General features: G+C 46.2%; 44 protein-coding genes and 2 tRNA genes (1 of these 46 running past the window's edge). 31 read left to right on the forward strand and 15 right to left on the reverse strand.

Annotation, left to right across the window (positions count from 1 at the left end; translation table 11 throughout):
* Both D9Y29_RS25375 and D9Y29_RS25380 read right to left on the reverse strand, forming a co-directional pair.
* Positions 1–334, reverse strand: a 334-nt coding sequence (locus D9Y29_RS25375; protein WP_164735550.1) for a hypothetical protein, incomplete at its 3' end; no start/stop codon positions are given.
* 192 nt (positions 335–526) lie between these two features.
* A complete protein-coding gene (locus tag D9Y29_RS25380) occupies positions 527–787 on the reverse strand; it encodes a hypothetical protein (protein WP_127133060.1) in 261 nt (86 codons plus the stop codon).
* Between the two features lie 353 nt (positions 788–1,140).
* Here D9Y29_RS25380 and D9Y29_RS25385 point away from each other — a divergent pair, with 353 nt between their 5' ends.
* From D9Y29_RS25385 to D9Y29_RS25405, 5 genes are all read left to right on the forward strand, one after another.
* Positions 1,141–1,356, forward strand: a complete 216-nt coding sequence (locus D9Y29_RS25385) for a helix-turn-helix transcriptional regulator (RefSeq protein ID WP_127133061.1) — start codon at positions 1,141–1,143, stop codon at positions 1,354–1,356.
* Positions 1,357–1,673: 317 nt separating this feature from the next.
* The gene (locus D9Y29_RS25390; RefSeq protein ID WP_127133062.1) at positions 1,674–4,739 is read left to right on the forward strand and encodes a DEAD/DEAH box helicase family protein; all 3,066 of its coding nucleotides are present in this window, start codon (positions 1,674–1,676) and stop codon (positions 4,737–4,739) included.
* A 3-nt stretch (positions 4,740–4,742) separates the two neighbouring features.
* Positions 4,743–6,368 (forward strand): HsdM family class I SAM-dependent methyltransferase, encoded by a 1,626-nt coding sequence (locus D9Y29_RS25395; RefSeq protein ID WP_127133063.1) that lies wholly within the window; start codon positions 4,743–4,745, stop codon positions 6,366–6,368.
* On the forward strand, positions 6,355–8,256 hold the full coding sequence (locus D9Y29_RS25400) for a restriction endonuclease subunit S (protein WP_127133064.1): 1,902 nt from the start codon (positions 6,355–6,357) through the stop codon (positions 8,254–8,256). Before D9Y29_RS25395 ends, D9Y29_RS25400 begins: the two co-directional genes overlap by 14 nt.
* A gap of 11 nt (positions 8,257–8,267) precedes the next feature.
* Entirely contained in the window at positions 8,268–9,185 is a 918-nt protein-coding gene (locus D9Y29_RS25405) for a restriction endonuclease (protein WP_127133065.1), read from the forward strand.
* A 321-nt stretch (positions 9,186–9,506) separates the two neighbouring features.
* On the opposite strand, the gene D9Y29_RS25410 is transcribed toward D9Y29_RS25405, so the two are convergent.
* Positions 9,507–9,878 carry a winged helix-turn-helix transcriptional regulator gene (locus D9Y29_RS25410; protein WP_127133066.1) on the reverse strand — a complete coding sequence of 124 codons (372 nt, stop codon included), beginning with the start codon at positions 9,876–9,878 and terminating at the stop codon, positions 9,507–9,509.
* Between the two features lie 141 nt (positions 9,879–10,019).
* Here D9Y29_RS25410 and D9Y29_RS25415 point away from each other — a divergent pair, with 141 nt between their 5' ends.
* The 3 genes from D9Y29_RS25415 (at position 10,020) to D9Y29_RS25425 (ending at position 11,944) form a co-directional block, all read left to right on the forward strand.
* On the forward strand, positions 10,020–10,811 hold the full coding sequence (locus D9Y29_RS25415; protein WP_127133067.1) for an SDR family oxidoreductase: 792 nt from the start codon (positions 10,020–10,022) through the stop codon (positions 10,809–10,811).
* Between the two features lie 21 nt (positions 10,812–10,832).
* Positions 10,833–11,156 (forward strand): nuclear transport factor 2 family protein, encoded by a 324-nt coding sequence (locus D9Y29_RS25420; RefSeq protein WP_127133068.1) that lies wholly within the window; start codon positions 10,833–10,835, stop codon positions 11,154–11,156.
* 83 nt (positions 11,157–11,239) lie between these two features.
* Complete coding sequence (locus D9Y29_RS25425) at positions 11,240–11,944, forward strand: DNA-3-methyladenine glycosylase I (protein ID WP_241238048.1); 705 nt, start codon at positions 11,240–11,242, stop codon at positions 11,942–11,944.
* Here the strand turns inward: D9Y29_RS25425 and D9Y29_RS25430 are convergent.
* Positions 11,906–11,979: transfer RNA gene (locus D9Y29_RS25430), tRNA-Asn, on the reverse strand. The two genes, D9Y29_RS25425 and D9Y29_RS25430, sit on opposite strands and share 39 nt — an antisense overlap.
* 195 nt (positions 11,980–12,174) lie before the next feature.
* Here D9Y29_RS25430 and D9Y29_RS25435 point away from each other — a divergent pair.
* The 5 genes from D9Y29_RS25435 (at position 12,175) to D9Y29_RS25455 (ending at position 20,226) form a co-directional block, all read left to right on the forward strand.
* Positions 12,175–15,162 carry a PAS domain S-box protein gene (locus D9Y29_RS25435; protein ID WP_127133069.1) on the forward strand — a complete coding sequence of 996 codons (2,988 nt, stop codon included), beginning with the start codon at positions 12,175–12,177 and terminating at the stop codon, positions 15,160–15,162.
* 34 nt (positions 15,163–15,196) lie between these two features.
* Positions 15,197–15,562 carry a response regulator transcription factor gene (locus D9Y29_RS25440; protein WP_127133070.1) on the forward strand — a complete coding sequence of 122 codons (366 nt, stop codon included), beginning with the start codon at positions 15,197–15,199 and terminating at the stop codon, positions 15,560–15,562.
* A 65-nt stretch (positions 15,563–15,627) separates the two neighbouring features.
* The gene (locus D9Y29_RS25445) at positions 15,628–16,713 is read left to right on the forward strand and encodes a HEAT repeat domain-containing protein (RefSeq protein ID WP_127133071.1); all 1,086 of its coding nucleotides are present in this window, start codon (positions 15,628–15,630) and stop codon (positions 16,711–16,713) included.
* Positions 16,710–18,173, forward strand: a complete 1,464-nt coding sequence (locus D9Y29_RS25450; RefSeq protein ID WP_127133072.1) for a glycosyltransferase family 2 protein — start codon at positions 16,710–16,712, stop codon at positions 18,171–18,173. Before D9Y29_RS25445 ends, D9Y29_RS25450 begins: the two co-directional genes overlap by 4 nt.
* Positions 18,160–20,226: an LTA synthase family protein gene (locus D9Y29_RS25455; RefSeq protein WP_127133073.1), complete on the forward strand. Its 2,067-nt coding sequence runs from the start codon at positions 18,160–18,162 to the stop codon at positions 20,224–20,226. The genes D9Y29_RS25450 and D9Y29_RS25455 overlap by 14 nt, the downstream gene beginning before the upstream one ends.
* Before the next feature lie 80 nt (positions 20,227–20,306).
* Here the strand turns inward: D9Y29_RS25455 and D9Y29_RS25460 are convergent, their stop codons facing one another.
* From D9Y29_RS25460 to D9Y29_RS25485, 6 genes are all read right to left on the reverse strand, one after another.
* Complete coding sequence (locus tag D9Y29_RS25460) at positions 20,307–20,837, reverse strand: REP-associated tyrosine transposase (protein ID WP_127133074.1); 531 nt, start codon at positions 20,835–20,837, stop codon at positions 20,307–20,309.
* 177 nt (positions 20,838–21,014) lie between these two features.
* Positions 21,015–22,175: a hypothetical protein gene (locus tag D9Y29_RS25465; RefSeq protein WP_206513877.1), complete on the reverse strand. Its 1,161-nt coding sequence runs from the start codon at positions 22,173–22,175 to the stop codon at positions 21,015–21,017.
* A gap of 12 nt (positions 22,176–22,187) precedes the next feature.
* The gene (locus tag D9Y29_RS25470) at positions 22,188–23,441 is read right to left on the reverse strand and encodes a YaiO family outer membrane beta-barrel protein (protein WP_127133075.1); all 1,254 of its coding nucleotides are present in this window, start codon (positions 23,439–23,441) and stop codon (positions 22,188–22,190) included.
* A gap of 96 nt (positions 23,442–23,537) precedes the next feature.
* Positions 23,538–23,894 carry a Rieske (2Fe-2S) protein gene (locus D9Y29_RS25475; protein WP_127133076.1) on the reverse strand — a complete coding sequence of 119 codons (357 nt, stop codon included), beginning with the start codon at positions 23,892–23,894 and terminating at the stop codon, positions 23,538–23,540.
* The gene (gene hflX / locus D9Y29_RS25480) at positions 23,894–25,084 is read right to left on the reverse strand and encodes a GTPase HflX (RefSeq protein ID WP_127133077.1); all 1,191 of its coding nucleotides are present in this window, start codon (positions 25,082–25,084) and stop codon (positions 23,894–23,896) included. The genes D9Y29_RS25475 and hflX overlap by 1 nt, the downstream gene beginning before the upstream one ends.
* Before the next feature lie 221 nt (positions 25,085–25,305).
* The gene (locus D9Y29_RS25485; RefSeq protein WP_127133078.1) at positions 25,306–26,058 is read right to left on the reverse strand and encodes an outer membrane beta-barrel protein; all 753 of its coding nucleotides are present in this window, start codon (positions 26,056–26,058) and stop codon (positions 25,306–25,308) included.
* Positions 26,059–26,680: 622 nt separating this feature from the next.
* On the opposite strand from D9Y29_RS25485, the gene D9Y29_RS25490 reads away from it, so the two are divergent.
* Both D9Y29_RS25490 and D9Y29_RS25495 read left to right on the forward strand, forming a co-directional pair.
* Entirely contained in the window at positions 26,681–27,145 is a 465-nt protein-coding gene (locus tag D9Y29_RS25490; protein WP_127133079.1) for a mobile mystery protein A, read from the forward strand.
* 28 nt (positions 27,146–27,173) lie between these two features.
* Positions 27,174–27,737 carry a mobile mystery protein B gene (locus tag D9Y29_RS25495; protein WP_127133080.1) on the forward strand — a complete coding sequence of 188 codons (564 nt, stop codon included), beginning with the start codon at positions 27,174–27,176 and terminating at the stop codon, positions 27,735–27,737.
* A gap of 62 nt (positions 27,738–27,799) precedes the next feature.
* Here D9Y29_RS25495 and D9Y29_RS25500 read toward each other — a convergent pair.
* Positions 27,800–27,873: transfer RNA gene (locus D9Y29_RS25500), tRNA-Ile, on the reverse strand.
* A 149-nt stretch (positions 27,874–28,022) separates the two neighbouring features.
* Here D9Y29_RS25500 and D9Y29_RS25505 point away from each other — a divergent pair.
* The 8 genes from D9Y29_RS25505 (at position 28,023) to bglX (ending at position 41,324) form a co-directional block, all read left to right on the forward strand.
* Positions 28,023–28,598, forward strand: coding sequence for an RNA polymerase sigma-70 factor (locus tag D9Y29_RS25505; protein ID WP_127133081.1), 576 nt, complete (start codon positions 28,023–28,025; stop codon positions 28,596–28,598).
* A 95-nt stretch (positions 28,599–28,693) separates the two neighbouring features.
* A complete protein-coding gene (locus D9Y29_RS25510; protein WP_164735551.1) occupies positions 28,694–29,791 on the forward strand; it encodes a FecR family protein in 1,098 nt (365 codons plus the stop codon).
* A gap of 245 nt (positions 29,792–30,036) precedes the next feature.
* Positions 30,037–33,366 (forward strand): TonB-dependent receptor, encoded by a 3,330-nt coding sequence (locus tag D9Y29_RS25515; RefSeq protein WP_164735552.1) that lies wholly within the window; start codon positions 30,037–30,039, stop codon positions 33,364–33,366.
* 15 nt (positions 33,367–33,381) lie between these two features.
* Positions 33,382–34,908: a RagB/SusD family nutrient uptake outer membrane protein gene (locus D9Y29_RS25520; protein WP_164735553.1), complete on the forward strand. Its 1,527-nt coding sequence runs from the start codon at positions 33,382–33,384 to the stop codon at positions 34,906–34,908.
* 49 nt (positions 34,909–34,957) lie between these two features.
* On the forward strand, positions 34,958–35,788 hold the full coding sequence (locus D9Y29_RS25525) for a LamG domain-containing protein (protein WP_127133085.1): 831 nt from the start codon (positions 34,958–34,960) through the stop codon (positions 35,786–35,788).
* A 42-nt stretch (positions 35,789–35,830) separates the two neighbouring features.
* The gene (locus tag D9Y29_RS25530) at positions 35,831–37,495 is read left to right on the forward strand and encodes a glucoamylase family protein (protein WP_127133086.1); all 1,665 of its coding nucleotides are present in this window, start codon (positions 35,831–35,833) and stop codon (positions 37,493–37,495) included.
* A 21-nt stretch (positions 37,496–37,516) separates the two neighbouring features.
* On the forward strand, positions 37,517–38,890 hold the full coding sequence (locus D9Y29_RS25535; RefSeq protein WP_241238045.1) for a glucoamylase family protein: 1,374 nt from the start codon (positions 37,517–37,519) through the stop codon (positions 38,888–38,890).
* Positions 38,891–39,071: 181 nt separating this feature from the next.
* A complete protein-coding gene (gene bglX, locus D9Y29_RS25540) occupies positions 39,072–41,324 on the forward strand; it encodes a beta-glucosidase BglX (RefSeq protein ID WP_127133087.1) in 2,253 nt (750 codons plus the stop codon).
* A gap of 83 nt (positions 41,325–41,407) precedes the next feature.
* Here bglX and D9Y29_RS25545 read toward each other — a convergent pair whose 3' ends face one another.
* Positions 41,408–44,716 carry a hypothetical protein gene (locus D9Y29_RS25545; protein ID WP_127133088.1) on the reverse strand — a complete coding sequence of 1,103 codons (3,309 nt, stop codon included), beginning with the start codon at positions 44,714–44,716 and terminating at the stop codon, positions 41,408–41,410.
* A 171-nt stretch (positions 44,717–44,887) separates the two neighbouring features.
* Here D9Y29_RS25545 and D9Y29_RS25550 point away from each other — a divergent pair, with 171 nt between their 5' ends.
* The 3 genes from D9Y29_RS25550 (at position 44,888) to D9Y29_RS25560 (ending at position 48,108) form a co-directional block, all read left to right on the forward strand.
* A complete protein-coding gene (locus D9Y29_RS25550) occupies positions 44,888–46,786 on the forward strand; it encodes a sensor histidine kinase (protein ID WP_127133089.1) in 1,899 nt (632 codons plus the stop codon).
* The gene (locus D9Y29_RS25555) at positions 46,783–47,412 is read left to right on the forward strand and encodes a response regulator transcription factor (protein ID WP_127133090.1); all 630 of its coding nucleotides are present in this window, start codon (positions 46,783–46,785) and stop codon (positions 47,410–47,412) included. The genes D9Y29_RS25550 and D9Y29_RS25555 overlap by 4 nt, the downstream gene beginning before the upstream one ends.
* A gap of 78 nt (positions 47,413–47,490) precedes the next feature.
* Positions 47,491–48,108, forward strand: a complete 618-nt coding sequence (locus D9Y29_RS25560; RefSeq protein WP_127133091.1) for an HAD family hydrolase — start codon at positions 47,491–47,493, stop codon at positions 48,106–48,108.
* A gap of 9 nt (positions 48,109–48,117) precedes the next feature.
* Here D9Y29_RS25560 and D9Y29_RS25565 read toward each other — a convergent pair whose 3' ends face one another.
* Genes D9Y29_RS25565 through D9Y29_RS25575 form a run of 3 tightly spaced genes read right to left on the reverse strand, consistent with a single transcriptional unit; the run spans position 48,118 to position 49,214 of the window.
* The gene (locus D9Y29_RS25565) at positions 48,118–48,384 is read right to left on the reverse strand and encodes a DUF4834 family protein (RefSeq protein ID WP_127133092.1); all 267 of its coding nucleotides are present in this window, start codon (positions 48,382–48,384) and stop codon (positions 48,118–48,120) included.
* A 57-nt stretch (positions 48,385–48,441) separates the two neighbouring features.
* Positions 48,442–48,783 (reverse strand): hypothetical protein, encoded by a 342-nt coding sequence (locus D9Y29_RS25570; protein ID WP_127133093.1) that lies wholly within the window; start codon positions 48,781–48,783, stop codon positions 48,442–48,444.
* Between the two features lie 44 nt (positions 48,784–48,827).
* The gene (locus tag D9Y29_RS25575) at positions 48,828–49,214 is read right to left on the reverse strand and encodes a hypothetical protein (protein ID WP_127133094.1); all 387 of its coding nucleotides are present in this window, start codon (positions 49,212–49,214) and stop codon (positions 48,828–48,830) included.
* Positions 49,215–49,460: 246 nt separating this feature from the next.
* Here D9Y29_RS25575 and D9Y29_RS25580 point away from each other — a divergent pair, with 246 nt between their 5' ends.
* From D9Y29_RS25580 to D9Y29_RS25600, 5 genes are all read left to right on the forward strand, one after another.
* Positions 49,461–49,922 carry an LSm family protein gene (locus tag D9Y29_RS25580; protein ID WP_241238046.1) on the forward strand — a complete coding sequence of 154 codons (462 nt, stop codon included), beginning with the start codon at positions 49,461–49,463 and terminating at the stop codon, positions 49,920–49,922.
* A 105-nt stretch (positions 49,923–50,027) separates the two neighbouring features.
* Positions 50,028–51,275, forward strand: a complete 1,248-nt coding sequence (nusA, locus tag D9Y29_RS25585) for a transcription termination factor NusA (RefSeq protein ID WP_127133096.1) — start codon at positions 50,028–50,030, stop codon at positions 51,273–51,275.
* Between the two features lie 80 nt (positions 51,276–51,355).
* The gene (gene infB / locus D9Y29_RS25590; protein WP_164735554.1) at positions 51,356–54,493 is read left to right on the forward strand and encodes a translation initiation factor IF-2; all 3,138 of its coding nucleotides are present in this window, start codon (positions 51,356–51,358) and stop codon (positions 54,491–54,493) included.
* A 163-nt stretch (positions 54,494–54,656) separates the two neighbouring features.
* Positions 54,657–56,030 (forward strand): peptidylprolyl isomerase, encoded by a 1,374-nt coding sequence (locus D9Y29_RS25595; protein WP_127133097.1) that lies wholly within the window; start codon positions 54,657–54,659, stop codon positions 56,028–56,030.
* 270 nt (positions 56,031–56,300) lie between these two features.
* Positions 56,301–57,671, forward strand: the 5' portion of a protein-coding gene (locus D9Y29_RS25600; protein WP_127133098.1) for a PAS domain S-box protein. The gene runs 1,710 nt beyond the window's last position; only the first 1,371 of its 3,081 coding nucleotides appear in the window; it begins with the start codon at positions 56,301–56,303; its stop codon lies beyond the right edge, outside the window.

Genomic DNA, 57,671 nt, shown 5'->3' on the forward strand with positions numbered 1-57,671 from the left:
AATAATTGGATTGCAGCACTGCAATGGCAAAAGGGTTGCCTTTGCTGAGTAAGATGTTGAATTCTTCCGGAGTCAGGAGCAGTGCGGAAATGGGCAGTTTGTGCTTGCATCTTTGCTCTATCATATCCAGTAGTTCATGCCGGGACTCTCTGGTGGACCTTGCCAGTATGAGCAGGTTGAGTTTTGTAGGCGCTTCGATCACGGGCGGTTGGGACTGACAGAAGGTCCAGACAGCTTGTTCCTGGCTGGTGAATGCCAATAGCGCGATCTTTTCTGTGGGAACAGTTCTTACAATGATGGAAATTACTTCCTGAAGAAGTGGATGAGGTTTCATGAAATAAGTTTTAAATGCTTGAATGAATAGGAGGATGGGCAGGCAGGCGCTCCTGATCAGTATTTGCGGGCATAGGATGCTCCTATCGATTTGCATCGACGAGTGTGAGTATGCGAGCTTACAACAAATGGAAAATGATACAGGAGCGGTGGCTATTGGAAGGATAGCCGGGCCTGCAAGGGAGAAGTGGGCTTAATTGGGCGCGATTTCCGGGTTGTCCGGTTTTGTGATGAGGACGTGTGCGACTTCGATTAAGTTGGAAATCCTGCGCAGGAAATCGATGAGGAGCCATTTGTCTTCCTTATCCAGGTCACCGTAGGATTCAGTGATGGTGGTGGTTTGGAGGTTATCCATGTCTGATCGGATTTTCTCGATGGAGTCTCCGTTGAAGAATTGGTGGATGGAAGCAATGGGGTTGGAAAGCGATTGTGTTGACTGGGATGTGTTTGGCATAGCGAAAAGTTTAATGGTGAAAAAAAGAAAGGATGTATAAAGAAGTCAGAGGAAGGCAGATTCTTGGGGAAATAATTATAGGGTTGGAACCTACCTGTCCTTCCTGAACGGGCTGTGCAAATGTTCTTTTTCGGCAAGCATATTAAGTTTAAGATGTTTAAATTCTGCCGAAATTCAAAATTGGGAACTTGCACAAAAAAAATTCGAGAAGTAAAAATAGAGAAAAGTTCTGAAATGCAGAAATAAAAAGTAAAAATATTGCTATTTAATGCTGTTATTCGGAACTAAGTGACGATGTGTAAAGGTTGATAGGTTTCTTATATTGCCTACTTAGTGGTGAAATGCGCTATTATATGGTTGAAAAACGAACACTTAATAGGATAAAGAGTGTCTTAGCTGACAAGGACAAAACTAACTTGTGGCTCGCAGAAAAGTTAGGCAAAAACAAGAGCACTATCTCGAAATGGTGTACAAATGATCAGCAACCCACACTTGAAACCTTATTTGAAATTGCGGATGTGTTGGACGTAAATGTTTGTGAGCTGTTAATCCCAAGAAAAAAAATGTAATCACATTCTCTGCTTATCTACGTCTGAAATATCTGCTAGCCAAAATCCGGAACAACTGGCGAGTGATCGAATTGTTCGCATGCTTATTGATGCGGGTTGGCTTCTTTGGTCAAAAAAACAGACTGATTTTAGTTGCAGACTTGGGAGTTGCAATAAGAGTTGTATTTAATTGCCTTGGCGATTGATGTACCGCCTTGTGAGTTGCTTGAAGCTTTGTGTGAGAAATTGAAGCTGGAGAAAAAAACTAAAATTTAGAAATCACTAAAGAATTCCCATTGGGGTTTTATTATAAGCGGTCGAAAATCAGATTCAATTAGATGTCATTCAACGAAGATTCAAGAGTAAAAATACCTGCCATTCTGCATCTATGTCGTATGGGTTTTACCTATATACCAAGAAGTCAGCAGCAGAGAATTGAAGAAAATAACATTTTCCCTGCAATCTTTAAGAAAAGCATTGCCGAACTAAACAGTATTACAGAACTTGAGGCGACTTCGATATTGGATGAAGTTGGATTGAAACTTAAATATGATGATCTTGGCCAGGATTTTTACAAGTGCTTGGTGAATACTTCCGGAACAAGGTTGATAGACTTTCAACATTTCCATCGGAATTCGTTACACGTTACGACTGAACTCACGTATAAGAATGGCGAAGAAGAATTTCGACCTGATATTACATTGCTAATTAACGGGATGCCATTAATATTTATTGAAGTAAAGAAGCCCAACAACAAGGAAGGGGTATTGGCAGAGCGAACCCGCATTGATAAACGTTTGGCATTAAAAGAGTTTTCTGTTTTCACAAACATTACTCAATTAATGATTTTTTCCAATAACATGGAATATGAGGATGGAGTGATAGAGCCCGTAATGGGGGCTTATTATGGAACCTCATCCCAAACGGGAGTCCTATTTAATTACTTTCGGGAGGAAGAAATTCTAAATTTAACCCACTTGCTCAGGCCCGAAGACCCTGAGTTAGAAAATCTGGTGCTTAAGGACAATAATATTGTTGCGATAAAGCACACGGATGAATTTAAAACAAACAAACATTTTGACACTCCGACTAATCGCCTGCTTACTTCCCTCTTGAATAGGGATAGGCTGGCTTTCTTTCTACAATTTGGTATAGCATATGTGGAGGAAGAAAAGGAGGGCAAACTGGAACGTCAAAAGCACATCATGCGCTATCCACAGTTTTTTGCAACAAATGCAATAGCGACGAAACTTGATGAGGGAGTAAAAAAGGGTATCATCTGGCACACCCAAGGTAGTGGTAAAACTGCATTGGCTTTTTTTAATGTAAAATTTCTCACGGACTATTTCCAGAAGAAAAATGTAATACCTAAATTTTATTTCATTGTAGACCGGTTGGACCTGGCCATTCAGGCGCGAAATGAATTTCGTTCAAGAGGTCTGTCAGTAAAGTCGATAAGTTCCCGTAGTGAATTTATCAGGTCGATCAAAACGGTAAGCGCAATTCAAAATAATTCCGGTGATCTCGAAATTACAGTAATAAATATTCAAAAATTTTCTGAGGAAAGCAAAGTTCTGGAAGAGTTGGATTACGATATTAATATTCAACGAGTATACTTTATTGATGAAGCGCATAGGAGCTACAACCCCAAAGGAAGCTATTTAGTCAACTTGTTGAAATCTGATGATGCAGCCATCAAAATTGCGTTGACTGGAACCCCATTGTTAAGAGAAGTGACTAAGGAATTCGATTCCAAAGCATTGTTTGGTAACTACATCCACAAGTATTACTATAATATGTCTATTGCAGATGGTTATACTTTACGCTTGATACGGGAAGCCATCAGTACAACTTACAAGATGCAAATGAAGGATGTAATGGCTCAGATAAAGGTGCTGCAGGGGGAGATTTCAAAAAGCGAAATCTTCGCCCATCCGAGGTTTGCCGAGCCAATGCTGGATTATATCATAAAAGACCTAAATGCATTCCGGAGGCTTAATAGAGATAATAGTCTTGGCGGTATGGTTGTGTGTGATAGCTCTGACCAGGCCAAAGAATTGTTTCGCCAGTTTGAAAAAGTATATGGGATTCAAAAATATGAATACTCCATGGTTGCTGAAGAAGCTGTAGTGTATGGTATGAATAAACCACTAAAGGCTCGATTGATATTGCATGATGTAAATAGCAAAGACGACAGGGAAGCTGATATTAAGGCATTTAAAAGCGGCGAAATAGATCTCCTCTTTGTCTATAACATGCTGCTCACTGGTTTCGACGCTCGGCGTCTGAAGAAACTGTACCTGGCACGGGTAGTTAAAAATCATAACCTGTTGCAAACTTTAACGAGGGTTAATCGGCCATATAAAGAATACCGTTTTGGTTATGTTGTAGATTTTGCGGACATCACCAAGGAGTTCAAGACTACCAATCAGAATTATTTTCAGGAATTGCAAGAAGAGTTAGGCGATGAGATGCAGAATTACTCCAATTTATTTAGAACGCCTGAAGAGATTCAAAATGAAATTGCAACAATTAAAGATAAGCTGTTTCAGTTTGACACCTATAATGCTGAGAGTTTTCGTATGCAAATTAGTGACATTAAAGACAAAAAGCAATTGCTTGATTTGCAACATGTACTAAATAGCGCGAAGGAGTTAAGAAACATTATTCGACTGCAGGGCAGTGAGGAGTTGCTTGATTTAGTTGACTTTACCAAACTCAATCAATTGCTAGGAGAAGTACAGCGCAGGCTAGATATGCTAAACCTGGTCGACGACATTAATAGCAATAATGACACATCTAGTTTGTTGGATAGCGCATTGGAGGATATTTTCTTCCACTTTACCAAAGTATCAGAAGAAGAAATGATACTGTCAGACCGGTTACGTAATCAGCTTCGAAAGACGCGTGAAGAACTACTGCGAAATTTTGATCCTACAGACCCAACTTTCATTAGTCTTAGGGAAGAACTGGAGCGTATCTTTAAGAATAAAAATTTAGATGAAGTAAGCCAGGAAGATATGCGGGAGAATATTCATTTACTAAGTAAAATATATGACGAAGTAAAAGAGCTCAACCGCAAGAATGCCTTACTAAAAGCCAAGTATGAAAACGATGAAAAATACGCTCGAATTCATAAGCGGCTTACAAAGGAGCACGCCATTCCTGCCAAAGAAATACAGGTACATGACGCCTTAATGGGTACTAAGGCACAAGTAGATGGTATTTTTCTAAATAATATTAATCTTTTACAGAACGACGAATACTTTAAAGATGAAGTAATGAGTATTGTCATTAACCAGTTTATTGATACAAAGAGAATAAAACTTGATTATGATACCACTCAGATAATTAATCATCTGATAGTTAAGGAATATTTACAACAATACAATTATTACAGATAAGCCATGACGGAATTAGAATTTATAGCCAAAACAAAAGCGCTAATAGACGACCTGAAAAGTGTATGCGCCAATTATGGTTTAGGAAATGATGCAAGCGAGTTTAATATAATTACTCAAGTGTTTTTGTACAAATACCTGAACGATAAATTTATTCACGAAGCTAAAAAAATAGACAAAGACTTAGCCAAGGCGAATGATTTCCAGAAGACTTATGAAGCCATGCCTGAGGAAAAAAAGAACTTTTTGCATGGCAGAATAGGCAACAGGGCTGCTAGGTTAGAGCCAGAACAGTTAATATCCTACCTCTTCAATAATTCCAACAAAGCTAATTTTGCAGAAACATATTTTGATGGCACTCTGCTTAACATCAGCACCGAAAATGTAAGCCTGTATTCTGTAAAATCCACAACCGGAGTGAAGGATAAAATGTTTGATAACATTAGTCAGTTTATCCGTGATGCCTCTCAAAGAGATGCTTTTTGCCGGGCATTGATCAATAAACTAGTGAATGTTAGCTTCGAAAAAATGTTCGGTGAGAAATATGATTTCTTTGCTACCATTTTTGAATATCTGATCAAGGATTACAATAGCGATAGCGGAGGGAAGTATGCTGAGTACTATACACCCCATGCTGTAGCTCGAATTATGGCTGCAATATTAGTTAACGAAAAGGATATCAGCAATGCAACCGTATATGATCCTAGTGCGGGGTCGGGCACTCTGCTTATGAATATTGCGCACGCTATTGGCGAGAAAAACTGTACAATTTATTCAGAAGACATTTCGCAGAAGTCGGCGAATATGCTGCGGCTAAACCTGATCCTAAACAATCTTTCGCATTCCATACCTAACATTATTAAGGGCAATACAATACTACAGCCTTCCTACATTAAGGAAAAATTCCAATACATTGTTTCCAATCCACCATTTAAACTTGATTTCTCAGATTACCGGGAAGATCTCACTAAAGATAGTTTCAGGGAACGTTTTTTTGCTGGTATCCCCAATGTGCCTAATGCTAAAAAAGAAAGCATGGCTATTTACTTGCTCTTTATTCAGCACATTATATATAGCCTGGCGCCCAATGGTAAAGCGGCGGTTGTAGTACCTACTGGTTTCATAACTGCACAGAGCGGCATAGAGCGAAAAATACGCGAGGCCTTGGTAGAACGCGGCTGGCTCCGGGGCGTGGTAAGTATGCCCAGCAATATATTTGCCAGCACGAGTACCAATGTATCTATCCTGTTTATAGATAAAAAAGCCAACAGTAACAAAGTGGTGCTGGTAGATGCCTCTAAACTTGGTGAAACTATAAAGGACGGCAAGAATCAACGTACCAGGTTAACTGATCCCGAAGAGCAACGTATTATAGATGCGATGAACAAAAAGCAGGCAGTTGAGGATTTTTCCGTTGTAGTGAATAAGGCGCAGATTGTGGGGAAAAATTACAGCTTCTCTGCCGGGCAGTATTTTGAAGTGAAAATTGAATATGTAGATATTACCCCCAAAGAATTCGCAGCAAAGATGAAGGGCTTTGAGGAGAAGCTGAGTGCTTTGTTTAAGGAAGGTGAAAAGCTCGATAAAGATATTATGAAAGGATTAAAGGGGGTGACATATGAGCAAATATAAATGGCATCAATCATCTGTTGGAGAGTTTATTGATTTCAATCCATCAGAAAGCCTACCAAAGAATAAGATCGCTAAGAAAGTACCAATGGAAAAACTTGGTGTGTTTGAAAGAAAGATAAAAGGATTTGAATACGCAGAGTATAAAGGTGGTCCAAAGTTTAGAAATGGTGATACGCTTGTTGCAAAGATTACTCCTTGTTTAGAAAATGGGAAAACGGCATTTGTGGATATTTTAAATGACAATGAGGTTGCCTATGGATCTTCTGAATTCATAGTATTGAGAGAAAATGAGTGGTCTGACAAAAAATTCATTTATTATTTAGCAAGAAGCCCTCTTTTTAGAGAAAGAGCGATAAGTTGCATGGAAGGAACATCTGGCAGAAAGAGAGTTAATGAGGGAGCATTGAAACGACAGAGAATATTGGTTCCTGAGTTAAAAGATCAAAGACGAATAGCAGCAGTACTTTCTGCTTTTGACGATAAAATAGAACTCAACAATAAAATAAATGTAGAGCTGGAGCAAATGGCTAAAACGCTATATGATTACTGGTTTGTGCAGTTTGATTTTCCAAATGCTAAAGGCAAGCCCTATAAATCTTCAGGGGGCAAGATGGTTTATAATGATGTGCTGAAGAGAGAGGTACCTGAAGGATGGGAGGTTGAGAAATTGGGTGCTGTTCTAAAAACTTATCTTGGAGGAACTCCTTCTACAGCGAATGTAAACTTCTGGGATGGTAATATTCCTTGGATGAATTCAGGTGAGGTTGCTAACTTCCCTGTTCTTGCTACGGAGCAAGCTATTACAGAAGAAGCTATAAAAAACTCATCCACTAAATTGATGAAGGAGGGAAGTGTTTTACTTTCAATTACGAGGCATTTGAGGGTGAATATTTTGGGTATTGATGCTTGTATTAACCAGTCAATTGCAGGTATTGAAGAAAATGAACTGTTCAAAAATTCATATATCTATTTTTCAATACTCAATGATATTGAAAGGTTAATGAGCTTGCGAACCGGGGCGCAACAACCTCACATCAATAAAGAAATTGTAGATAGTTCGCCATTTATAGTTGCTGATAGAAAAGTCTTAGAAATGTACTACAAAGCAGCGAATCCGATCCGTGATAGAATAGTCAACAATGCTAAACAAAACCAGCAACTTTCTGCTTTACGGGATTGGTTACTACCTATGCTAATGAATGGTCAGGCAAAGGTCGCTGAAAGTTATACCCAACAAAAAGAACCGCTAAGTATCGTGGCCGAGTCGGAACCAGAATGTAAAAAACAAACAGAACTCAATATACCCAACGGCAAAAAGGGTTTTGCCAAACAGGTACTAGCTGGTAGAATAATATCGCTTTTCAAGGAAGATCCTCAATTTACCGAAATCAAGTTTCAAAAAATTCAATTTTTGGCGGAGCATATCATTCAGGCTGATTTGAACTTAAATTACTATTACCAAGCTGCCGGACCTTATGACAATGTTTTTATGCATTCTATTTATAATGATCTCAAAAAGAATAAATGGTATGACAGCAAGGACAAAAAATTTATAGCGTTAGAAAAACAGGCTAAAATAGAAGAGTATTATCAAGGCTACTTTGGTTCTGTAATTGGGCAATTAGATAAGCTTTTCCATTTGCTATCAGGCGCTACAGAGGTTAAATCGGAAATCATTGCGACAATCTACGCTGTCTGGAATAATTTCATCATAGAGGGAAGGCCAATTACCGAGGATGAATTGATTCAATCTTTCTATAATTGGAGTGAGCGAAAGCACCAATATACCAGAGCCCAAGTACAGGAAGGGTTGCAATGGTTAAGAGAGAATAAGCTCGAACCTACCGGTTTTGGGAAATTGATAAAAAAGGCGAAGAGCAAAAAATAATACAAGTATTTATGTCAATACCGGACTATCAAACAATAATGTTACCTCTTTTGAAGCTGTTATCTGATCGAAAAGAATACTTATTTAAGGACGTAATAGCTTTATTAGGCAAACAATTCAAGTTAACAGAGGAACAAATGAGTGAACTTCTTCCTAGCGGCCAATCCCTATTGTTTGCGAACCGGGTTGGCTGGGCAAGAACTTATTTGAAAAAGGCGGGCTTGCTAGACTCTCCTAAAAGAGGAGTAGTCTGTATAACCGAGCGAGGCTTGCAGGTACTGAAAGGAAATCCGAAAAGGATCGACAACAATCTACTCAAACAGTTTCCTGAGTTTGTGGAGTTCCAGAACATAAAAAAGGAAGATTCTGGATCATTGGAGCAAATTGATACTACTCAAGTAGAAAAGCAAACTCCAGAAGAAACTATCGACTTAGCTTATCAGAATATACGCCAATCCTTGGCACAAGAACTTATAGATACAGTTCGTCGATTAAGTCCAGCTTTCTTTGAACGGCTGGTTGTAGAATTATTAGTGAAAATGGGGTATGGTGGTTCTATGAAAGATGCCGGAAAGGCAATTGGGAAAACTGGCGATGAAGGGATTGATGGGACGATTAAGGAGGATAAATTAGGGCTGGATATTATCTATATTCAAGCAAAAAGATGGCAGGCAGGCAACGTTGTTGGCAGGCCGGAGCTGCACAAGTTTGTTGGGGCTTTAGCTGGGCAAGGGGCAAAGAAGGGTATCTTTATCACTACTTCTACTTTTTCAAAAGACGCACTGAACTATGCCCCTAAAAATGAAACAAAGATTGTGTTAATAGATGGAGTGCAGCTCGCCCAATTAATGATCGATTACAATCTTGGTATATCAGTTCAGAGATCCTATGAAATCAAACGCCTGGACAATGATTATTTTGAAGAGTAACAGTCCCAACATACATTGTATAATTCCTGTTGGGGATTTGAATATAAGCCTATCGCGAAAAATGAATTAACTTAGATAACGATAAGCTCTTTCACCCACTTGCTGGCAAATTGTTGGCAAAAAACAAAAAAGGCCGCTTGCGCGACCTTTTAAATTAATTTCCGCTCCCCGAACTGGACAGTTTTTGAACCAGTTAGTGCTTGATTTAGAGGCTTTTGCCGATCTTCCGGAATGACAGCATGACAGAACCATAAGGAACGGGTGGCTCCTGCTGTGGGAAGCCAAGGGTGGTTGATGTACGGCCAAAGGTGCAGTATGACCTTAGTCCAAAGCAGAACTTACAGCCCGTTTCAAAATCACATCCCGCAAACGGTCTTGGTGTGCATCACCCCATTGTCCAAGTGCGCCAATCACAGGGATCAATGTTTTACCAAATTCGGTAAGGCTGTACTCTACTTTCGGTGGCACAACAGGATAGATTTTTTTCGTAACTAATTCATGGTCTTCCAATTCTTTCAATTGCACATTCAACACACGCCTTGTGGCATCAGGGATTTTTCGTAATAATTCGCTGGGGCGTTTGTGGCCCTGATCAATAAACCATAATAATCGGATTTTCCATTTGCCGTAAAGTACTTCGCCAATCAAATCAAGTCCGCAATTCAGGTTGGGTGATGTCTTTCTTTCATACATGTTGCAAAGTTATACATATGTCTCATTTGCTGAAATAGGGGATAAATTTATCCCTATGTGAATCGTAACTCCGTACTTGTTCTGTCATCCTTTACGTCTCAATTTTGCCCTATTATCCATTTTTAAAACAGAACAAAAACAATGGAACAGTTCAATTTCAACAATGAGTTATCAGGTAAGATTGCCTTGGTAACCGGCGGTACAAAAGGCGCCGGAAGGGCTATTGCAGAAAGGCTGGTACAGGCTGGTGCAACGGTGATTATTACGGCCAGAAACGCCCCGGAAAAAGAAAGCAGCCAACTGCATTTTATTGCTGCGGATTTAAGCAAGGTAGAAGGAGCAGCAAAAGTAGTCAGCGAGGTTTTATCTACTTATGGAAGACTGGATATTCTTGTGAATAATCTTGGTTCTTCAACAACACCCGCCGGTGGTTTCGCGTCGTTAACCGACGAAGACTGGATATCAACGTTGCAAGCGAACCTGCTTGCTCCGGTTCGATTGGACAGAGGATTTTTACCGCAAATGATCGAACAAAAAAGCGGTGTCATTATTCACATTGCGTCCATTCAGGGCAAATTGCCTTTGTATGATTCCACTTTACCTTATGCCGCTGCGAAAGCCGGCTTAAGAAATTACAGCAAAAGCTTATCCAACGAAGTCTCCCCAAAAGGTGTTCGAGTGCTGACTGTTTCGCCAGGATGGATAAATACAACAGCATCGATAGCCTGGTTGGGCGAGATTGCAAGAAATGCTAATAGTACTGTAGAAGAAGCTCAGCAAAGCGTCATGAATGCATTGGGTGGAATACCTTATGGCAGGCCCGCCGAACCGGAAGAAGTAGCCGAATTGGTTGGTTTTTTGGTTTCGCCAAGAGCCGCTTATTTGACAGGAACGGAGTACGTTATTGATGGCGGCACCGTACCAACCATCTAATCACTATTTAAAGCTTACAAAATGAACTTACCTAAAGTAGTATCCAATTTAGTGAAGGCACAAAACGATTTTGATAGTACAGCCTATGCAGATTGTTTTTCCGAAACAGCCGTCGTATTTGATGAGGGAAAAACCCACACCGGAAGAAAAGAAATAGAACATTGGATCGACGATGCAAATAAGCGATACAGGGCCGTAATGAACCCTGTGGGCTTTGAAGAAAAGGAAAGTGAAAGCCTTTTGAAGGCAGAAGTTTCAGGAGACTTTCCCGGAAGTCCAATTGTGATGACGTATCATTTACAAATAGCCAATGAATTAATAAAGTCATTGAAAATTACAGGTTAGGTAGGAATGGCTAGTTTAGCCATTCCTTTTTTAACCCAAAGAAAAATAGGTACATCATGTCTTATTGCGCAGCCATAGAAACCATGCAGCCTGTTGAAAAAAAGTCGCTGCACAAAAACTATCATGACAAGCACTATGGTTTTCCAATTCATGATGACAATGAATTGTTTGGAAGGTTGATCTTAGAAATCAATCAGGCTGGATTGAGTTGGGAAACGATTCTGAAAAAAGAGCAATCTTTCATAAAGGCTTACAGCAATTTCAATATCAAAAAGGTGGCCGCATATACAGAGAATGACAGGGAGCGGCTGCTGGCGGACGCCGGAATCATCCGCAACAAACTGAAAATAAATGCAGCCATTGAAAACGCAAAAGCAATTCTTGCTTTGCAAAAAGAATACGGCTCATTTGAAAAATGGCTGAAACACCATCACCCGAAAACCAAAGAAGAATGGGTAAAATTATTTAAACAGACATTCCGTTTTACAGGCGGTGAAATCGTAAATGAATTTCTGATGAGCATTGGTTATTTGCCAGGAGCGCATGCTGAAACTTGTCCTATCTACAAAAAAAATCCTACAGCAGAAACCTATGTGGACAAGACAATAAACTGCAAAGCAAAGAGGTTTTTTGATACAAAATATGCCCATAAAGTGGTCATTTTCTCTGGTACTTCCACCATCGTGCTGGCAAATTGTTGGCAAAAAACAACAAAAGGCCGCCATTGGCGACCTTTTGTTTTCTTCCTGCTCCCCCTGCTGGACTTGAACCAGCGACCCTCTGATTAACAGTCAGATGCTCTAACCAACTGAGCTAAGGAGGATTATCCATTCCTTACATCTTTAACTTTCGTTCTCTCTGTAAGGGGTTGCAAAAATAGGGATTTTTACTTTCCAACAAAACTGATTCTCAATTTTTTCCAAATAATTTTTCACACCGCCAAATATGCCAAATTTTTTTATACTAACTTAGTATATAATACTTTAGGCTCATCCTCCCTCAGGTATCATAATATCCCATGAAGACGTATCGTCCAATATTATTTGTACTGCTTTTCGCCGTGGCAGGGGTCGTCCTTTTCCTCTTCACCTCCTGGAAAGACAGTCAACGCGTAAAACAAACCCAGTACTGGATCAATCATACCAATGATGTGATCCGGCAACTCGACATTATCTATAACACCATCCTCACAGAAGAATCATCCGTCCGCGGTTACACCATCTCCGGAAACGATATCTTCATCTGGGACATCCCCATCAACAACAAGAAAATCCTCGCTACCCTGCAACATACACAGGGCCTGGTTAAAGACAATCCTCAGCAAGCTGCCCGTCTCAAAAAAGTCCATTCGCTGGTATCGCAGAAACTGCAAGGGCAGGAAAAACTAATTCAACTGAAAACTACCAACCCGGATTCTGCCAGCGCACTCTTCTCCAGTCTCACGGGAAAAAAGATAACCGACCAGCTCAACGCCGCCATCACCGAAATGAAAATGGTGGAATATAAACTCCTGCAAGACCGTATCGCGCATAACAAAGAAGCAGCCGAATCATCTTTCAACAGAAGCCTGGTAGGCGCCCTTATCATTTCCATCTTCATCTTGGGCATCTGTATCAAACTCATGCGGGATATCAGGCACCGCAAAAAAACAGAAGACCAACTCATAGAAAGCGAGACCCGTTACCGCCAGTTCGTCGAAAATGCAGGCGTCATCAACTATACAGCCGATCAATCAGGACATTTCACCTTCATCAGCAGCCAGGTGGAATCCCTCACCGGCTACACATCGGAAGAACTGCTTGGTAAACATTACACCGTCCTTATACCGCAAGACTGGGCGCCCATCGTCTCCGAAAAATATTATAACCAGTTCATCAATCACATCCGCGAAACCACGCTCGTCTTCCCGATCATCCACAAAAGCAGTGAAATGAAATGGGTGGAACAAGACGCCATTCTCCTGGAAAAGGATAATATCATCCAGGGCTTCCAATGTGTGGTAAAAGATGTAACAGAACGCACCCGCGTAGAACAAAAACTCAGAAAGGCCGAAGATGAAAAGAACGAAGTGCAGTTCCGTATCCAGGCCATTCTCGACAATACCCCGCTCATCATCTACATCAAAGACCTCAATGGCCGCTACACCCTCGTCAATAAACAATTCAAGGAAGTCTTCAGGCTTACAGACGAACAGGTGATTGGAAAAACTATACAGGAACTCAACAACGATACACAAAGACAAACACAGGACACCGTAACCAAATACCAGGATGCAGACCTGGAAGTGATCAGAACCGGCGCCTCCGTTGAGCTCGAAGACGTTCTAAAACTCCCTGACGGAGACCATCACCTCCTCACAGTCAAGTTCCCGCTCTTCGATAAATACAATGAGATCTTCGGCGTCAGCGGCTTCATGAAAGACATCTCGGAAATGGTCCGCTACCGCCAGGACCTCATCGAAGCACGCAAAAAAGCAGAGTCCGCCGAACACCTGCAGGAACAGTTCCTCGCCAACATGAGCCACGAGATCCGAACACCCATGAACGGCATCATCGGTATGAGTAACCTCCTCATACAAACACCACTTCAAAAATACCAGAAAGAATACCTCGAGATCATCCGCGTTTCATCGGAAAATCTCATGGTACTCATCAATGATATCCTGGACCTCTCCAAGATCAAAGCTGGCAAGATCTCCCTGGAACAGATCGCCTTCGATATCGATACCATCATCCAGCCACTGATCGCCACTTTCGAAATAAAAGCCGCGGAAAAGAATATCGGATTCTCCGTTTCATTATTTCCGGATGTGCCAAGATACCTCACCGGCGATCCCTACCGGCTTAACCAGGTACTCAACAACCTGCTCAGCAATGCTTTCAAGTTCACGGAAAAAGGATATGTGACGATGGAAGTTGACCTGGAAAAAATGGAAAACGATACAGCCTGGGTCTCGCTCCGCATCAGCGATTCAGGCATCGGCATCAAACACGAACAACTCAACTATATCTTCGAAAGCTTCTCGCAGGCAAGTTCAGACACTACCCGCAAATACGGTGGCACAGGGCTTGGTCTCGCCATCACCAAAAAACTGGTGGAGATCCAGGGAGGCAGTATCTACGTCACCAGTCAACCCAACGCCGGCACCACTTTCTCCATCACTATCCCCTACCAGGTAGCGGACGAAAAACAAGTGCAGGAAACACACCACCACACGGATGCCATCATCGATCCCAGTCATGCTTTCAGCGGAAAGAAAGTATTGATCGTAGAAGATAATGAAGTCAACCAGCGCGTACTTCAGCTCAACCTGCAAAAATTCAATATCGATGTAAGCATCGCGGGAGACGGAAGCTCAGCCGTGGAATGGCTCAGCAAAAATCCCGATACAGACATGGTGTTCATGGACCTTCACATGCCGGTAATGGATGGCCTCCAGGCCACCACCTGCATCCGCAAAGACCTGAAACTTGCCATCCCTGTAGTAATGCTCACCGCCGCTGCACAAAAATCGGAACAACAACGTTGTCTCGATGCCGGTGCAGACGCCTACATCACCAAGCCCATCTCCCAACAGGAACTGTACAACAGCCTGGAGAGATACCTGCTGCAAAACCAGCCCCTGGAAGAACGCAGCCCATATGAAGCGGATATGTCGAATTACACAGAGTTCAATATTTCAGAACTGCTGCAACTGGGCGACGCCGAAAGTATCCGTATGGTCTACGAGCTCTTCGAAGCCACCCTGCCACCGGGACTGGAAAATTTGAAACAAGCCGCAATCAGAAAAGACTGGAAAACCGTATATGAACAGGCGCATAAGCTGAAAAGCAGTCTGGCCGTGATCCAGGTGAAGGGAATGCTGGGCGTGATGGGCACAATCGAACACAATGCCAAACAACAAATGAACCTGGCATCACTGTTGCCGATGATAGAAGAGGCCTCGGCCTATATCATAGAAGTGATGCCCCGGATCAAAACAGCCATAGATAAAGAAACAGCCTGATAACTATTTTGTACTTTTTTTGAAAACAGAGAACATGAAGATTTTAGTTGCAGAAGACGAACCCATTATGCTGAAGACGATCGAGCTTCGACTGAAAAAGGATGGATACGACGTAATAGCAGTATCCGACGGCAGGGAGGCCCTGAAACAGATCAGGGAAAATACGCCCGACCTGCTGATCACGGATATCATGATGCCCTATTCATCAGGACTTGAACTGGTGGGCGCCGTGAAACAGGAATTATCATCCCCCATCCCCGTGATCATCCTCTCCGCCATGGGGCAGGAAGACGTGGTGGTGAAAGCATTCAAGCTGGGAGCCGATGATTTCCTGAATAAACCTTTCAGTCCAAATGAACTAAGCTTGCGAGTAAAACGTCTTTGTGGAAAGACGATGTAATGATTTACAGAATCTGATCGTTCACCATAATCGAGATCCTTATTAAAACCATTATTGCCGATACCTTGCTATTTGCCCGGTTCATCCGGCCCGAACAGCTATTCTACCTGGGCATACTCTGCCTGATAGCTGCCGGCATCACCATCCTGTACTGTTTCTACTACAGTTCAAGGAGGAATAAATTCCGCAATCAGAAAGCGCGTATCAAACAACTGGTAGAACCATATATCAGCCAGAGCATCCTCGAGTCCATGGATACGGAAGAGACCAATTTCCGCCTGCCGGGCTTCGGGGAACTGCAGCAACAATGCAGGAGCGAATTCAACCGGAAAGTGATCATCAATGAACTGGTGCTGGCGCGGAAAAACCTGGCAGGACAAGCCGCGCAAACCATCGAACAGCTCTATACTTCCCTGCAATTGCAACTGGATTCGGAACAAAAACTCCGCAGCTACAAATGGCATAAAAAAGCCAAAGGCATCCAGGAACTATCGCTCATGGGTCAACGACAATTCTGGAAAAGCATCTACCGCCTCACCGATCACTCCAATGAACATGTGCGGATGGAAGCTCAGGCAGGCATTGTTAGACTGCTCGGCTTCGCCAGTCTCCGCTTCCTCAATTCCGCCACCTACCAGATCTCCGAATGGCAGCAGATCAACCTGCTCTACCTGCTGGAGTCCCTGCCGGTTGCGGAGTTCCAGGGAATAGAAAGATGGCTGCACTCAGGGAATAAGTCGGTAGTGATCTTTGCGCTCAAGCTGATCGGCAGTTTCAGGAGATATGAACAACACGATCTCGTGATCAAATGTCTCCAACGCACCGAACCGGAAATAAGACAACAGGCCATCAAAACCCTGGCGAATATCTACCGGGAAGACACAGCCGCTTTCATCATCGAACAATACCCTGTCGAAACCTGGCATAACAAACTCGAAGCATTGAAAACACTTGGAAAGATCGGCGCGGAAGATGTGGCGCCCTTCCTCGTGGGCGAGATCAATCACCCTGATCCCGCCATCCGCATGGAAGGCGCACGCGCACTCCTGCAAAGCACTGCCGCCGCCAGCCAGGTACTGCAGCAGAAAGCCATCACAGACGATTCCTGGAACACTATTCTTGCACAACTTGAAAATGAAATGAGGGCATGAGTTGGCAACAGGTCATATTCGATATTCTTACCTACGGCATTCTCGGTTACTCCGTAGTGCTGATCGGTTTCTATCTTTTCATCGGTATATACTCCATCGGCGAAACCAGGAAATACCTGCAAAAGAATAGTTTTACAGATTATTCACTGCTCGCGGTATCGTCGGAAACGCCGGGTATTTCTATTATCGCTCCGGCTTACAATGAAAGCGCCACCATTGTTGAGAATGTTCGCTCTTTGTTAAGCGTGTATTATCCCAACCTGGAATTGCTGGTAGTGAATGATGGCAGCAAGGATAATTGCTTACAACTACTCATAGAAGCCTACCAACTGGAACAGGTGCCCATCTTCATTCATGAACAGGTCCCCACCAAACCTGTTCGCGGTGTATACAAGAGCAGGAACCCGGTATTCAGCAAACTGGTAGTGATCGATAAAGTGAACGGAGGTAAGGCCGATGCATTGAATGTAGGCATCAACCTGGCCACCAAACCTTATGTGGTTTGCATCGATGTGGATTGCATCCTGGAAGAAGATGCATTGCTGAAAATGATCAAGCCTTTCCTGGAATCTACCAATAAAAGAGTGATCGCTTCCGGGGGCGTTGTTCGGATCGCGAATTCCTGCGAGATCGAAAGCGGACGACTGGTGAAAGTACATCTCCCGAAACAATTCCTACCTCGCGTACAAACGCTGGAGTATATCCGCGCATTTTTATTGGGCCGAATGGCCTGGAGCAGGCTGAACGGGCTGCTCCTGATCTCCGGCGCCTTCGGCGCCTTTGACCGGGAGATCGTGATCAAGGCCGGTGGTTACAATCACAATACAGTCGGGGAAGATATGGAACTGGTAGTGCGCATGCGCAGATACATGGAAGAGCAGAAGATCCCTTACAAAGTCACTTATATCCCCGATCCGCTCTGCTGGACGGAGGCGCCGGTCTCTTTCAAGATCCTTGGCCGGCAACGCAACCGCTGGACGCGCGGCACCATCGAAACACTCGGCTTCCATAAAAAGATCTTCTTCAACCCTCGATACGGACTGCTCGGCATGCTCAGCTATCCGTATTGGTTCTTCTTTGAATTCCTCGCACCACTGATAGAGGCATTCGGGATGCTCGTGTTCCTGGTGCTTGCTGCACTCGGACTGGTAGACTGGAACTTCTTCTTCGCATTACTCTTCTTCATCGCGGCATTTGGCTTCACGTATTCCGTGTTCGCGATCTTCATGGAAGTGGTCACCTACAATCAATACAAAAAACGATCAGAGGTGATGAGCCTCATCCTCACAGCATTGATAGAGCCTTTCTTCTTCCATCCTTTCGTGGTTTGGTCGGCCATCAAAGGCAATATAGACCTCGCAAGAAAGAAGAACGCCTGGGGCGAAATGACCCGACAAGGTTTTGCAGGAGCCAATGCCAATAAAGTAAATCCAATTCCACCCAAACATGGCAACAGTTGATTCCTTACCAGCACAGGAGAAAATAGAAAACGCTACAACAGGAAAATGGACAATAGCGCTGCGCCGCTTCGCGTCTTTATCGCTGAGCACATTGATCGTATTGTTTGCGTTGAGAATGCTGGAATGGATCTGGAACGGTGTTAGTCACCAGTTCCCGCAGGAGGGATTTATCTTTTTCCTCAATATCATCGTTAATGATTTCGTGTTATTCTGCAAAATGAGTTTGGTTTTGCTGGTGGTGTTTGTGTTGCTCTGCTTTGTTTCTCTCAGAATAGCTACAATAGTTTATCGCGTGCTGGCGGTGATTGCCATTCTCGGTTATCTCATGCTGATACAATATTTCAACAGCACACTGGTGCCACTGGGCGCAGACCTGTACGGGTATAGTTGGAAAGAGATCAAACTCACAGTAGGCGCTTCAGGAAAGCTCAACCTGGTGACGGTGCTGCTGCTGATCATTTTTCTTACAGGCATCGTGTTCGGGTTGCTTTGGTTGGGTAAAAAGATAAGGCCCGGGCGGGTTTCATCTTTTGTTGTTTGTCTGTTGATCGTTTCTACTTCTTTCCTGGCCTTTGCTTCCGCCTTCACGCCGCATATTTTTTCTGTTGAGTACGATAATAATCTATCGCGGAACAAACTGGATTATTTCCTCTCGGCTTCCGTGGATCATTTCTACCCGGAAGAACAGGAAACGGATATCTATGCGGATTCCTATATCGGGGATTATGGAGAGAATACCGGAAAGGACCTGCTTGCCTCCTTCAATTATATCGACGAAAAAGAATATCCTTTCCTGCATGCAGACAGTACGGAGGATGTGTTATCGCCATTTCTTTCTACATCAGACACGCCTCCGAATATCGTGATCCTGCTGGTAGAAGGACTGGGACGAGCTTTCGCCAACGAAGGCGCATACCTCGGTAACTGGACGCCGTTTGTGGATTCATTGTCGCAGCACAGCCTGTACTGGGAGAACTGTTTGAGCGGCGGCGGAAGAACATTTGCTGTATTGCCAACTGTGCTTGGCTCCCTGCCATTCGGGAAAAATGGATTCAATGAACTGGGGAATAATATGCCGCAGCAATTGTCGCTGATGAGTTTGCTGAAGAAGAACGGCTATCATGCCGGGTTCTATTATTGCGGCGATGCCAGTTTCGATAACATGAATATCTTCCTGAAACACCAGCAGGTGGATAAGATAAAAGACAAACATACTTTCCCTGCCGGTTATGCGCAGTTGCCATCGCAGAACGGTTTCACCTGGGGATACGGCGATAAAGAACTTTTCCGGTTCTATTATGCTGATCAGCAAAAAGACCCAGTTGGCGGTCCTAAGCTGCAAGTATTGCTGACAGTGGCCACGCACAGTCCTTTTCTCATCAATGAGCAGGAAAAATACAACCAACGCGTAGACCAGCGCATTACCGAGCTAAAACTAACAGACCAACAGAAAGCAGAACGAAAACAATATCGTGCGCAATTCGCGTCCATCCTGTATGCAGACGACGCCCTGCAACAGTTCTTCGAAAAAGCAAAACAATTACCGGGCTACAACAATACCATCTTCCTCATCACCGGCGATCACCGCATGCCTGAGATCCCGATGATCACAAAAATAGACAGGTACCATGTTCCGCTGATCCTGTTCTCGCCCATGTTGCAACGCAGTGCAAGGTTTCAATCCCTCAATACGCACTTCGATATCGGCCCGAGTCTGCTCGCCTATCTCAAAAACACCTATGCGCTCAAAGGCCCCGGTATGCAAAGCTGGATGGGAAGCGGGCTGGACACTGCGCGCAGCTTCCGCAATATCCACTCGATCCCATTAATGCAAACCAAAACAGACCTGATAGATTACGTAATGGGCAACTACCATATCAACGGCTCCGATGTATTCCGTCTCAGCAATACACTCAATGAAGACCGCATAACAGAACCACCCATTATTGAAAGCCTAAAAGGAGCATTCAACAAATTCCGCCAAAAGAATCAGCAATTCATCCAGGGCTCGCCACTGATCCCCGACACCTTATTCAAATCCTGGAAGCCATAGCAAGTTAAATTTACTCAGCGTGCTGGCAGTCGCTCGCCTCTGGCGAGTGACTTATATTTCCTCGCCTCCGGCGAGGACCCTCACAATTCCATCACTTTCAAAAACCCTCTCTCACAAGCGCTACTATAAACCCAATGCTCCGGTTCTTGAACATATCCGGCCCTTACCGGATTCTCATGAACATATCTCAGTTTTTGTTGCAACATATTATGTCCTCTAATCTCAATTGCATGACTGGTTGGTCTCCAAAATGCATACTCCCCATGCCTTTTAGAAAACCTGGCATGATACCTGAACATATGCAATAACCAATCTTTCCTGCTCTCTTTTTCATTCTTTTCAATGGTATAGATAATGTCTTTAGCGGAGAAGCTTTTGAAATCGCCTAACAGCTCATTGAGGTTGCCATCTCTGGCCGAAGAGATCAGGTGGAGATGATTGGACATAATCACATAAGCAAACAATTCCAGTCCTTTGAATTGTTGGCAATAACTGAGGTTCTTGATGATGAGATCTGAATAGATAGAACGGGTGAAGACATCGATCCAGTCTACAACTGTGAGCGTGTTGAAGAAGAGACCATCATAATTCGCTTTGCGGAGTTCTGACATTTTTTTTGCGAAGCAAGATGAATGGATATAAGGAAATAACAGCGGGAAAAATAACGGGAAAGCGGGGGATTTTTCCCCTTGTGGTGTGGAGGGAAATTTGTAAAGACGGTTCGCCGGAGGCGAACAAATATAAGTCACTCGCCAGAGGCGAGCGACTGCCGGCAGCGTAAGTATTAGTTACTGACTGTGATATAAGTCATCAAGAATGGTGGTCATTAATGGCCGGTAGTAATTCCAGAAGAAACTTTTTCTTTCCATTGGATCACTGGTGTTATAGAATAACCAGCTGAAATAGTTGATGCCCCTGAAATAAGAGCTGGTCATACTAACCGGGTTATCGCAAAAATCTGCGGAGAAATAATAGAATTTGTAATCCGGGTGGATATGTTGTGTTACGGCGGGAAAGCTTGCAGGGAGGTTCTTTTCTTTCAATAGTTTCATTCCTGCTTCATTCGCGTCCACTTTGAAATGCGCGATCACTTCATTGATTGTGGTGTCGGTATTGATCACATCGAACCAGAAAGCGTATTTCATGGATTCGGGCAGACCGTACACTGTTTGTCCTTTTATGCCAGTAACGATATGCGGCATAGTCTCACCCAGATGCGTACCCGCTTCCAGGATCACGATCTCTTCTTTATCGCTCACAAGAGCCACTCCGTCTTTTTTGAAAGGCCATTGATTGTTGTGTTGTTGCAGGTAATTGCTGATCAGCCAGCGGGGAAGTTCTTTGTTCAGGGCGGTGTCCAGGCTCTCGAAATACCTGCCGATCCAGCCTGTCCAACGCATAGAAAACATTTGCTCAAATTGCTGGCGGATCTCGGGAGATGTAGGAGACCCGATAGTATTGAATTCTGTGATGATGAGCTTGTGTTTGTCTTTCATCCTTTGCAACAGCCCGATATCTTCCTTGCTCATACCGCCATATACGATGCCGCTGCGTTCGGTTACATTTTTTCCGCTGAACCATTCATTGCTGAAAACGCCGTAGGTGTCGGCGAAGTAGGCGGCTTCGGCGTCCTCGCTGAGTTGGTCTAATTGTTGGGAAGTGAATCTTTCCAATCCTTTGACGCGGAATTTCTCGCCCTGCTGAGGGAAGAAACCAAAATAATCGTTGGACGCGCCATAGGCTTTCTTGCTGGTTTTGGTATAGCGTTCCTGGTTCAGTACCCAGGTGAGTGAGAGATGTTCCTGTCCCTTGCGACTGATCTCGGTCTTGTCAACAATGGCGATCACCATTTTCTTTTTGGGCGTGCATAGCCAGGCGATCCACATCCAAAGCGGAAGCAATACAATCAGCGCGACAATGATCAATATATTCCTGGTTCTCTTTTTCAAGGGATCGAAAATTTAGAATCTTCTCTGGTAACCGATGCCAGCTGTGAATTGATTGTCTTTTGTCTTGGGAAGATATTCTACGCGGGCGTAACCGGCATTGATCAGGAATACATTGAGTTTCCTGTGAGTAAACCGGTATCCGCCGGAGATGCGGTTGGTGAGCAGTTTGTAATTGTTGTTGAGCTGGATGGCCTGAGTACGATCATCCGGTGAGATACCGTAGCCGAGCGATAAATGAACAAAATCGTCTGCGCCTCCCAGGTAGTAACGGGTAGTGAAGGAGTAGGAATGTGAGATGCGGTTATCGTCAGGTGTTACATAAGCGCGGAGATTGAACCAAAAGCTTTTGTAGTATTTGCCGATAGAGCCGGTGTAGATCCAGGTATCGTTACCAAAGTTGAGGTAACGAAAACCGAGGTCTGCCTCAAAACTTTTAGGCAGGTTGGCATAGAGCGAGAAGCCGCCGCGGTATTTGGGGAACACCACATCATCGGCGGAGTAGCCGAAGTTCACATAAGCGTAAAAGTTTTTGGCGATGCTGGGATAGGCGTCTACCTCAAACTGAACACCATCGGTTTTGAATCGATTGGTGTAATTGACCCGACCAATAATGGAACCATATTTTGTCTGACGGCCATAATCCAGGCTGATCAGGTGCCAGGGATCAGAGAACTGTTTATCAAAATGCGTATAGTCGTAGGTGATACCGATCCTGTTGGAAGCGGCAAAGTCGCGGATCCTGCCGGAGAGGGCGCGGGCTTCTGTGTTCTTTGGATCGATGGTGAGCAGGGAATCCGTGAGACGTGCCGCGGGCTTGTAGTCGCGCATGGCGGTGAGGATCTTTGCTTTTTGCAGCATCAGTTCCGGAGACCGGGGATGATGCTGAAGGCCGGTTTCGCAATAAGCCAGACCTTCTTTATAATGATTGGTGAAGTAAGCGATGCTGGCTGCGGCAACGGCTGCATCTTCATGCGAAGGGTTTTCGCGCAGCGCCTGGTCTAGTGTGATGCGGGAGCTGTCTGTGTTATCGCTCCAAAAATAGAGCCTCCCGAGGAAGACGCGGATATCAGTATAACCCGGGCTCTGGCTCAATGCCTGCTGGCAAAGTGCGATGGCTCTGGGATAATCTTTTTTCTGAAAGGCAGCGCTGCGCGCCTGCACCAGCAGCTCATCGGAAGAAAGTTTCTCCTGGGCTGTCAGCGTATGCGCATGCAGGATAGCGGTGGCTATGAGGAAAGCCGGTACGAATAGTTTTTTCAGGATCATCGGAAATTTCCGTTATAAATATATAAGGTAAATTAATGCTTTATAAGCAAATAACTGGCAGTAAACTGCACAATTCCGGAAGAGCCAGGAGTTAACTTATAACCAACCGAAGAGGCTGCTTTCTTCAAGACCTACGAAAATGCCGGCTTCGGTGGTTTTTATCGGGAAAGTTTTCAGGTAATAACCTTCACCACTGGTGTTGCGGCCATTCTTTATACTGAATTTGTAGCGGTGCAAAGGACATACCACGTTGCCAATGGCATCGATATACCCATCGGCCATGATGCCGCCCGCATGCGGACATTTGAAAGCAAAGCCAAACCATTCCTGCTGGTGTTTCGTGATACAGATCTTTTTCCCTTTCACTTCCACCACGGCGATGCCATTGGCGGCAAAGGGAAGTTCGGCTTCGCTTTCAGCAACCTGGTGCCATTTGTAATTCTTTTCGCTCATCAATAAAAGAAAGCTGTTTTGTAGGGATAACGGATCTTGTACATATCCCTTACCTTTTCAAGAATGGTATTGCGGAGTGTATCGAGATTTCTTTTTTCCGTTGCAGAAATGAAAACGCAGTTGCCCTGGAGTTCATTCTCCCATCTTTCCTTAAGCTCATTGAGGATCTCCACTTTCACTTCTTCTTCCAGCCAGGGATCGAAAGTGTTCTTTTCGTACTGGTCCATTTTATTGAAGATGGTGATCACGGGTTTGTCGTGCGCTTTGAGTTCCTGGAGTGTGCTGTTCACCACGCCGAGCTGATCTTCGTATTGAGGATGCGACACATCTACCACATGCAGCAGGATATCCGCTTCGCGCACCTCATCCAGTGTGCTTTTGAAACTCTCTACCAGGTGGTGGGGCAGTTTTCGTATGAACCCTACCGTGTCGCTGAGCAGGAAGGGGGTGTTCTCGAAGACTACTTTACTGGTTGTGGTGTCCAGTGTTGCGAAGAGTTTGTTCTCTGCAAATACATCTCTTTTGCTGAGGAGGTTCATGATGGTGCTTTTGCCTACGTTGGTGTAACCTACGAGGGCAACGCGGATGAATTCACCACGATCCTTGCGTTGTACGCCGGCGATCTTATCGATCTCCGCGAGCTTCCTGCGCAGCAAAGCGATCTTATCTTTTACGATACGACGGTCGGTTTCGATCTCCGTTTCACCGGGGCCTCTGGTTCCGATACCACCACCAAGACGTTCAAGGTGTTTCCACATACCTTTCAACCTGGGCAGCAGGTACTGGTATTGGGCTAGTTCCACCTGGGTTTTGGCCTGCGCGGTTTTGGCGCGGCGGGCAAAGATGTCGAGGATCAGATCTGAGCGGTCGATAGTTTTTACACCGAGGATCTTTTCAATATTCTGGATCTGTGAGCCGCTGAGCTCATCATCGAATATAACGAGGTTGATATCTTTTCCCTGGATGTATTCCTGGATCTGTTCCAGTTTTCCTTTTCCTACAAAAGTGCGACTGTCAGGATGCGCCAGCTTTTGCATGAAGCGTTTAACGGCCCTGGCTCCGGCGGTTTCTGCCAGGAAGGCCAGTTCTTCGAGATATTCCTTCACCTGCGGTTCTGTCTGGTCTTTGTGTACGAGACCCACGAGTACGGCTTTCTCCTCCTGTTGAATGATGTTCTTCTTATCTAACAATTAATACGATTTTGAGCAAAGGTAAATGAAAAATCCGGGCAGGCTGTTGGCCAGTCGCTCGCCTCTGGCGAGTGACTTTTATTTAGTCGCCTCTGGCGACGCAGTGTTCGCCGGAGGCGAACCATTAGAAGTCACTCGCCAGAGGCGAGCGACTGCCCACAGCGCAATAAAAAACGGCCGCATCTGAGATGCAGCCGTGGAATATTTTGAATAAAGGGATCTTACAGTCCGCTAATTGATAGGCCAATCTGGAATGGTCTTACATCAGGTCCCATACCATCTTTGATGAAACTGTTCACCTGGTAAGCGCCATAGATACCGAACACTCCGTAGCTGATACGGCCGGTAACGCTGAGGCGGGTGCCATCGAAGAAGCGTTTTGCTTTTTCTTTCTGGGTGAAGGCATTGATGGTATTACCGCTCCTGTTCTGGAGTGTCTTTCCTTTGGTGGAAGCGCTCATGAGGGTTCCGATCTTACCACCCAGTGCGAATTTCCAGCTGCGGTTGGTGTTTTCCGGGTTCAGGGCAAAACGGAGTTCAACGGGAGCTTCCAGGTAAGTGGTAGCCAGTTTGTATTTCTTGAAGTGGTTGGTATCTGCCACATTCCTGAAGGTGAGCTTGTTGCTGTTGAGCCTTCCGGTGATATCGATCTCTGTATCCTTGAAATACATATTGTCTGTAGCGAACCCTGCACCGATTCCGATACTGAAACGGGGATCGGATTTAAAAGGGAAATCGAACATGAAATAGATGTTCAGGCTGCGGGGGATTCCTCTGGTATTGATACTGTCTGGCATCTGAGACCAGCTATTGTAACCAAGCTGGATCATGAAGTGATCATTGGCGCGGTTGCCGAGGCTTACCTTACTCCAGTCTTTTTTCTTTTTAGTGGAAGTGGTAGTGAGAGTAGAATCCTGGGCGTTAACAGCAGTTACACAGGCTACAGTAATGAACAGAAACAGAAATTTTTTCATACCAGTTTAATAATTGATCAAAAGTATCCTTCCCGGGTTAAATGAAATGTTAAGGTTGGCAAAGAAACGACAATTTAAATGGTTTCATGGAATTTTCATGCAAATTGTTGGAAAGCAAGCAGGGCGGCAGTATTTGACAGGGTTGGTAACAAGAAAAGCTGTAGTATTTGAAGGATGAAAAGGGGCGGAATGCAGAGTGGTTGGAGAGGTTTGTCTATTATATGTGATTTGAGCATTTAGCATGCTATGAAAAATAAGAATCCCACAAATGCATACGTGTTTCGTTTGACGCTGTCGAATTTGAACCCTCATGGTTCCTTACCTGAATTTCAGCAGAATGAAATTTATTGCTTTCGTTAACCCGGATGTGATCATTGTTGGAGAATTTTGAAGATGCTGGAGGCAGATGATTTGCCAATGAAAAAAGGCTATTATAGATATTGCAGCAAAGGATAGGAGGATGCCGGTATGGTTAATGTATTGATTTGCAAGAAGATGGGTGATTTTTTAAGCATTCAGGCTTGTTTTGTGTTAATTTATTTAAGCTTTAAGGCTTAGATTTTTTATATAAAATTAAGGTTTAAGGCTTAAAATTAGGTGTAAAAATTAAGGGTATAAGCTTATGAAAAAGCGAGAAAACAAGCTGTTGATCCTGCGGCAAATGGATAAAAAACTGCAAAATTTATCCACTTATTTGGCCGCAATGCCATCAAGCGGATGGATCAAAATGCTGCGCACAATGCTTGGCATGTCTTTAAAGCAATTGGGAAGCAGAATGTCTATCACACCGCAAAGCCTTCGTGAAATTGAAATGCGGGAAGCAGAAGGAACAATAACCTTAAGAACCTTGAAAGAGGCTGCCGACGCATTGAATATGGTGCTTGTCTATGGCTTTGTATCAAAAGATGGTTCTATCGAAAAAATGGTTGAGCGCCGGGCGCAGGAATTGGCAACACAAATTGTTACCCGGACTTCAACCACAATGAAATTGGAAGATCAGGAAAACTCAAAAGAAAGAATAAATCAGGCCATACAAGAATTAACCGAAGAGCTTAAAAGAGAAATGCCGAAAAGCCTATGGGATTAATTATTCAATATGAAGAAGGCAAACCCCTTTGGATGAAGATGAAAGGGACGGCTTATTGATCCACTCCATCACCACGCGCGGTGAACTGGATGAAGTTGAACAGCGCAATATTGAAGAAGCGATTCGTTGGACAATTGAAAGACGTAAACGGTTCACACAACAGGAAATCCTTACAGAAACGTTTATCCGTGAGCTTCATCGCCGGATGCTAAGTGGTGTTTGGAAATGGGCAGGAGAATTTAGAAACTCAAACAAGAATATCGGCGTAGATAAATACCAGATCGGTATTGACTTACATATGCTCCTGGATGATTGCAAATTTTGGATTGAGAACAACACCTATGTCCCCGATGAAATCGCAGTGCGTTTCAAACATCGCATTGTCTCTATCCATTGCTTTGCCAATGGAAATGGCAGACATTCACGATTGATCGGTGATATTATTGTTTCGAAGATTTTCAACCAGGATTATTTCTCCTGGGGTAGCGCAAGTCTTATTCAGACAAGCGAGTTTAGGACAAAATACCTCACGGCTTTGCGAGAAGCTGATAAAGGCAGTATTCAGCCACTTATTGATTTTGCAAGGTCATAAATTTCTTGTGCAAATGAAAAAGGGTTTCAGCGTTATTACGCCGAAACCCTTTTTTGCCTGGGTGGACCCTGTCGGATTTGAACCAACGGCCCTCTGATTATGAGTCAGATGCTCTAACCGTCTGAGCTAAGGGTCCATTCTCCTCGCGGAGAAATATCTTGAAAATGATGGATGATCGTTTTCAGTGGAGGGCAAAATTAAACAAATCACACACAGATCAGAAATATTCTTTCTGAATTTTTCTGGTAAATTGCAATGATACTCTACTATTAAACTTGTTCCTCAGTGAACCAGGGTTCTGACCATACCAAAGAACTGCAAAGGCGCATTGCTGTTTATGGTGACCAACAGGCCTACCAGGAACTGTTCTACCTCTATTATAAACCCCTCCTTCGATTCGCCAATGCTTTTGTTCGCTCCCACGAAATGTCTGAAGAAATTGTTTCCGATGTGTTCATCCGCATCTGGGAAAGACGCAGCCAGTTGAGCGAGATCACCAACCTGAAAGTATACCTCTACGTGAGTGTGCGTAATATGTCCCTCAAGTACCTGCTCAAAAAACAGAAACAGGCATCAGTCAGCCTGGACGATCTGCAGGTGGAACTGGAAAGCCAGCACCATGATCCCGAACAACTCCTGCTCACGGCTGAACTGATGAACCGCGTTGCCCGCGCCATCGATAACCTCCCTCCCCGCTGCAAAATGGTCTATAAACTAATTAAGGAAGATGGACTTCGTTACCGCGAGGTGTCTGAGATCCTGGACATCTCCATCAAAACCATCGATAACCAGCTGGCCATCGCCCTGAAGAAGATCGGTAAGGCCATCAATATCAATCTCCGCAAACTGGTCTGTTTCTAAAAAAATATTTTCCCTGCTTTTGGTAGATCGGCCAGGGAAACGGGTCCTTAGTAGTAATCACCGTTATTATGTTGTTGGAACGCGCATGTGAACTAATGGGAAGGAAACTTGCCGGGGAAGCTTCTGAAGCCGAGCTGGAAGAACTGGACCAATTACTGAAAGCCAATCCCGGTCTGCATTTTCCTATGCAAAACCTTTCAGATCTCTGGCAACGGAAAGCCGTTGCCGATCAGGACGAGCTGGAACAGGCATTCCGCAAGCATCTCCGGAGAATGGAAGAGCAGGGCATCAGTTTTGCTGCAAACAGCACAGAGGCAGAGGAGCCCGCCACCTTCCGTATACCTGACCGCACCCGCCGGAACAAGCCCTGGAAATATGTTGCCGCTGCCGCCAGCCTGCTGCTGGCAGGTTCACTGATCTGGTATTACTCACACCCTGCCATAGCCGAAAAACAACCAGGACTGTCCCATGAAAAGCAAGCCCCATCCAGCGAAATCGTAACAAGGAACGGGTCCCGCACCAGGGTTACTTTACCCGATGGCAGCATTGTCTGGCTCAATGCAGGCAGTAAACTCAACTACGATAAGTCCTTTGGCCAGAAGCTGCGGGAAGTAACCCTTACCGGAGAAGCTTTCTTTGATGTGGTAAAGAATCCTGATCAACCTTTCATCATTCATACCAAACGCATCAATATAAAGGTGCTGGGAACACAATTCAATGTGAAATCCTACCCCGGGGAGAAAACAACAGAAGCCGCACTGGTGAAGGGAAGTATCGAAGTGGACCTGCACAGTGAACAATCGGGCAAGTTTATCCTCAAACCTAACCAGAAGATCATAGTAGGGGAAGAAAGCGCTACGGAAGCACCAGCCAGGGCCGGGGTGGCAAAATCACAGGAGCCGGTTGTTTCGGTGCGCCAAATGACCATCGATGAGAAAGATGGCACTGCCCTGGAAACAGCCTGGGTAGAGAACAAACTGGCCTTTGTGGAAGAGCCTTTTGCCGATGTGGCCCTGAAAATGGAAAGATGGTATGGTGTAACTATCAGCTTCAGTAATCCAAAACTGTCACAGGTGCCGCTGACAGGCAGTTTTTCCAATGAATCGATTAAGGAGGCTTTACATGCATTATCAATAGCCACTCCTTTCACTTACCGGTTCGCGGATGCCAAATCGATCGTAATCGGAAAATAGAAAACCCATTGATCACATAAAATCCTCACGATGCTAACTGCTAACAGCTCCTGATCAATCTTATTAATGAAAGCGGGAAATGCTACCAACATTCCCCGCAAAATGAAAAAGTCATCGGTAAAATCTCCCTTGCCAGGAAACGCTTTTACCAATTGTAAATCCTTTTCAATGCTTAAAGTATGAAAAAAATCAGGATTTGCCCCGATTTTCCGGGGCGGCCTACCATAACAAAGCTTGTCATTCTCATGAAACTGACCTTTGCCCTCATATTGATAGGCTGTCTTCATGTATCGGCGGGTGTTCACTCGCAGTCGAAAGTGACCCTCAACATGCAGTCCGCCGATATCAAGAAAGTGCTGACAGCCATTGAAAAAAAGACCAGCTTTCGTTTCCTCTACAACTCCAGCCTGCTTGCAGAACAACCGAAAGTGACCATCACCGCCAATAATGAAGATGTATTATCTGTGGTGAACAGGTTATTGGCCAATACCCTCATAGCATATGAAGTGCTCAACAACAATTTAGTGGTGTTGAAGAAAGAAGATGTTGTGATCAACCAGGTTGCTGTGAAAGGCCGCATCACCAATGCGGCAGGCGAGCCGCTGGCCGCGGTTTCCATTCGCGTGAAAGGTAGCAATGCCGGTACTTCCACCGATGCAGAAGGGCGTTACTCCATCGAAGTGCCAAACGATGCCGTGCTGGTGATCTCCAGCGTCAGCTACCTCACCCAGGAAATTTCTGTGAATGGAAGGACTGAGATCAATATCGTCCTGGAAACAAACAATGCGCAACTGGAACAGGTAGTGGTGATCGGTTATGGCACCGCACAAAAAAGAGATATCACCGGCTCCATCGCCAAAGTGAGCGGAAGGGAAGTGGCAGACAAACCCAATACCAACCCGCTCTCCTCCTTACAGGGTAAGGTTTCAGGCGTGAGCATCATCAATACCGGCCTGCCGGGACAGGAACCCGATATTCGCATACGCGGTACAGTAAGCAGATCACAAACCAAGCCGCTATATGTGGTAGACGGACTGTTCAATGATAATATCAACTTCCTCAACCCCGCAGACATTGAGTCCATCGAGATTCTGAAAGATCCTTCTTCACTGGCCATCTTCGGGGTGCGTGGCGCTAATGGCGTTATCATCGTCACTACAAAAAAAGGAAGGACCGGTCAGCTCATGGTGAACGTAAATGCATCCATCGGTATCAAAAAGATCACCGATGAAGTGAAGATGGCAGATGCCGCCCAGTTCAAAACCCTCTACGATGAGCAAAGGCAAAATGAAGGTCAGCCTCCCTTTGCTTATTACGACAGGTTCACCGGCAACTCCAATTGGGTAGACCTGATCGCCAAAAAGAATGCCATCGTCTCCAATAATAATGTCAGTGTTTCAGCCGGCACCGAAAAGAATAAATTCTACATGGGTGTTGGCTATATCAAGGAACAGGGATTGATCAAACATGAAGACCTCGATAAGATCCTGCTCTCCATCAATGATGAGCTGCGCGTGTCCAAAGCCATCAAACTAAGTTTCAATTTGAATGGTTACCGCGCTACGCCGCCTGCTGCCAATGATTTTGTGCAGGCTATCAATGCCACGCCGATAGTGGAACCTTTCAATGAAGAAAGAGGGATATACAATCGCCTCCCCGACCAGATCGGCGGTCCGCAGGTACCCAATCCCGTTATGCTGGTGGAAGAAAGAAAGAACACAGACCTCCAGCGCGAGTACCGCGTGATCGGAAGCGTTTCCGGTGAAGTGAATTTCCTCCGCGATTTCAACTTCAAATCCACCTTCTACCTCGATCTCGGCTTCAATGACCAACGCCGCTACACTCCCAGGATCAGGGTTTGGTCGGCAGACCTGGATACCGCCGACTGGCAAAATGGTTATCAAAACTCGCAGGTATTCCAGAAAGAAAATACCTATTCCAAATTCCAGCAGGAATACCTGCTCACCTGGAAGAAAAGGTTTGGAGATCATAGCCTGACCGCATTAGGAGGCTTTACTACTTATTTCAATAGTTATTCAGAAACCAATGGCCGGGTAACCCAGTTCGCCAATGGTACACCGATCCCGAGAGACAAACGTTTCTGGTATATAGATAACTTCTTCGGCGATCCCGGCTCCAGGGTTTCAGGAGTCAGTACCGGAGGCGATCTCTTTGGTAACGATAAGCCCCTGCAATGGGAGCAGGCTACCGTTTCTTACTTGTTCCGCGCCTTGTACAATTACCAGGGCAGATACATGCTTAATGCTTCATTCAGACGAGATGGCTCTTCCGAGATCTCTCCTGAAAACCGCTATCAGAACTTCATGGCCGTAGGCGCAGCCTGGGAAATGACAAGGGAAGACTTCATGGATAGACAAAACATTTTCGATTACCTGAAATTGAAAGCTTCCTATGGCGTACTCGGTAATCAGTATACAGAAATTCACTACCCCTACTATCCTCAGCTAGTAAGCGGCTCCAGTGCTGTATTTGGCAATAACGTGGTGGCTGCCTACACCCCCAGTTATATTGCCGACCAGAACCTGAAATGGGAACAGGTGCGCTCAATGGAAGCAGGATTTGAATTGGCTGTACTGATGAACCGCCTGCGTGTTGAAGCGGTTTATTATCACAAGAAAACTACTGACCTCCTGACCAATTATCCCGGACTCAGCGGTCAAAAGCCGGGTATCACCAATGCCGGTGAGATCGAGAACAAGGGTATCGAAGCATCTGCAACCTGGACCGATAAGCTACCTAACGGCATCGGATATTCGATCAGCGGTAATATCACCACCTTCAAGAACAAAGTATTATCCATTTACCAGCCCGGCTTCGAGATCATTTCCGGCGCTTCCCGCGTAACTGCCGGAATGCCCATCGGGTATTTTTACGGTTACGTGGTGGAAGGTGTTTACCAGTCCTATGCAGATAAGATCTCCTCACCAAGAGCAGGCTTCTTTGGTGAATACGGCCCCGGCGATCTGAAATTCAAAGATGTGGCCGGACCTAAAGATGCCAATGGCAAACCTACCGGTCCTGATGGAGTTGTGGATGATAACGACCGCACTTTTATCGGAAACCCTACCCCCGATTTCATTTACGGGTTTGCATTGAGTGCAGACTATAAAGGTTTCGATATCGGCATCGATTTCCAGGGCGTATACGGAAATGAAGTGTTCAGAAGCTGGGGCAATGGAAACACATTCGCTGTGTTCAATTACCGGGAAGACAGGATGGGAAGATGGCATGGAGCCGGCACTTCCAACTGGGAGCCACAGGTGAACGACCTGCGCGGCATCAACAGGCAAAACTCCACTTACATGATCGAAGACGGAAGCTATCTCCGTATCCGCAATGTAAGTATCGGCTACAATGTGCCCATCAAAAAAGAAGGCTTTACCCGCTTCGCGAAATCGCTCCGCGTATTCCTGAATGCGCAGAACCTGGTAACGTTCAAAGACAATTCCGGCTTCTCTCCCGAGTTCGGAGGAAATGCCATCGAGTTTGGTGTAGACAGGGGCTCTTATCCCCTACCCGCCATTTACTCTTTCGGATTCAATGTAACATTCTAACAAAAACTAATGATCATGACACTCAATAATAAATGGATCAGCACCTTGTTGCCAGTGTTGTTGCTCATGACAGGCATGGCTGGTTGCTCAAAATTCCTCGACAGGAAACCACTGGGTGTAGGTACCCAGGATGATATTGTTCAGGGCGGCGTGGAAGGAAAGGTGTTCGGGCTTTATGGTGAGCTGCGAAAAAGCGGCGTGAGCGGATTTCCCACCATTGGATTGCATAATGTTCGTTCTGATGATGCAGTCAAGGGAAGTACTTCCGGTGATGAGTCAGCGATAACAACCATTTTCGACGAATTCAAATACGATCCCTCTTACAATCAGGTTACCACGTATTGGGACGATCACTATGCTTTCATCACATTGTGCAATGCGGTTATTCACGAAGTGGATTCGCTTGAGCTCACAGACCAGGCCAGTTTGCAAAACCGGGCTGAAGCCACTTTCCTGCGGGCCTTCGCTTATTTTGACCTGGTGCGCAATTTTGGAAGTGTGCCGAAGATCGATTTCAAGATCTATCTTCCTTCAGATGCCAATGTTCCCAAAGTACCGGTAACTGAGATCTATTCACTCATCGATACAGACCTCGATTTTGCCATTGCCAATCTGCCACCGGAATGGGAAGCTAAATTCATCGGCAGATCAACAAAAGGCGCTGCAGATGCACTGAAAGCCAAAACCCTTTTGTACAGGAAGGACTGGGCCGGTGCGCTCGCTAAAGCTGAAGATGTGATCAGTTCACAACGTTATTCCCTGATCGATCCTTATTACAGGTTGTTCAAAGAGGAGGGAGAGAATTCAAAAGAATCCCTGTTCGAAATACAGATGTATGTGAATGCGAATGGATCGGTCAATCTTGGTAACAACTATAATCAGTCGCAGGGTGTTCGTGGTGCAGGTGAATGGAATCTCGGCTGGGGCTTCAATGCGCCAACGGCAAGTTTGGTGAACTCTTATGAGACCGGTGATCCGCGCAGGGAGGCCACCATCCTGTTTTCCGGAGAGTCAGATGGCGGCACAGCCAACGGTGGATATAATAAAACCCTTCCTCCGCTAGCCACCTCTCCTCAGCCATACTGGAACAAAAAAGTGTATACCGATCCTACACGTCGCGCGCTCATCACCATTACGGAAGGTGATCCGCAATACAGCCGCTGGCTCAATATTCCCAAATTACGTTATGCAGATGTACTCCTGATGGCTGCAGAAGCTGCCAATGAACTGGGAGGTACTGCCAATACCACCAAAGCGCTGGATTACCTGGAACAGGTAAGGTTCAGGGCAAGACAGGGGAACAACGCGATCCTACCCAAAGTGGTAGTCACAGATCAGGGACAGCTCCGGGATATTATTCATCGCGAGCGCAGGGCCGAGCTGGCAATGGAAGGGGAGAGGTTCTATGACCTGGTAAGATGGAATAAAGCGTTGACGGTACTCGGGCCACTCGGCTACCAGGAAAGGAATAAATACTATCCGATCCCGCAAAGCGCTATCGATAAATCCGGTGGCACGCTGATCCAGAATCCGGACTATTGATAACAGTACCGGATAACCGAAACATTTTTTCATTCTGAAAAGATCAATTATGAAACGCAATCAATCTTTCATCATCATATGCCTGCTGGCCGTTCTGGCCGGCGCCGGCTGTCAAAAACTAGACAGACCCGGCATGCCCGACTATCCTGAAGATCAGGCCAACCCGGGAGGAGCCCTGAATTTTTTTACTGCATTTGAGGGTACGGAGGTAGATAGTATCCTTGCCAATTTTGGCCAACCCACGAATGCTGCCTGGGAAGATGGAATAAGTGGAAAAGCATATAAAGGCGGACCAGATTCGTATATCAAATATCCCTCCGCCAATAACTTTTCCAGGGCAACCAGCTTTACGATCTCATTCTGGTTGAAAAAGTCGCCCCATCCACCAGGCTCCGGAGCTGAATTTGTTTTTGTGTTACCTACCAGTACTGAAATCTGGCATATGAGCGAACTATTCCTGCTTATAGAGGATGGTAACCAGAGTACAGCAGAGCTTGGCGCATTCAAGCTATTGATACAAGATCAGTGGTTTGAATTTGTTGGCGCCAACCGCCTGAAGAATGTTCTGGATAATCAATGGCATCATTTTGCATTTACCTATGATGAATCTACTTCAAAGCTTACCACCTACATTGATGGAACCGCACTTACCGGTTTGCCTGCAGGGCTGACAGATGTAAAGAAAAATGGCAACCCCAGGGGACCGCTCAGTTTTACAAATGTGAATGGATTTGTGATTGGAGGCGGCCCATTCCTGGCGCTCGGAAAACCGCCTGTAGACTGGATGGTGGAATACACCGGCTCGCTGGACCAGTTCCGGCTTTATAATAAAGCCTTAACTGCTGCAGAGATTCAAGCCCTTTTCAACGGTAAGCAATAATCAGGGGGCAGCATGGGTTCGTTCCCTATATCGTCAATAACTATGCGAAAAACACTGATCCTGTTGGCAGCCATTGTATCGGTAACCGCCTGCAGCCGCAGCGGTTCATCGCCGGACCCTGATCCGCCGCCAACGCCTGTGAACTTCAGTTTCGAGTACTGGACTATTGACGGAAAACCAGCCCTCACAACTTATTACGATGTACGCAGGCAACCAATGATCAAATTCAGGCTGCCTGCCAAAATTGATAAAGCCTCTGTGAGTGCAGCGGTTTCGCTGACCAAACGCCAGGGCGGCACCATCCCATTGAACCTGACCTATGAACAGAACGACAGTATCCTGGTGGTGCAACCCTCACAACAGTTGAACTATTATGAAAGATATTCAGTAGAAGTAGCATCGTCACTCAAGTCAGCCAACGGCGGGCATTTGAAACAGCCCGTACAGTTGCAGTTAGTCACATCACTGGACAGCTCTGACAAGTATCCGCGAATCACCGATGAGCAACTGCTCTCAAAAGTACAGGAACAAACATTCAGGTACTTCTGGGACTTTGCTCATCCGGTCAGCGGATTGGCCAGGGAAAGGAATAGTTCCGGAGATGTAGTCACATCAGGAGGTTCGGGTTTCGGGATCATGGCCATGATAGTGGCCGTACACCGCAATTTCATAACAAGATCAGAAGCCTTAACCCGGTTACAGACCACCGTTAGTTTCCTGAAAAATGCAGAAAAGCTACACGGCGCATTTCCGCACTGGCTCAATGGCGCTACCGGAAAGATCATTCCCTTCAGTGAAAAAGACAATGGCGCAGACCTGGTGGAAACTGCGTACCTGGTGCAGGGGCTACTCACTGCCAGGCAGTTCTTCAACAAGCCTGATGCAGCGGAAGCCGCACTCCGCGCGGATATCAATCAACTCTGGCAGGCCGTGGAATGGAGCTGGTTCAGAAAGAACAATGAACAAAAACTGTACTGGCATTATAGCAATGACCTCCAATGGGAAATGGATCTGCCCATCCAGGGCTGGAATGAATGTTTGATCACATATGTGCTGGCTGCCGGCGCACCGGTTCATACGATTCCGAAATCGGTGTACGATGAAGGATGGGCCAGGAATGGCGCCATGAGTAACAACAATAATTATTACGGGGTGAAATTGCCACTGGGCCCGGCAATGGGCGGGCCCTTATTCTTTTCTCATTATTCATTCCTGGGCCTTGACCCCAGGGGATTGAAAGATGCTTATGCCGATTATGAACAACAGGTGCATAATCATACATTGATCAATTACCAGCATGCCGTTCAAAATCCCAATAATCAATTCGGTTATTCAAACGCATGTTGGGGACTCACGGCCAGCGATATCCCGGGCGGCTATGCAGCAAGTTCACCCACCAACGACCTGGGAGTGATCGCTCCCACGGCAGCGCTTTCATCGTTTCCTTATACTCCTTCAGAGTCCATGCAGGCGCTGAAATTCTTTTATTATGTGCTGGGTGATAAGCTTTTCAAAGAATACGGTTTTGCCGATGCGTTCTCATTGAAGGAAATGTGGGTGGCGGATTCATTTCTAGCCATCGATCAGGGGCCCATTATTGTGATGATCGAGAACTACCGGAGCGGCCTGCTCTGGAACCTCTTCATGAGCTGCGATGAAGTGAAAACAGGATTACAAAAGCTGGGATTCACTTATCCCGGTATTTAACTGAACCATTAAAAAGTGACAATGACCAGTAAATTCAGATACGGAATATATGTAGTGATTTCGTTGATGCTTTTGGGTTATGCTCCGCATTTGCAGGCGCAAAAGCAGAAGAAAAAGGCGCAGGCAAAAGACGTTGTGAGTACCGCCATCATACCCGATCTTACCGATGAACAGTTGCTTGACCTGGTTCAAAAACAAACCTTCCGGTATTTCTGGGATTTCGGTCACCCGGTTTCCGGGCTCAGCAGGGAGCGGAGCAATAGAGCCTACGATTATGGTGATGAAGTGGTCACTACCGGTGGCTCCGGGTTTGGAGTGATGTCTATCCTGGTGGCAGCCGAACGCGGATGGATACCCCGTGATTCAGCGTTGGCAAGAATCCAGAAGATGGTGAATTTTCTCAGCAAGGCCGATCATTATCACGGCATCTTCGCCCACTGGCTCAATGGCAGCACAGGAAAAACAATTCCCTTCAGCAGGAAAGATGATGGAGGCGATATTGTGGAATCTTCTTTTCTCTTCCAGGGGTTGCTATGCGCCCGCCAATACTTCAATAAGGAAACACCTGGAGAGACCCGGCTTCGCAATACCATCAACTGGATCTGGTACGATGCGGAATGGGACTGGTACACACAGGGCGGAAGGAATGTGCTTTACTGGCACTGGAGCCCCAACAACGGATGGAGCATGAATTTCGAGATACGCGGATTCAATGAATGTTTGATCACGTATGTGCTGGCGGCTTCATCACCAAAATATCCGGTGAAACCAGAAGCGTATCACAAGGGATGGGTCAATAGCTGGTTCTTCCGCAATGGCAGATCCTTCTACGGGATAGAACTCCCACTGGGTTTCGACTACGGCGGACCGTTATTCTTTTCTCATTACTCCTTCCTGGGCCTCGATCCGCGCGGACTGAAAGATAAATACGCAGACTATTGGACGCAGACCACACACCATGTTCAGATCAACCGCCAACATTGCATCCGCAATCCAAACAAGTTCAAAGGATATGGCGCCGACTGCTGGGGACTCACCGCCAGCGATACTTACAACGGTTATAGTGCGCATTCGCCGGACAATGATAATGGCACTATTTCTCCAACTGCGGCACTCTCTTCCTTTCCCTACAGCCCCAAAGAAAGTATGCAGGCGCTACGTCATTTTTATTACAGGCTCGGTGATAAGCTCTGGTCGCAATATGGTTTTGTGGATGCCTTCAATGAAACCCGGAACTGGGTGGCCGGCTCGCACCTGGCCATCGATCAGGGGCCGATCATCGTGATGATCGAGAACTACCGGTCCGGTCTGCTCTGGAAGCTGTTCATGAGCTGTCCGGAAATCAAAAACGGACTGAAACGGCTGGGATTCGAGAGCCCCGCATTAAAAGAGTAGCGATAAATATCATCGAAACCTGATGATCCGCTACCACTCATTAGTGAAGTAATGAAGTATTTTGTTGGATATGGCCGCACATTTGATACGTCAATAATACGTCAGGCAGTTTTTCAATGCTGCTCAACGAATGACGGCATTTATATTTTTTGAGATTTGTATTCAGAAAAAATGAAATAGTATGATCAATAGATGGCTTATTGCCTTTCTGATGCTGATGACCGTGTCGGCATTTGCACAAAAAAAAGATATGAATACCACGGTGAACAAACTTTTACAGCAAATGACCCTGGAAGAAAAACTCGGTCAGCTCAACCTGCCTTCGATAGGTTTTGATGTTACCGGTCCTATCCTCAGTCAGGGTGTTGAAGAGAAGATCCGCAAAGGCCTGGTGGGTGGGGTGTTCAATACGTTCACGCCATCTGCTGTTCGTAAACTGCAGGACCTGGCTGTGAAAGAGACCCGTTTGAAGATCCCGTTGCTATTCGGTTATGATGTGATCCACGGTCATCGTACTATTTTCCCCGTCAATCTTGGTCTGGCTTCCTCCTGGGATATGGACCTGTTGCAACGAACAGCCCGCGTGGCTGCGGAAGAAGCAAGCGCCGATGGACTCAACTGGACCTTCTCCCCGATGGTGGACATCGCCCGTGATCCGCGCTGGGGCCGCGTTAGCGAAGGCGCCGGCGAAGACCCTTACCTGGGCTCACAGATCGGAAAAGCCATGGTGCAGGGTTATCAGGGAAATGATCTCTCGAAGAACAATACCATCCTCGCCTGCGTGAAACATTTTGCGCTCTATGGAGCCTCCGAAGCAGGAAGGGACTACAATACCGTTGACATGAGCCGCGTGAAAATGTACAATGAATACCTGCCGCCTTACAAAGCTGCTGTGCAGGCCGGGGCCGGATCGGTAATGACCAGTTTCAACGAGATCGATGGCATTCCCGCTACCGGCAATAAATGGCTGCTCACGGACCTGTTGCGCAAACAATACGGCTTTCATGGTTTGATTGTTACGGACTATACGGCCATCAATGAAATGATCGCCCATGGCATGGGTGATGAAAAGAAAGTGGGAGAACTAGCTCTCAATGCAGGAGTAGATATGGATATGGTGGGCGAAGTTTTCCTCAAACACGGAGCACAGCTGGTGAAGGAAGGAAAAGTTTCGATGGCGCAGATAGATGCAGCGGTCCGCAGGATCCTTGAAGCAAAATTCAAGCTCGGACTCTTTGATGATCCTTACAGGTACATCAGTGAAGAACGCAATAAGACTGAGATCATGAATGCTCAGCAACTGGCGCTGAGCAAAGAAGCTGCGATAAAAAGCATGGTGCTGCTGAAGAATAACAACCAAACCTTGCCGCTGAACAGTTCCCAAAAGATCGCCTTCATCGGCCCCCTGGTGAAAGACCAGCGCAACCTGATCGGCAGTTGGAGCGGTGCCGGTGATTACAGGAAAGCGGTGAGCCTCTGGACTGCACTCGAACAAAAAGGCGGTGGATATCTTTATGCCAAAGGCTGTAACTTATTGGAAGATGAAAACCTGCTGAATCGACTCAATGCACATGACGGACAGATCACGCGTGAAACCACATCTCCAGAGCAACTGATCGCAGAAGCCGTGGCAACAGCACAACAGGCAGATGTAGTGGTGGCGGTGCTGGGAGAAACATTTGGTATGAGTGGAGAAGCGGCCAGTCGTAGTATGATCGGATTGCCCGAAAATCAACTGGCTTTGCTGAAAGCATTGAAAGCAACAGGCAAACCTGTAGTGTTGGTATTGATGAACGGAAGGCCGCTCACCGTGAGCTGGGAAAATGAGAACATCGATGCCATCCTGGAAACCTGGTTTGGTGGAACCCAGGCTGGCGCTGCTATTGCCGATGTGTTGTTCGGCGCAGCCAATCCTTCCGGTAAGCTCACCATGACATGGCCACGGAATGTAGGGCAGGTCCCTATCTACTACAATGCAAAGAATACCGGTCGCCCACTCAACGAAAACCAAAAGTATACAACCAAATACCTCGATGTACCCAATACGCCGCTGTATCCCTTTGGATATGGCCTGAGCTATACAAGCTTTTCTTACAGTGATCTGAAGCTGGATAAGAAAAGCATTGCTGTAAAAGGCAAATTACAGGTAACCGTAACTGTTAGTAACACCGGAAATTATGATGGCGTGGAAACGGTTCAGTTGTATATCCGCGACCTGGTGGGGTCCATTACCAGGCCGGTGAAGGAATTGAAAGGATTCAAAAAACTGGAACTGAAGAAAGGAGAATCGAAGGAGGTAAGCTTTACCATTTCCGTGGATGACCTGAAATTCTATAACAGCGATCTGAAGTTTGTGGCAGAACCAGGTGCTTTCAAAGTGTTTGTGGGCGGGAACTCGCAGGATGTGAAGGAAGCGGACTTTGAATTAAGATAATATTACGGAGTCTGATTGTATAAGAAAAGGGGATACCGGTTCAGACTGGTATCCCCTTTTTACTGGCTGGCCGGCAGCCGGCATTACCTGTTGGCCAGGTTCTTGGCACCAAAACCAATAGCGTTGAACAGGTGTGCCAGGTAGGGCGAGGAGATACCCCTCTCCGACAGCTCCCGTGCCACCTCTTCCAATTTTTCATACCCACTGCTGCTGCCGAAACGGGTGGAAGCATATCTTATTAAAGACTGCTCCAGGTAGTAACGATTCCTGGTGATCTGGTTTTCGTCAGTTATCTTATGGGTTATATTATAGTGATAAAGTGGTTGATTGGTTTTGCAAAGCATTAGGGCATTGAGTACCCGTGCAACTTCAGGGTCAGGTAATGCTTTATCTACGGCTGGCCCAAAGCTGGCAAACGCAATGCCATCCTGGTAGCGATGCGTGTACAGGCTGGCAAAGGCAGCCTGGGTCATGATTTCGATATAAGGAGTAGCGGCCGGTGTTATGGCTGATGGATGCAGCGTGCCGCGCAATTTCCTGGACCAGGCAATCACACTGTCGTATTTTTTTGCCTGGAAGGCTTGCCGGATTTGTTGAATTTGCGGATCATACCGGCTGGTCCAGCCAGTAATATCTTTTTCCGGCGGTGCCGGCAGTAAAGCCTGCTGGCTCTTTTTTGTAATAGCGCCTGGGAAAACCACTTCCAGGGCAGCTTCAATATCAGGCATTACCCTGTTGGTGGTGGCGGCAGCAAACTGTTTATCGGACCTGTAAGCTTTGAGCGTAGATTTCAATAGTTTTTCGGCGCCTTTTTTATCGCCATTGTCCACCAGCGCCCGTGCATAATAGGCAACTGCCCGCAGGTAAGACTGGTATAAATGATGGTCTGTACGGATATCCGTTGCATTGCGCCCCACAAATGCGGCACGCAGTATATCGTCTGATGTTTTGTGAAAAGCAGATTTCATTTTGTTGAGGAACAGCTTGCCTTGCTCTTGTACCAGCTCTTTTTTCCCTTGCTGGTACTGGCATTTGATCAGCCAGGAATAGTATTGCCAGAAGGCGTATTGCCGGCTTTCTCCAGGATATTTCCAGGTTTCCCGTTTTTCTACCCGGTAACCGCTGCCTGTTTGTTCTCTGGAAAAACTGGCCATTGCCTGGGAGAAAAGGATGGCACTTTCATCGAGATAGCCATTCTGATAAAGAATAAATGCAGCATTGCCGGTTAGCGTCCGTTTTTTCTCTGTTAGTTCTATTTCCTGGTCGTTGGAAAATTTATTATAGCTGGACGATTCTGTGAATAAATAATCTGACTCGCCCTTTGCAACAGGCAGGTCAAGGAATGCCTGCAGGGAAGCTATATTGTTGTTTGAAAGAATGGTCAGCAATTGATGGAATGCTGCCGGGTATTCCTGATTGAGATAATAATGCCGGGCCAGGTGGAAATGCAAAAGGTCATATTCTTTCCGGTAGGGGTCGTGTTTGAGATCATAAGCCTGGCGGGTGAACTCTTCCAGGAAAGCTGCGTGCGCAGGCAGTAGCGCCAGTCCCATATAGGGTTGCTTGATGGTGAAGCCGGAGGGTCTTTTGCTGCGGTAACTCCAACTGGGGATGTATTGGTTCCCTGCATAATTGAATTTGGCCGGCAAATCTTTTAATTGATGTGTATAGTCTTTATTGCCCATCGCAGACTTCAGCATATTCCAGCTTTTTTGAAAGTTGGCATTGTAAGTCAAAACCTGTTTTGACGGTATAGTTTCCGGGCGACTGGAAATATAGTCGTAATGGCTGGTCCTGGCGCGGGGATCGAAGCCGTCCAATGCCTTGCGGTATTGCATGCGCGGGGTTTGACTTGAATAACCTGGGATTTCCCCGTAGAAATTATATTGCCGGTGGAGGCTCCTGTATTGGTTAATGGAGTGAGTAACAGATTTGATGATTGCAGATTTTTCGGCTGTGCTTAGTTGTGGTATTGCCATCAACTTGTTGAAGTCGCGTATAGCGTCAATGGTAAGTTTTGGATAAGTGCCCAGCAATTCACTTACTATTTTAATGTCTTCCTGCTGCCAGGTTTTGTAGGCTTTGTCGAAAGCCGCTTTACCATTATTCACCCAAATGGCATAATCGGCTTTGCGTTTGGCATCCCTGGCGGCTGCTTCCTGCCGCGCTTTTTCGTCGGCCAGGCGCTGTCTTTCACGACGCTCTGCTTCTGCCTGTTCTCTTTCGCGTTCCCGGCGGGCTTCTTCACGTCTCTTGCGGCGTTGTTCTGCTTCCCATTCTCTTTCATCCTCTTCGGCTTCTGCCTCTCTCTTACGCCTGGTGGCTTCATCTACCTTGAACATATCCTGCGTTTGCTTCAGTACATTCTGGTAGGCATTCCAGGTTTGATCAGACTGGCGCGAAATAGCATCGGCCTGCCTTCTGATTTGAGCATTGTGGGCATCCACGCTCCGGCGGTTGGCCGCGCTGGCGGAACTGGAGGCGCGATTGGCGGAGGAACTACCGGAAGTTCGGGCGCTGCCCGTGGTGGAACTACTGCCCGATGTTTTGGCAGTTGCTGCATTGGTGGATGATCTGTTGGCTGTACTGGAAGAGGATGTGCTTGTGCCGGCCCGGGACGATTGTGCTTTGGCGGCCGCTTCTTTTCCCTGTTTCAGGAGGGCTATTTTATCCGATGCCTTTTTATTTTCAGCGGCTGCATATTGCCTCAGTGCTGCTACCGGATAAGCGTTGCTCTCCATCGTTCCGGGATTGATAACGGTTACCTTGAAATAGCCATATCGAAAAAAAGGTTCAGAAGGGTCCCATTTTTTCTGCATATGGTTGTTAACAAGATTGTATACTTCAAATGCCTCTTTGTTGGATACCAGCGTTTCTGTGGTGTACACTTTTTTACCCTGATTCACTCCTGCTCCTTTTTTCTCCCAGTTGCCGGAAAGATCGAAGGATACACGTTTATTGAAAGTTCCTTTACTATTGGTGATCTCCAGTACGATGCCTGAAATACGCCATGCGCCTGTTGCAATGCCGGCATTGGAAAACCATCTTTCAGTACTCATCATCCCAAAATCTGCGGAAGGAACCTTGAAGGAAAATTGTTCCAGTCCCGCATCTATAAAAACTGCCAGTGCATAACTATCTCCCACTTTAACCCATCGCAGGGAGCCGCTCAGGTGACTACGCAATCCAACCAGGCCAGCTTCCTGGATCGCTTTTGTTGCCGCCGGGGTTTTCACGGCAGCCAGTCCCTGCATGTTGGCGGCATTACCTGAAACAGGGAACACGCCTTTGTAAACGCTTTCATCGTATTTACTCAGTTGTGCGTGGAGTGTAGTTGTTGCCAGCAACAACAACAGGCATAGCCTGGCGGAGACAATAGTGGTTCGTTTCATAATTATTAAGATTTACCGCCCGGCTGCCGGATCAGGGCAGCCAGCAATTAGGAATGGTAAAACAAACAAACTTATAAGGCAGGCAACCGGTAGCCAATACTTACTTCCCGGTATATTCATTGTGGGCGATAATGTTTATTTTGAGCGGGTTTTTATACCAGTCTACTGCCTATGAACCGGATATTCTTTTATCTCTTCCTGTTGTTACCTGTGGGTGTTCATGCGGGGGATTCTGCTTCGGTGTTGAAGACAGGTGCTTTCCCTGATACTTTTGATGTAGCCGGTCCTAATCTCGAACATATATCAAGATACACCGCTTACCGGATCGACAGCAGCAGAAAGGAAGGTATAGAAACGATAGCGCGGAGGTATGACCAGGGTGGTTTCCTGCCGATGCCGTTGAACCGTACACTCAACAATGGCTTCAACCCTTATCCGCTCTGGCTGCATGTAACAATCAGGAATACGGATAAGGATACCCGGCGTTACTGGTGGAGCCATTATAGTCATGCAGATAGTATTCTCGTATACCGCCGCACAGGTCCGGACAATTTCGTTTGTACAGACACGTTATCCTATTATACCCCGTTACGCAACCGGAAGATACCTGTCCGTTTCCTGGCTACCGAATTGTTGCTGCAACCTGGTGAGTATGTTGAGCTGTTCATAAAGGTGCGCAATATGCGCAGTACGCAGCATGCAATTGCCGATCTTACCACTCCAGACCATAACCTGCTTTGGGAAAAAGGGTTCTATTGGTCTATCGGGATCTTTATCGGGTGTTTCTTGCTGGTAATGGTCTTTAGCCTGATCATCGGGATTTTTACAAGGGAGAGAATTTTTTTCTGGTATGGATTGTTTATTCTGCTTACTACCTGTGTAACGTTGATTGAAGAATTGCTGGTTACCGCCTTTCCCGGAAATGGTATATTCCCGGTGCTTACCCGCCTGCAGCCTCTGGCCCTGGTGATCATTGCGCAGGGCCTGCATTACCGTGTGGTGCGTTATATAGTCAGACCCTCCCGCCGGGAGCAATTCTTCCGTTACCTTGACAGGTTCAATTTGGCCGGTACTCTCTTTGGTGTGCTTGCGCTGCTCGGCTATGCTGCAGGGTTAGAACAGATAGAAGTAGGCCAGTTGGTCTTTGATGCTTTCCTATACACCGGCATCATTGTGGTATGCCTCATGATGATTTCGATGTTTACGGTTATTTGTTTATCCGCATCCAAAGGCTGGCAATGGCTGGCATTTCCCATAGCCGGTTTCCTGAGCCTCTATTTCAATCCCGCCGGCTTCTGGCTGAACTATTCCGGATTGTTGCATTACTATGAGATCACCTATCCCAACTATTTTTACTGGACCATTTGCGGAGAGTTTGTGATACTAAGCTGCCTGCTGGCCTGGCGATACCGCGAAACGGTAAAGAAAAATTACCGCCTGTTGCAGGAACGGGCTATACAAGACAAACAAATGTATCATCGGGAACTGGCAGTGCAGGAGCAGGAACGACGGCAGATTGCGCGGGACCTGCATGATGATCTCGGGGCTTCCATCAGCGCCATCAAACTGGTTATCTCAAACAGTTATGCGCACGACAAACATTTAATGGCTATGATCGGGAAGGCCAGCAATAACCTGCGTTATTTTTTTACCCTTTTATCGCTGGATGGCATGGGTGAGCAAGGCATTTTTAATGCGTTGAGGAAAAAAGTGGAAGAGTTGAACCGCCTGGGAGTAGTTTCATTTTCATTTATTCCTGTTGGCAGCGATGCGCTGATAGACCGGAGAATAGCGCAGGCCCTGTGGCGGATCAGCTCGGAATTGCTGAACAATATATTACGCCATGCAGGAGCTTCGGAGGCCAACCTGCAATTGATTGTTGATGATGAACAGGTGGTGCTGATGACGGAAGATAACGGTAAAGGGTATTCGCCCGGTCAACAGCACACTGGCATGGGACTGGGCAATATCCAGGCGCGCGCTTCGGAATTGCGGGGAGAGGTTCATATTTCCTCCGGCCCTGATGGTACAACCACCATTGTTACAATCCCACTCAATATAACATTATGAACGGGAAACAATCTTATACCATACTTATAGCAGACGATCACCAGTTGTTTGTTGATGGCCTTGTGCGTATTCTGGAAGAAGATGGTGGTTATACCGTGCTGGGGACCTGTAATAGTGGACAGGAACTATTACACCTTTTGAATGATGAAGCCCCCAACCTGGTAATGCTGGATATTCAGTTGGGTAATATGAATGGAATTGAATTGTGCCAAACCATCAGGCTGCGGTTTCCGGAGGTTCGGGTACTGTTTATTTCCATGTTCGAATCCCGCCGTATCATCCAGGAAGGCGAGGATGCCGGAGCCAGTGGTTTTATTCCCAAAACCTATGATGCCAACCAGGTAAAAGAAGTGATACAAAGGGTACTGGCCGGGGAACCTGTTTTCATGAAAGCGGAAGCGCCGGGAGACCAGGCCCTTCCTGAAACTGCAGGCATACTGCTGCTTACCAGGCGGGAAAAAGAGATCATTGCCATGATAAGACGTGGGCTTACTTCCAGGGGTATTGCTGAAGCTTTGAACCTGAGTGAATATACAATTGAAACGCATCGCCGGAATATTTTCCGCAAACTGAAATTGAAGTCAGTAGCGGAACTGCACGCATTCGTATTTGGCCAGGAAGGATGAAACTTCGGGTAGACAATTACGGTAGCCCGCCAGTTTTTTCCACAATCCATATTCCTATTCATTTCCTACATTTGATCCATGCCAACCAAAAACATCATCTTCGATCTCGGTGGAGTTCTTCTCAACCTGGACATCCCCAAAACCACGCAAGCCTTCGAGCAGCTCGGTGCGCCTGAATTCAAAACCCTTTTCGGACTTGGCCGGGCGGAATCTTTTCTCAAAGCCTACGAAGTTGGTTATATCAACGATGATGAATTCATTACCGATCTCGTGCAACTCACCGGTGGCAGGAGCCGCGATGAAGTAGTGCATGCCTGGAATGCCATGCTGCTGGACTTTCCGAAGGAACGCATCGAATTACTGGCGGAGCTCAGGAAAAAATACAATCTCTATTTATTCAGCAATACCAACGCTATTCATCTTTCTTCATTCGCGAAAACATTTTCCGATTCATTCAATGGCGCTTCGCTGGATGGAGAATTCAGCAAAGCCTGGTACAGTCATCTTATCAAACTAAGAAAACCGGATGTGGAGTCGTTTGAGTTCATCATCAGAGACGGAGGGCTCAATCCATCCGAGTCAGTCTTCATAGATGATGCGCTCGTAAATGTGGAAGGTGCGCGCAAGGCAGGGTTGAACGGCATTCACCTGGAACCCGGGAAAACCATTCTTGATCTGGATTGGAACCTCAGTTAAGTAAGCGGATTATTTCACTTCTTCAAAATCGATATAATCGCCGGCCTTTTCCTTTGGTGGATTAGGTCTTGGCGCGGAGCTTGCGCCGGACTGATAATTGTTCTGATTATTCTGCGCAGCCTGTTGTTGTTGCTGTGCAGTATTCATGGCACTGTGAAATTCTTTCACCTGTTGCCTCATTCTTTTAGACACCACAAACAACGGCAACAGGAACCTGAAGACGAACCTGATGGCCAGATAGCCGACGATGATCCAAAGTATAAGTTTCCAAGACATGTTGTAAAGATACTATGCGGGGGCCAAAAAACTGTTAAGGCACTGCAAAACCGGACCTCATTTCTTACGGGTCCAGCGCTCCATCAATCTTTCGAGGGCTTCGGAGATCTTGTTCGCTACCAGTGGAACCAGTTGTTGCAGCAATACCTGGATGCTTTCCGTACTCAGCAATCCCTGGATAAAGCCGGTGCCGTAGCTGGCTTCTTCCTCTTCGCGCTTTTGTTTTCTTCTGCGACGTCCGCGGAAAATGCTGTTCCAGCCCATCTTGTAGAAGTTGTCCTGCAGATGATCGAAGCTATCGTCCAGGTGTAGTTCGATATCTTTTGCTTTCAGTTGCAGTTTGAAGATCTCCTTTTCCAGTTCATAGAGTGTATCGATACTGCTGGTGGACCTTGCCATATGATTGAGTGATTAAGTGTGAATTAAAATTGGGAGAGCGGGACCTAATCTTCGTCGTTATCCGATTTGTTGATCTTTACTTCCTCACGTGCGCGGAGGATGATGCTCCGGATAATGGGGTTCACAAAAAGTTTTTCGCGGAAAACCGCAATGAAAATAAAAAGAACGATCAGAATAATACTGGTAAGGCCGAATCCTTTCACGTAACTTTGTGTGAGTTCGGAAAGCCAGAAACCAAGGCACATTCCCGCAAAGATGAGGATCAGAAAGGCAATGAAGGCTGCAATCACCATCCAGGCAAGCAGTCCCATGGATTTGGAAAAGATCCTGATGGCCTGCAACCGGAAGATTTCAGACTTGGTCTCTACATAAACTTTCAGCAGTTCTTTGTTTTCCCTGAAGAAGTCGCCCAGATTATCCGGTTGATTCATAATGCGATGGATTTGTTTTAAAGTTACTTACTATTACCTGAAAGCGCATTTAAAATATACTCCATATAACTTTTATGCCACCCTTCTGTGGCAAAAACCAGATTTTTGGAAGTAATACCTTATTTACCTTACCTTTGCCTCGGCAAAAGATGAAGTAGAAGGGAACGGGGTCCGTTCCCTTCTTTATTTCCCTGCAGTAAAGGACATATGAGTACGGAAACACAAATTCAGGCAATTGAAAAGTTGGTGAGTGCAATCATAGCCGAAGATCCGGCGATCTTCCTGGTTGAGACCAGGATCAAGCCTACCAATAATGTAAAGATTTTTCTCGATGGCGACAATGGTATCACAATCGAGCAATGTATCGCTATCAACAGGGCATTATACAAGCAGGTAGAGGGTTCGGGCCTTTTCCCGAATGATGATTTCTCACTTGAAGTTTCTTCTCCCGGCTTAGATGAGCCGCTGAAACTGCCCCGCCAGTTCAGGAAAAATACCGGCAGAGTGGTGGAAGTAATGCTACTGGATGGGAGCAAGATCGAGGGGAAACTGATCGAAGCAAAAGAGGATTCAATTGTAGTAGAAGAAATAAAGTCCAAAAAGCCGATATCCCAGAAACATAGGCCAACCGCCAAACAGGTAGAGCTGGTGCTGCGTGAATTACCGCTGAAAGAAGTAAAATCAACAAAAATTCAAATAACATTTTAAAAAAGGCCACAACACATGAGGGCCGTAGCGGCCGGGACTGATCCTGGCAGTGCTGCGTATCCGGTGGCAAACAATTCCGAAACAGGATTTTATAAATTATAGTTTATGGCAAGTATCAACCTGATTGAAGCTTTCCAGGAGTTCAAGGAAGCTGAAAATATTGATCGTCCCACGATGATGAAAGTAGTGGAAGATGTGTTCAAAACCCTGCTCCGTAAGAAATACGGCAGTGATGAGAACTTTGACGTGATCGTGAACGCAGAGAAAGGTGACCTTGAGATCTTCCGTCGCCGGATGATCGTGGAAGATGGCGCTGTAGCTGATCCGCTCGCCGAGATCGCTTACAGTGATGCCGTAAAGATCGAGCCTGACTTCGAAGTGGGTGAAGAACTCTACGAAGAGGTGAACATCCTCGATTTCGGCCGCCGCGCCATCCTTGCCGCCAAACAAACACTCGCCAGCCGGATCTCCGATCTGAAGAAGAATGTACTGGTTAAAAAATATGGCGACCGCGTTGGAGAGATCACAAGCGCTGAGGTTTACCAGGTGTGGAAGAAGGAGATCCTTCTCCTGGACGAGGAAGGCAATGAGCTGATCCTCCCCAAATCCGAGCAAATTCCGCAGGATTACTTCAAGAAAGGTGAGAATATCCGCGCCGTTGTGAAAAAAGTGGAATTAAAAAATAATTCACCAGTAATCATTCTTTCCCGCACCTCTCCCTCATTTCTTGCTAAATTGCTTGAAATTGAGGTCCCGGAGATCTTTGACGGCCTGATAGTGATCAAAAAGATCGTTCGTGAGCCCGGCGAAAGAGCGAAAGTAGCCGTGGAATCTTACGATGACCGTATCGATCCTGTTGGCGCCTGCGTAGGTATGAAAGGTAGCCGTATCCACGGGATCGTTCGCGAACTGAAGAATGAAAATATCGACGTAATCAACTGGACCAACAATATCAACCTGCTGATCCAACGTTCACTGACCCCCGCAAGGATCACCAGTATGGACCTGAATAACGACACCAAACAGGCGAATGTTTACCTCAAACCAGACCAGGTATCACTGGCCATCGGTAAAAAAGGTGTGAACATCAAACTGGCGCAGGAATTGACAGGTTTCAGCATAGACGTTTACCGCGATACCGAAGGTGAGCCCCAGGAATTTGATATTGACCTGGAAGAATTCAGCGATGAGATCGAAACATGGATCATCGATGAGTTCAAACGCATCGGTTGCGATACCGCACGCAGCGTACTGGACCTGACACCCGAAGAACTGGAAAGAAGAACAGACCTGGAAAAAGAAACGATCGACAGTGTTCGCAAGATTCTGAAAGAAGAGTTTGAGAAAGAATAAATAGCCGGGAGCCCCGCTCCCTTCTGGATTTTTTCCGCCTCAAACAGCTTACAAACTAAAAAATTGTCTTACAATAACGAATGGCAGAAACAACAACACCCAGATTAATGGCCGCAGCCAAGGAATTCAACGTAGGGAAAGAAACCCTGGTTGATTACCTGGTAGGCAAGGGATTTAGCAAAGACGATCTCAAACCTACGTCAAAACTGACGGAGGATATGTATCGTGCTTTGCAACAAGAGTTCCAGAGCGATAAGGTGGCGAAGCTTAAGAGCGACCAGATCGATCTGCCTAAAGGAAGCCTTGAGGCCAAGAAAAAGAAGGAAGAAGAAGCTACCTTATTCAAAAAAGAAGTTTCTAAAAAAGAACCGGAAGAAGCGAAGAAAGAAGAGCCACAGTCTCCGGTTGTACAGCCTGCAGCTGAGGAAGCGCCTGTAATGGAAGAAAAACCAAAGCAGGAAGAAACTCAGCCCCAGCCACAAGCTCCTGTTCAAACTCAGCCAGAGCCCGAAGTAGTGAAAGTGGAAGTACCGGAAATTGAAGGGCCAAAGGTTTATGATAAGATCGACCTCTCCGCCATCGATTCTTCCACAAGGCCAAAGAAGAACCAGCCTAAGAAAAAAGAAGAGCCGGTTCAACCTGAAGTGAAAGAAGAGCCTGTTGCAGAAACAGCTCCTGTAGCTGAACCCAAAGAGGAAGTAAAGAAGGAAGAAAAGATAGAAGAGAAGGAACAGCCTGTTGAAAAACAAGCTGAGCCGGAAAATATTCCACCGGCTATCGTAGAAGAACAACCGAAGGCAGAAGAGAAGAGATCAGAAACCAGGAAAGTAGAAAAGCCGAAAGAAGAAGTTAAGCCGGTTCCTGAAATTGTTGAGGAATCAAAAGAAGCCGAACCTGTATCAGATGATGAAGCAGGTCCGGTCATTGAAAATATTAAGGCAACAAAATTGGAAGGTCCTAAGATATTGGGTAAGATCGAACTGCCTGTAGGCAATGATCGTTCTAAATCCAACCAGGCACAAACGCAGCAGCAGCAACAGCAGCAACAACAGCAGGGAGAGGAAAAACGGAAACGTAAGCGTATCCCCATCGAGAAGAGAGATCAGCAAACGCCTCAGCAGAAAGCAGCCCACCTGTTCAAGAAACCGGAAGGCCAGCAACAGCGCCAGGGCGGTCATGGCGGCCAGCAAGGCGGTTTCCAGCGCGGGAATCAGCAAGGCGGCGGCTTCAATCGCGGCGGTGGTCAGCGCGGCGGTCAACGTACCGGTGGCAAGTTTGTTCAGCGAGAGCCTAAAGAGATCAACGAGAAAGAAATTCAGAATAAGATCCGCGAAACCCAGGCGAAACTCGCAGGCACCAGTGGCCGCGGTAAGAGCCTCAAAGCAAAATACCGTCGTGAAAAACGTCAGGGAATCGCAGATAACGGGGCAGAAGGCGATATGCAGGATAGCAAACTGCAGGTAACGGAATTCATCAGCGTAAGCGAGCTCGCCAACCTGATGGACGTGAACTTTGCAGATGTGATCTCAAAATGTATGAGCCTCGGTCTGATGGTAAGTATCAACCAGCGCCTTGACGCTGAAGTGATCGAGCTTGTGGCCAATGAATTTGGTTTTGATGTTGAATTTATCGACATGGAAAAACAAATGGCCATGGAGGAAGAAGAAGAAGTGGATGAAGAAGATGAACTGCAACCACGCGCTCCCATCGTTACCATCATGGGTCACGTTGACCACGGTAAAACTTCATTGCTCGACTATATCCGCAATGCCAATGTAGTAGCCGGTGAGGCAGGTGGTATCACCCAGCACATCGGTGCCTATGAGGTAACAGTGAAGAACGGTCAGAAGATCACCTTCCTCGATACACCCGGTCACGAAGCATTTACGGCCATGCGTGCCCGTGGTGCCAAAGTAACCGATATCGCGGTGATTGTGGTGGCTGCAGACGATGCAGTGATGCCGCAAACCAAGGAAGCCATCAGCCACGCACAGGCAGCAGGCGTTCCCATGATCTTTGCCATCAACAAGATCGATAAAGACGGAGCCAACCCGCAAAAGATATACGAACAACTCGCAGGCATGAACCTCCTCGTGGAAGAATGGGGCGGCAAATTCCAAAGCCAGCAACTCAGCGCCAAGAAAGGTCTCAATGTAGACAACCTCCTGGAGAAGATCCTCCTCGAAGCTGAACTGCTGAACCTGAAAGCCAACCCGGACAGGGAAGCTTCCGGTTCCATCATCGAAGCTACGCTCGACAAAGGCCGTGGTTATGTGGCCACTGTACTGGTTCAGAACGGTACCCTCAAACAAGGTGACCTGGTGGTATCCGGACAATTCTACGGTCGTGTGAAAGCGATGTTCAATGAAAGGAACAAGCGCATGGAAGATGCACCGCCATCTACTCCGGCACTGATCCTCGGTCTGAACGGAGCGCCGCAGGCTGGTGAGAAATTCAAAGTATACGAAGACGAATCTGAAGCCAAAGATGTGGCTAACCGCCGCGCGCAGATCCTGCGTGAACAGGGCCTCAGGACCAAGAAACATATCACGCTCGATGAGATCGGACGCCGTCTGGCTCTCGGAAACTTCAAACAACTGAACCTGATCATCAAAGGTGACGTGGACGGTTCTGTAGAAGCGTTGAGCGATTCACTGCAGAAACTCTCTACTGAAGAGATCGTGGTGAGTGTTGTGCACAAGGCTGTAGGCGCCATCACAGAAAGTGATGTACTCCTCGCAACGGCTTCAGACGCCATCGTGATCGGTTTCAACGTTCGTCCTTCTCTTTCAGCAGCCAAGGTTGCCGAGCATGAAGGTGTTGAGATCAAGTTGTACTCCATCATCTACAACGCCATCGAAGAGATCAAGTCCGCGATGGAAGGTATGTTGGAGCCGAAGATCCAGGAGAGGATCGTAGCCAACGTGGAAGTCCGCAACGTGTTCAAGTTCGACAAGGCTACCGTAGCCGGTTGTTACGTACTGGACGGAAAGATTGCACGCAACTCCAAGATCCGCATCATCCGCGATGGTATCGTGGAATTCCCGAAAGGCGAAGGCAAATCCGGCGAACTCGCTTCACTGAAACGATACAAAGACGACGTGAAGGATGTTTCAGCTGGCATGGAATGCGGTCTTACCATCAAGAACTTCGATAATATCCAGGTAGGTGATATCGTGGAAGCTTTTGAAGAAGAAGAAGTAAAACGTACATTATAATTTGAACTGATACAAGGCAAGGCACAAGGTAAACTGTTATCCAGCGTTTCTCCTTGTGCCTTTTTTTCTTTGTTCTGCGCCTTAAAACCTTGTTAATAAGAAAGAGGAAACGCAGAATATCTGACCGGAAAAGTATTTTTGAGCATATCCATTTCATAAGAATATGAAAAAATTAAGCACGCTACTGGTAGCCATGTTACTCATCTCCGCCGCATTTTCACAGGGCGTAAGAAAGGTAACAGCAGATAAGATCGTTGGCATTGTTGGAGACAAGATCATTCTCCGATCCGATGTATACAACGATATTACAGACAGACAGCGCCGCGGCGAACCAGTACCGCCCAATGCCAATTGTTATATCATGGAACAACTGCTCACCCTGAAAGCGTTGGTGCTGCAGGCTGAGAAAGACTCCATCATTGTAGGGGAAGATGAGATCGATGCCCTGCTCGATAACCAGGTGCGCGGCTTCATCCAGATGTATGGCGGCAGGGCTGAGCTTGAGGCTATCGCAGGCCGCTCCATTTATCAGATCAAGGAAGACTTCAGACAGTCTTTCACTGAAAGAAAAAAAGCGGAGCGCATGCGCGATAAGATCACAGAAAACGTAAAAATCACACCACAGGAAGTAAAGGAGTTTTTCGAAAGGATCCCTAAAGACAGTCTCCGCTATTACGAGTCTGAAGTTGCCATCTGTGAAGTAGTGCTCTATCCCAAACCATCACGTGAACTCGAACTCCTGGCCATGGATGAGCTGGCAGAATACAAACGTTCAGCAGAATCAGGGGCACAGAAGTTTGAAACACTCGCATCTCTTTATACAGATGATCCGGGCAGTAAAGAAACAGGTGGACGCTACGCTATCAACCGAACTGAAAAGAACTGGGACCCCGCTTTCATCCAGAATGCATTCCGCCTGAAAGACGGACAGATCTCACCCGTATTCAAATCTAAATTCGGCTATCATATCATCAAGATGGAAAGCCGCTCCGGGGATGATGCCATCGTAAGACATATCCTTCGTATCCCAAAGATCACTGACGAAGAAGTGAACAATGCAGTGAACCAGCTCGACTCCGTTCGTGCAAAGATCATTGCAGGCACCATGACCTTCGGAGAGGCCGTAAACAAATACAGTGAGGAAGAGTCTTCCAAATTCACCGGTGGTTGTTTGCAGAACAATATGGGAGGAAGCACACTTGCACTAGACCAGCTCGATAAGAACATGGTAGAGTTCCTCGCAAAATCAAAACTCAAGCCCGGTGAAGTTTCCAAGCCAACAGTTTATACAGACGAACGTCAGAAAAAAGGAGTAAGAATTGTTTTCCTCCGCTCCAGGTCTGAGCCCCACCGTGAGAACCTGAAAGATGATTATGACCGCGTAGCCCTCAGGGCCATCGAAGAAAAGAAACAGAACGTACTTGAGAAATGGTTCCAGTCTAAGATCTCAACTTTCTACCTGATGATCGACGATGATTTCAAAAACTGCGAATCCATGAGCAACTGGCTCCAGTACGCAGTAAAAACCTCTCAATAAAATATTCCGAACTGATTCAGCCCCGGTTTTTCAAAAGCCGGGGCTTTTTTATGGCTAAACATTAAAAATTTTCAGCTTTGCTTTCATTTATCAAAGCGCTTATGTATTTTGATCTGCTTTCAGGTTTCACCACCACCTGAAATTTCAACCCGGCATTAATAATCTCCTAAGGAAAATGAACTAGGTGTAAACTCTTAGGTAATTTAGAAATTGCCTTTTTTATTGTGACAGCTTCGGCTTTTACGGTACTTTGTATAAGTATTTACCTGTATGCTCAAGCAGCCCAACAAGCCCAGACCAGAAGCGGGTGGACCTGAAACCTTATACCTGCAAACCGACCTTCGTGGCACCATTATCTCGGTGTCTGCTCCGCTATTGGTCACTACCGGCAAAACCAGGCAGGAACTGATTGATCAACCCTTCAGCAAACTGCTAGCACCTTCCGGCGTCAACAGTCTTCAGGACATTTTGAACGAAACGGACCTGGCAGATCTATCCAGGGTATCGCTAACGGTACAGGGTATCCGAACAAATACTACCATCGAATTCTCTGTTACAAGAAATGATACGGAACACCAGCCGGCCCTGCTGGAATGGCGCGCTGAATCCTTCGACGAGTTGAGTGATTTCCCCCTTGTTAGTGATCAGCATGCGGAAACCCTTTTCCGCCAGTTCGCAGATGCAGCTCCCGGCATGATCTGGATCTCGGATGAACAGGACAATACTGTTTTCTTCAATAAAAGCTGGCTGCAATTCACAGGTATTACAGTAGAAGATGTAGCCGGTGACGGATGGACCAGGCTGATCCATCCCGAGGATATCCCCATTGCGATCAGCGCCTACCGCAAATACTTCAGGGAACGAAAGCCCGCCACGCTCGAATACAGGATCAAAACCAATGGCTACCAATACCGGTGGGTGATAGATCAGAGCGCACCCCGCTATCATGCAGATGGCCGCTTCCTCGGATTTGTGGGATCGGTGATGGATATTCACGACAGGAAGCAAGCTGAAGAAACCATCCGCCTCCAGGCCAAAGTGATGTACGATGTATCAGATGCTATCATCTCAACAGACCTGGAATACAAGATCACTGCTTTCAATAATGCTGCGGAAAAAATCTACGGTCTCAAAGCTGCTGACCTGCTAGGGAAACATATCCGCTCCGTGATCAATCATGAATACCTTTCGGCCACACCAGAGGAAGTGCTTGCCAGTCTTGATAAAACAGGCGGATGGGAAGGCATGGTCTGGTACGATCACCCCGAAGGACGGCGTGTATACATGCTGGCCACCCTTACAGTTCTCCGTAATGAGCAGGGCCAACGGACAGGTGTAGCTGCAATTCACCGCGATGTTTCCGAAAAACGCCGTGCGGAAGAAACCCTTCGCATTACTGAAGAAAGATACCGCTCGCTGGTATTCGCGCTTGGCGAGGGTGTGATCATGTGCAACAAGGAAGGCGAGATCATTACCTGCAATGAGAGCGCAGAACTGATCCTGGATGTTCCCGGCGGCGATCTCAAAGGTAGATCTATCTATAAGCCCTACACGAAATACTTCTTTGAAGATGGTGATCTGGTGAATGCAGGCGAGTCGCCGGCAGTACGAACCCTCAAGACCGGCGAATCCTACAAGGAG

Source organism: Pseudoflavitalea rhizosphaerae, assembly GCF_003991355.1.
Lineage (GTDB): Bacteria > Bacteroidota > Bacteroidia > Chitinophagales > Chitinophagaceae > Pseudobacter > Pseudobacter rhizosphaerae.

Excerpts from the sequence above, each read along its gene's own strand:
- D9Y29_RS25380 (WP_127133060.1), bottom strand. The coding sequence starts at position 787 with ATGCCAAACACATCCCAGTCAACACAATCGCTTTCCAACCCCATTGCT.
- D9Y29_RS25385 (WP_127133061.1), top strand. The coding sequence starts at position 1,141 with ATGGTTGAAAAACGAACACTTAATAGGATAAAGAGTGTCTTAGCTGAC.
- D9Y29_RS25390 (WP_127133062.1), top strand. The coding sequence starts at position 1,674 with ATGTCATTCAACGAAGATTCAAGAGTAAAAATACCTGCCATTCTGCAT.
- D9Y29_RS25395 (WP_127133063.1), top strand. The coding sequence starts at position 4,743 with ATGACGGAATTAGAATTTATAGCCAAAACAAAAGCGCTAATAGACGAC.
- D9Y29_RS25400 (WP_127133064.1), top strand. The coding sequence starts at position 6,355 with ATGAGCAAATATAAATGGCATCAATCATCTGTTGGAGAGTTTATTGAT.
- D9Y29_RS25405 (WP_127133065.1), top strand. The coding sequence starts at position 8,268 with ATGTCAATACCGGACTATCAAACAATAATGTTACCTCTTTTGAAGCTG.
- D9Y29_RS25410 (WP_127133066.1), bottom strand. The coding sequence starts at position 9,878 with ATGTATGAAAGAAAGACATCACCCAACCTGAATTGCGGACTTGATTTG.
- D9Y29_RS25415 (WP_127133067.1), top strand. The coding sequence starts at position 10,020 with ATGGAACAGTTCAATTTCAACAATGAGTTATCAGGTAAGATTGCCTTG.
- D9Y29_RS25420 (WP_127133068.1), top strand. The coding sequence starts at position 10,833 with ATGAACTTACCTAAAGTAGTATCCAATTTAGTGAAGGCACAAAACGAT.
- D9Y29_RS25425 (WP_241238048.1), top strand. The coding sequence starts at position 11,240 with ATGCAGCCTGTTGAAAAAAAGTCGCTGCACAAAAACTATCATGACAAG.
- D9Y29_RS25435 (WP_127133069.1), top strand. The coding sequence starts at position 12,175 with ATGAAGACGTATCGTCCAATATTATTTGTACTGCTTTTCGCCGTGGCA.
- D9Y29_RS25440 (WP_127133070.1), top strand. The coding sequence starts at position 15,197 with ATGAAGATTTTAGTTGCAGAAGACGAACCCATTATGCTGAAGACGATC.
- D9Y29_RS25450 (WP_127133072.1), top strand. The coding sequence starts at position 16,710 with ATGAGTTGGCAACAGGTCATATTCGATATTCTTACCTACGGCATTCTC.
- D9Y29_RS25455 (WP_127133073.1), top strand. The coding sequence starts at position 18,160 with ATGGCAACAGTTGATTCCTTACCAGCACAGGAGAAAATAGAAAACGCT.
- D9Y29_RS25460 (WP_127133074.1), bottom strand. The coding sequence starts at position 20,837 with ATGTCAGAACTCCGCAAAGCGAATTATGATGGTCTCTTCTTCAACACG.
- D9Y29_RS25470 (WP_127133075.1), bottom strand. The coding sequence starts at position 23,441 with ATGATCCTGAAAAAACTATTCGTACCGGCTTTCCTCATAGCCACCGCT.
- D9Y29_RS25475 (WP_127133076.1), bottom strand. The coding sequence starts at position 23,894 with ATGAGCGAAAAGAATTACAAATGGCACCAGGTTGCTGAAAGCGAAGCC.
- D9Y29_RS25485 (WP_127133078.1), bottom strand. The coding sequence starts at position 26,058 with ATGAAAAAATTTCTGTTTCTGTTCATTACTGTAGCCTGTGTAACTGCT.
- D9Y29_RS25490 (WP_127133079.1), top strand. The coding sequence starts at position 26,681 with ATGAAAAAGCGAGAAAACAAGCTGTTGATCCTGCGGCAAATGGATAAA.
- D9Y29_RS25510 (WP_164735551.1), top strand. The coding sequence starts at position 28,694 with ATGGGAAGGAAACTTGCCGGGGAAGCTTCTGAAGCCGAGCTGGAAGAA.
- D9Y29_RS25515 (WP_164735552.1), top strand. The coding sequence starts at position 30,037 with ATGAAACTGACCTTTGCCCTCATATTGATAGGCTGTCTTCATGTATCG.
- D9Y29_RS25520 (WP_164735553.1), top strand. The coding sequence starts at position 33,382 with ATGACACTCAATAATAAATGGATCAGCACCTTGTTGCCAGTGTTGTTG.
- D9Y29_RS25525 (WP_127133085.1), top strand. The coding sequence starts at position 34,958 with ATGAAACGCAATCAATCTTTCATCATCATATGCCTGCTGGCCGTTCTG.
- D9Y29_RS25530 (WP_127133086.1), top strand. The coding sequence starts at position 35,831 with ATGCGAAAAACACTGATCCTGTTGGCAGCCATTGTATCGGTAACCGCC.
- D9Y29_RS25535 (WP_241238045.1), top strand. The coding sequence starts at position 37,517 with ATGACCAGTAAATTCAGATACGGAATATATGTAGTGATTTCGTTGATG.
- bglX (WP_127133087.1), top strand. The coding sequence starts at position 39,072 with ATGATCAATAGATGGCTTATTGCCTTTCTGATGCTGATGACCGTGTCG.
- D9Y29_RS25545 (WP_127133088.1), bottom strand. The coding sequence starts at position 44,716 with ATGAAACGAACCACTATTGTCTCCGCCAGGCTATGCCTGTTGTTGTTG.
- D9Y29_RS25550 (WP_127133089.1), top strand. The coding sequence starts at position 44,888 with ATGAACCGGATATTCTTTTATCTCTTCCTGTTGTTACCTGTGGGTGTT.
- D9Y29_RS25555 (WP_127133090.1), top strand. The coding sequence starts at position 46,783 with ATGAACGGGAAACAATCTTATACCATACTTATAGCAGACGATCACCAG.
- D9Y29_RS25560 (WP_127133091.1), top strand. The coding sequence starts at position 47,491 with ATGCCAACCAAAAACATCATCTTCGATCTCGGTGGAGTTCTTCTCAAC.
- D9Y29_RS25565 (WP_127133092.1), bottom strand. The coding sequence starts at position 48,384 with ATGTCTTGGAAACTTATACTTTGGATCATCGTCGGCTATCTGGCCATC.
- D9Y29_RS25570 (WP_127133093.1), bottom strand. The coding sequence starts at position 48,783 with ATGGCAAGGTCCACCAGCAGTATCGATACACTCTATGAACTGGAAAAG.
- D9Y29_RS25575 (WP_127133094.1), bottom strand. The coding sequence starts at position 49,214 with ATGAATCAACCGGATAATCTGGGCGACTTCTTCAGGGAAAACAAAGAA.
- nusA (WP_127133096.1), top strand. The coding sequence starts at position 50,028 with ATGGCAAGTATCAACCTGATTGAAGCTTTCCAGGAGTTCAAGGAAGCT.
- infB (WP_164735554.1), top strand. The coding sequence starts at position 51,356 with ATGGCAGAAACAACAACACCCAGATTAATGGCCGCAGCCAAGGAATTC.
- D9Y29_RS25595 (WP_127133097.1), top strand. The coding sequence starts at position 54,657 with ATGAAAAAATTAAGCACGCTACTGGTAGCCATGTTACTCATCTCCGCC.